This is a genomic window from Microbacterium sp. JZ70 (assembly GCF_053903225.1).
This window is the reverse complement of the sequence record NZ_CP096405.1, coordinates 2,214,661-2,271,175: the sequence shown is the minus strand read 5'-3', so window position 1 is coordinate 2,271,175 and position 56,515 is coordinate 2,214,661. Positions and strand designations below refer to the sequence as shown.

Here is a 56,515-nt window from a genome sequence, read left to right as displayed (position 1 = left end):
CGCGCGCTCGGCGCTGCGGGCGACGACGTCGACGCGACGCGCGCCCATCTCCCCCACCGCGACGAGCGCGGAGGACGCGGTCGCTCCCGCCCCCGCGATGCGCGCGGTCTCGAGCCGCCTGATGCCGAGCTCGTCGAGCGCGCGGACGATCCCGCCGACGTCGGTGTTGAACCCGACCGGGCCCTCGCCGTCCCACTGCGCGATGCCCGGCAGGTCGGGTGACGGCGTGCCGAAGAACAGCGTGTTGACCGCGCCCGTGAGCTCGGCGCGTCGCCCGCGCCACGCCGCCGCGCGGTGCGCCTGCTCCTTGAGCGGCATCGTCACGGCGAGACCGCGCCATGCGCGCTCCGCGAGAGCGGCGTCGAACGCGTCGCGGGAGACCCGCCGCCGCTCGAAGACCCAGTCGAGCCCGAGCACGCGGTACGCGGCCCCGTGGAGCTGCGGCGAGCGGCTGTGCGCGATCGGGTCGCCCCAGACCTCGAGACGGATCTCACTCACAGTAGGTCGAGTTCTCCTCGCTCGCCCTGCACCACTCCTGGAGGCGTGCCACGGCGGCCTCGTGCTCGGCGAGGGTGCTCGAGAACACGGTCTCGCCGGTGGCGAGGTCGACCGGCACGAAGTACAGCCAGTCCCCGTCGGCGGGCGAGATGGCCGCGGCGATCGCGGCCTCGCCGGGGAGGCCGATGGGTCCTGCGGGCAGCCCCTCGTGCACGTACGTGTTGTACGGGTTCGACGCGTCGGCGCGCTGCTCGTCGGTCGTCCACACGGTGTGGGTGCTGTCGGCGCCGTAGGCGACCGTCGCGTCGGACTGCAGGAGCATGCCCTGCTCGACGCGGTTGTAGAACACGCGCGCGATCTTGGGCATGTCGTCCTCGCCGCCGGCCTCGCGCTGCACGAGCGCGGCCATCGTGAGGATCTCGAAGCGGTTCTCGGGCGCGACGCCCTGTGCGTCGAGGCGCTCGAACATCTCGTCCACGAGCACGCGGATGACGTCGTCCGCGGTCGCGTCGGGATCGAACGTGTACGTCGCGGGGAACAGGTATCCCTCGATGCTCGGCGCCTCGTCGGGGATGCCGAACCGCGTGTAGTCCTCCGCCGCGGCCTGGAGCTCCTCGAGCGGGATGTCGGTGACCTCTGCGATGTTCTCGAGCGCGTCGGCGGCGAAGCTGCCCTCCGTGATGAGCACCGTGTTCTCGAGGCGCGTCGCGGGGTCGTTCAGAGCCTCGAGCGCGGCAGCCGAGGTCATCTTCCTCTGCAGCTGGTACACGCCGGGCTGGAAGGTCGTCTCGTCGCCGGTCTCGATGAGGTGGCGGTAGAAGGAGTCGCTCTCGAGCGTGACGCCGGCCTCGTGCAGCGTCTCCGAGATGGCCTCTCCGGTGTCGCCCTCGGAGATCGTGACGAGCGCCTCGCCGGTCGCCTGCCCCTCCTCGTAGTCGTGCGGGCCGTCCCATCCCATCACCGACGCGATGCGCTCGCCGTATGCGCTCCAGACCCACAGACCGCCCGCGACGACGCCGCCGAGCAGGAGGAGGACGATGAGCGCGGAGATGAGGCAGCCGAGCCGGCTTCCCCTGCGCTTCGCCGGGCGCTCCGCGTGCTCGGGGGCGAACAGGTCCTCGAGGCCGGCCGGACGCCGGTCCTCGGGTGCGGGCTCCGCCGCCTGCCGTTCGGGGGCCGGACCGGCGAGGGGCGCGGCAGCGCCCGCGACGTCGTGCGCCGCGGCGCTGGGCAGCTTGCGCCGCGCCTCCGCCGCGAGCTCGCGCTCACGGCGCTCGCGCCGGGTGAGGGCGCGCTCGGCGCGGGGATCGGGGGAATCGGGCATGCGGATGTCTACTCCAAACCGGTGCGGACGGCGATCCCGGGGGCGACCCCCGTCTGCTTCTCCGTGTCGACCGCGTGCTGCAGCAGCACGACCGCGGCGACCTGGTCGACAATGCTACGCGACCCCTTCTGGGATCGGCCGGACTGCCGCAGCGCCGTGTGAGCGCTCACGGTGCTGAGCCGCTCGTCGACCATGCGCACGGGCGCCGCCTGCGCGGTCGCGAGCTCGGCGGCGAAGTCCCGTGCATCCTGCGTCGAGGGCGTGTCGTCGCCGCGCATGTTGAGCGGGAGCCCGACGACGATCTCGACCGGCTCGTGCTCGGCCGCGAGCTCGACGAGCCGCGCGATCGAGCGGTCGTCGCGCGGCACGGTCTCGACCGGCACGGCGAGCATCCCGTCGGGGTCGCACCGCGCGACGCCGACGCGCGCCTTCCCCACGTCGACGCCGAGGCGGACGCCCCGGCGGAACCCGGTCATGCAGCGAGACCCGCGCGCACCGCGTCGAGCGCGGCCGGCAGGGCGGTCGCGTCGGCGCCGCCGCCCTGCGCCATGTCGTCGCGCCCGCCTCCGCCGCCGCCGAGAGCGGCGGCTGCGGCCTTCGCGAGCGCGCCGGCCTTCGCGCCGGCGCTCCGGGCAGCCTCGTTGGTCGCGACGATGACCACGGGCCGTCCCGACACCTCGGCGCCGAGGGCCACCACGGCCGCATCCGCCCCGAGCCGGTCGCGCACCTGCGTCACGAGGCCGCGCACGTCGTCGGGCGAGCCGACCGATCCGAGGGACTCCGCGACGACCCGGTAGGCGCCCGTGCGCACCGCGGCGTCCGCGAGGGCCGGCACGCGCTCGGCGAGGGCCTTCGCCTCGAACTGGGCGATCCGCTTCTCAGCCGCCTTGAGGGCGGCGGCGAGCTCGGAGACCCGCGCCGGCAGCTGCTCCTTCGGCGTCTTGAGGGCGGCCGTGAGCTCGTTCACGAGAGCGCGCTCGGCGGTCAGCTCGCGGAACGCGTCGAGCCCGACCAGAGCCTCGACCCGGCGGTTGGACGCGCCGACCGAGGACTCGCCCGTGATGCTGATGAGCCCCACCTCCGCCGACGTCGACACGTGCGTGCCGCCGCAGAGCTCGCGCGACCACGGTCCGCCGATGTCGACCATCCGGACCTTCTCGCCGTACTTCTCGCCGAACAGCGCCATCGCGCCCGCGGCCTTCGCCTCGTCCAGCGACAGCACGCGCGTGGTCACCTCGAGGTTGTCCCGCACGGCGTTGTTGGCGATCTCCTCGATCTCGCTCCGCGTGGCGGGGCTCAGCGCCTGCCCCCACGTGAAGTCGAAGCGGAGGTATCCCGCGCGATTGAGCGAGCCGGCCTGCGTCGCGCCCTTGCCGAGCGTGTCGCGCAGCGCGGCGTGCACGAGGTGCGTCGCGGAGTGCGCCTGCGTCGCGGCGCGGCGGTTCGCCGCGTCGACGACCGTCGTCGCGGGCTGGCCGACGCCGACCTCGCCGCGCGTGACCTCGACCGTGTGGCTCACGAGGCCCGCGACCGGGCGCTGGACGTCGAGCACCTCGAGCTCGAAGCCCGGGCCCACGATCGTGCCCTTGTCGGCGACCTGTCCGCCCGACTCGGCGTACAGCGAGGTCTCCGCGAGGATGACCTCGGCGATCTGCCCCTGGAGCGCCTGCGGCACGCTGAGGCCGTCGACGAGCACGCCGAGCACGGTCGACTCGGTCTCGAGATCGGTGTACCCCGTGAACTGGGTCTCACCGAGCGCGCGGAACTCGCGGTACACGCCGACGTCGGCGATCGCGCGCTTGCGGGAGCGGGCGTCGGCCTTCGCGCGCTGCTTCTGCTCCTGCATGAGCGCGTCGAAGGCGTCGCGGTCGACGCCGAGTCCGGCCTCCTCGGCGATCTCGAGGGTGAGGTCGATCGGGAAGCCGTAGGTGTCGTGCAGGAGGAACGCCTCGGGGCCCGCGAGCGTCGTGCCGCCAGCCGCCTTCGTCTTCGACACGGCCGTGTCGAGGATGGTCGAGCCCGCCGTGAGCGTGCGCAGGAAGGTCTCCTCCTCGGCGAAGGCGTACGACGAGATCCGCTGCCAGTCGGACTCGACCTCGGGGTAGCCGGCCTTCATGGCGTCGCGCGACGCCTCGAAGAGCGCGGGGAAGGTGGCCTCCTCGACGCCGAGCAGGCGCATCGAGCGGACCGTGCGCCGCATGAGCCGGCGCAGGATGTAGCCCCGGCCCTCGTTCGACGGCGTGACACCGTCGCTGAGGAGCATGAGCGACGAGCGGACGTGGTCGGCGATCACGCGGAAGCGCACGTCGTCGCCGTGGTCGACCCCGTAGCGGCGGCCGGAGAGCTCGACCGCGCGGTCGAGCACGGGACGCACCTGGTCGGTCTCGTACATGTTCTCGACGCCCTGCTTGAGGAACGCGACGCGCTCGAGACCCATGCCCGTGTCGATGTTCTTCTTCGGCAGCTCGCCGACGATGTCGAACTCGGTCTTGGACCGCACGTTCTCGATCGCGTTCTGCATGAACACGAGGTTCCAGATCTCGAGGAAGCGGCTGTCGTCGACCGCGGGCCCGCCGTCGCGGCCGTAGGCGGGGCCCCGGTCGACGTAGATCTCCGAGCACGGTCCGGCCGGTCCCGGCTGGCCGGTCGTCCAGAAGTTGTCCGCGCGCCCGAGTCGCTGGATGCGCTCCGCGGGGATGCCGGCGACCTTCCGCCACAGCGCGGCGGCCTCGTCGTCGTCCTCGTACACCGTGACCCACAGGTCGCGCTCGGCGAACCCGAGCCCGCCATCCGCCTCGCTCGTCGTGAGGAGCTCCCACGCGTACGCGATCGCGCCCTCCTTGAAGTAGTCGCCGAACGACCAGTTGCCGAGCATCTGGAAGAACGTGCCGTGGCGGGCGGTCTTGCCGACCTCCTCGATGTCGTTCGTCCGGATGCACTTCTGCACATCGGCCGCGCGCGGGTACGGTGCCGGCACCACTCCCGTCAGGTACGGGATGAACGGCACCATGCCCGCGATCGTGAACATGATCGACGGGTCGTCGCTCACGAGCGACGCCGAGGGCACGATGGTGTGGTCGTTCTTCTCGAAGTAGTCGAGGTAGCGCTGCGCGATCTCCGCGGTCTTCATGAGGTGGGGATTCGTCCTTGCTGTACGTGCGAAAGCGGCCGCCGATCGGGCGGCCGCGGGAACGTCGAGGGTCAGGCGTCGACGGCGGCGCCGCGGCGGGCTGCCTCCGCGTTGTAGGCATCCGACATGCGCTCGGTGAACTCGTCGATGCGCGCGTCGATCGCCGCGAGGAGCTCGTGGCCGCGGGGGTCCTTGTTCATGAGGTGCGCGACGACGAGGCCGCCCCCGATGCCGAGCAGGAACCACAGCAGCTTCTTCATGTCATCCGTCCTCGCGCCCGTCGCGTCCGTCGGCGCCGCGCGTGCGGCGCGGCGTCCTCCCATCCTAGTTCCGAAAGGGAGCGCGAAAGCGAGAGGGCGCCGGGGCCGAAGCCCCGACGCCCTCCCGACGCGTGTCGCGATGCGCGATCAGCGCGCCGCGTAGTACTCGACGACGAGCTGCACGTCGCAGGTGACGGGCACCTCGACGCGCTTCGGACGACGCACGAGCTTCGCCTGGAGCTTGTCGAGCTCGACCTCGATGTAGCCCGGGACCGGGGGCAGGACCTCGGCGTGACCGCCGGCCGCTGCGACCTGGAAGGGCTCCAGCGCCTCGCTCTTGGCCTTGACCTCGATGGTCTGGCCCGGCTTCACGCGGAACGAGGGACGGTCGACGATCTTGCCGTCGACGAGGATGTGGCGGTGCACCACGAACTGGCGAGCCTGCGCCGTCGTGCGGGCGAAGCCCGAACGCAGCACGAGGGCGTCGAGGCGCATCTCGAGGAGCTCGACGAGGTTCTCACCGGTCAGGCCGTCCTGGCGACGGGCCTCGTTGAACGCGATGCGCAGCTGCTTCTCGCGGATGCCGTACTGCTCGCGCAGACGCTGCTTCTCACGCAGGCGGACGGCGTAGTCGCTGTCGGCCTTGCGCTTGGTGCGGCCGTGCTGGCCGGGGCCGTAGGGGCGCTTCTCGAGGTAGCGCGCGGCCTTCGGGGTGAGCGCGACGCCGAGCGCGCGCGAGAGGCGGACCTTGCGGCGGTCCTGGGACTTGGTGACCATGGTTTCCTTTCACGTGGCCGCGACTGTCGCGGACACACGGACGTACATCGCTCTTCTCCCGTTGTGGGCGTACGCCGGACTGCCCGGAGGAATGCGAAGAGGGATGTGCCCGGATTTCGAGCCGACTCAGCTTATCAGACCGCGCCGGCGACGCCGCTCGGCGATCAGCCCTCGAGGATGCGGCGGATGCGCTCGAGCCGCGCCGACACCTCGCGCTCGCCGCCGTGGTTCGTCGGCTCGTAGTAGCGCGTGCCGACGAGCTCATCCGGCAGGTACTGCTGCGGCACGACGCCGACGTCGCTGTCGTGCGGATAGAGGTAGCCCTTGCCGTGCCCCAGGCGCTTCGCCCCCGCGTAGTGCGCGTCACGGAGGTGCTTCGGCACGGGCCCCATCCGCCCGGCCTTCACATCCGCGATCGCCGAGCTGATCGCACGGTACGCGGCGTTCGACTTCGCCGCGGTCGCGAGGTAGATCGTCGCCTCGGCGAGCGGGATGCGCCCCTCCGGCATGCCGATGAAGGCGACCGCGTCGGCCGCGGCGACCGCGATCTGGAGCGCCTGCGGGTCGGCGAGACCGATGTCCTCCGCGGCGTGGACGACGAGGCGGCGCGCGATGAAGCGCGGATCCTCCCCCGCCTCGATCATCCGCGCGAGGTAGTGCACGGCGGCGTCGGGGTCGGAGCCCCTGATCGACTTGATGAACGCGCTGATGACGTCGTAGTGCTCGTCGCCCTGGCGGTCGTACCGCAGGAGCGCGCGGTCGACGGCCTGGGACACGTGGTCGGCGGTGATCAGGGGCCGGACGTCGGCGTCTCGCTCCTCTGCCGTCGCGCGGTCGTCCGCCGCCTCCGACGCGGCGACCCCCGCGCTCGCCTCGAGCGCCGTGAGCGCCCGTCGCGCGTCGCCCGACGCGAGCTGGATGAGCGCGGCGCGCGCCTCGGGCGCCAGCACGACCGCGTCGGCGAGTCCGCGCGCATCGGACACGGCGCGGTCGATGAGCGAGCCGAGGTCGTCGTCGGTGAGCGGCTGGAGCGTGAGGAGGAGCGAGCGCGACAGCAGCGGCGAGATCACCGAGAACGACGGGTTCTCGGTGGTCGCCGCGATGAGGATGACCCAGCCGTTCTCGACGCCAGGGAGGAGCGCGTCCTGCTGCGCCTTCGTGAACCGGTGGATCTCGTCGAGGAAGAGGATGGTCGACTGCCCGTACAGGTCGCGCTGATTGAGCGCCTCCTGCATGACCTCGCGCACATCCTTCACGCCCGCGGTGATCGCCGACAGCTCGACGAAGCGGCGGCCCGACGAGCGCGCGATGGCCTGCGCGAGCGTCGTCTTCCCCGTGCCGGGAGGCCCCCAGAGGATGACCGAGACGGTGCCGGGCTTGGTCGCGTTCGGATCGGCGAGGGCGACGATCGGCGAGCCCGGCCGCAGCAGGTGCGCCTGGCCGGCGACCTCGCTCAGCGACGTCGGGCGCATGCGCACGGCGAGCGGCGTCTGCCCCTGGAAGAGCGCGGAGGCGGAGGTCATCGTTCCAGGCTAGTCCGGACCGCCGACACCGGCCTGGGCCAGGGCGACACGGCACGGGTTTGGGAGCCCGCGGGGCGGCGGCGTAGTCTCTTGCCCGGCTCAGACCGTGAACGAAGGAGAATCCGTTGGTCAACGGGAAGAACCGTGCCGAGCGCGAGGCGCGTGAGCGCGCGCGTCTGTACGAGGCCCGCAGGCGTCTCCACGAGACGCAGGTCGCCCGACGTCGACGCGACAACGTCATCGCCCTGAGCGCCGCCGCCGTCGTCATCGCGGGCGCCATCGCGGCGCAGGCGCTGTTCTACTCCGTCGGCCCCGGCGCACCGGAGCCGACCCCGACGCCGTCGCCGACCGGAACCACCGTCCCGGCGCCGCTCGAGACGCCCGCGGCCACGACGCCCGCACCCTCGGAGACGCCCGCAGCGGAATGACGTCCGCCGCAGACCGCGGCCACGGCCCGTACTAGGCTGGGGCGCGTCCTGTTCCCCTCCCGCGGATGCCCGCGCAAGGAGATTCCTGTGTCGATTCCCGAGCACACCCCCCAGACCGACTCCACGCCCGAGGAGGCGGCCGTCGCGGCCGACGTCGAAGCGACGACCGCCGACGCGGACGCGCTCACGGAGAAGGCCATCGCCGACAGCGCCGTCGTCGAGGCCGGCGAGGTCCCCGCCCCCGACGGCGATGACGCCGCGAGCCCGGCGGCTCCCGCCGACGAGACGCCCGCCGAGGACGCACCCGTTCCCGCGGACGAGACCCCGGCCGAGCCCGAGCCCGCGCCCGCCGCCGAGGCGCCCGCCCCCGTTCCGTCGCCGCGTCCGGGTCCTCCGGTTCCCGCCGCGCCCGCCGAGCCGACCGAGCCCGGCGCCGTCGTCGTCGAGGAGACCTGGGGCCGCGTGACCGAGAACGGCGTCGTGTCCGTCCGCGAGGGCGACCAGTGGCGCGTCGTCGGCGAGTTCCCCGACGGCACGCCGCAGGAGGCGCTCGACTACTTCGTGCGCAAGTTCGCCGACCTCGAGTTCAAGGTCGCGACCCTCGAGCAGCGCCACACGCGCGGCGGCGCCTCCGCGAGCGACCTGCGCGGTCAGGCCACCCGCCTTCAGAAGGACGTCGTCGGCGCGACGGCCGTGGGCGACCTCGCCGGCCTCGAGAAGCGGCTGACGACGCTCATCGAGGCGCTCGCCGAGGCGACGGCCGAGGAGGCCGCGGCCGCCCGCGCCGCCGTCGAGGCCGCGATCGTCGAGCGCACCGCGATCGTCGAGAAGGCCGAGGCCCTCGCGGCGCGCGATCCCAAGACGGTCCAGTGGAAGCAGGCGACGGCTGAGCTGTCCGACCTCTTCGCGGCCTGGCAGAACCACCAGCAGAACGGGCCGCGCCTGCCCAAGGCGCAGGCGCAGGCGCTGTGGAAGCGATTCCGCGATGCCCGCTCGACGGTCGAGCGTCAGCGTCGCGCGTTCTTCGCCGAGCTCGACGAGGTGCACAAGGCCGCGCGGGACGCGAAGAACCGCCTCATCGAGCGGGCCGAGGCGCTCGCGCCGCGCGGCGAGGAGGGCATCCCCGCCTACCGCACGCTCCTCGACGAGTGGAAGCGCTCGGGCCGCGCAGGCCGCAAGGCCGACGACGCGCTGTGGGCGCGCTTCAAGGCGGCCGGCGACGCCCTGTACCAGGCGCGCGCCGAGCGCGACGCCGCCGAGCAGGCCGAGTCGGCTCCCCGCATCGAGGCGCGCAAGGCCCTGCTCGAGGAGGCGAAGGTCGTCCCGGACACGAAGGACCTGACCGAGGCGCGCCGCATCCTGACGGGCATCCAGCGCCGCTGGGACGAGGTGGGCCGCATCTTCCCGCGCGACGTCGAGCGCGGGCTCGACGACCAGCTCCGCAAGATCGAGCAGGAGCTCAAGCAGCGCGAGGACCTCGACTGGAAGCGCAACAACCCCGAGACGAAGGCCCGCGCCAACGACCTCGGCAGCCAGCTCCGCGAGGCGATCGAGAAGCTCCAGGAGGAGCTCGCCGCCGCCGAGGCGAAGGGCGACCGCAAGGCGATCGCCGACGCCAAGGAGGCGCTCGAGGCCCGACAGGCCTGGCTGCGCGCGATCGGCGGCTGACCGCGCTCCGCAAGCGGCCCTCGTCCACCGGACGGGGGCCGCTTCGTCGTCCACAGGCATCCACGCGACCCCCGACGCGCGCGGGACACTGGCCCGCATGAGCACCGCCGTCCTCTTCCCCGGGCGGCGCTTCAGCGTCGCGGAGCTGCGCGCGGCGTGCCTCGACGGCGAGCTCGTCCCGTTCGGGGAGGGCTTCCTGCCCGCGGACGCGCCCACCCCGCCGCTCGTCCGGGCCGCGGCGCTCGCGCCGCTTCTGTCGCCGAGCTGCGCGTTCGTCGGGATGGCGGCGGCCTGGATCCACGGGGCGACCGGCGAGCCGCCGGATCCGCTCGACGTGCAGCGCGCGGTCCCCTGGCGCATCACCCGCGTCGTCGATCGGCGTCTCCGCTTCCACGACCAGGAGCTCTCCCCCGCCGACGTCGCGCTCCTCGGCGACACCGCGGTCGCCACGCCGGCGCGCACCCTCGCCGACCTGGCACGGGACGCCGCGCGTCCCGATCCGCGAGACCGCGGATCAGCCGATGCCGTGGCGCGCCTCGCCGCCGACGAGTCCACGCGGCGCGCGGCGCTCGCGTGGTTCCGCGCGCATCCTCGGCGCACCCACGCGGTCGCGGCCGTCGCCCTCCTCCACGAGCTCGGACCGGACGGCCGGGGCGCGGCCGATCAGGAGGACGTCACGCGGTAGACGTCGTAGACGCCGTCGATGCGGCGCACGGCGTTCAGCACGCGATCGAGATGCACCGTGTCGCCCATCTCGAACACATACCGCGAGATCGCGAGGCGCTCGCGCGTCGTGGACACGTTCGCCGACAGGATGTTGACGTGATGCTCGCTGAGCACGCGCGTGATGTCGGACAGGAGGCCTGCGCGGTCGAGGGCCTCGACCTGGATCTGCACGAGGAAGACGCTCTTGGTCGTCGGCGCCCACTCGACGTCGATCATCCGCTCGGGGTTGTCCTTGAGCGCACGGACGTTCGTGCAGTCCGCGCGGTGCACCGAGACGCCCTGCCCGCGCGTGATGAAGCCGACGATCTCGTCCCCGGGCACGGGCGTGCAGCACTTCGCGAGCTTCACGAGGATGTCATCGGCTCCGCGCACGAGGACCCCGGAGTCCCCGCCGTGCACCTTCCGCTGCGACGCGGTCGCCGGCAGGTCGAGCGGACCCGTGGCGGGCTCGACCGTCTGGTGCAGCGCGGTGACCTTCTCGAGCACCGACTGCGTCGAGGTGTGTCCCTCGCCGACCGCGGCATAGAGCGCGGAGACGTCCTCGAGGCGCAGCTGGTGCGCGACCTCCGCGAGCGAGTCCTTGAGGTTCTGCAGCGGCATGTTGTGGCGGCGCATCGCGCGCGCGATGGCCTCCTTGCCCTGCTCGATGGCCTCGTCGCGGCGCTCCTTCGTGAACCAGCCGCGGATCTTGTTGCGCGCGCGCGAGCTCTTGACGAACGCGAGCCAGTCCTGGCTCGGGCCCGCGTCGGGGTTCTTCGAGGTGAAGACCTCGACGATGTCGCCCGAGTTCAGCTGGGAGTCCAGCGGCACGAGACGTCCGTTGACCTTGGCGCCCATCGTGCGATGGCCGATCTCGGTGTGCACGGCGTAGGCGAAGTCGACGGGGGTCGCGCCCGCGGGCAGTCCGATCACGCGTCCCTTCGGCGTGAAGACGTAGACCTCCTTCGCGCCGATCTCGAAGCGCAGCGAGTCGAGGAACTCGCCCGGATCCTTCGTCTCCGCCTGCCAGTCGCTCAGGCGCGCGACCCAGGCCATGTCGGTGTCGGACAGCCGCTCGTCGACCTGGCCCGAGGCCATCCGCTCCTTGTACTTCCAGTGCGCGGCGACGCCGTACTCCGCCTGCTGGTGCATCTCCTGCGTGCGGATCTGGATCTCGACCGTGCGCCCGCCCGGGCCGATCACGGTCGTGTGCAGGGATCGGTAGAGATTGAACTTGGGGGTCGCGATGTAGTCCTTGAAGCGCCCGGGAAGCGGCGTCCAGCGCGCGTGGATCGCGCCGAGCACCGCATAGCAGTCGCGCACGCTGCTCACGATCACCCGGATGCCGATGAGGTCGTAGATGTCGTCGAACTCGCGTCCGCGCACGACCATCTTCTGGTACACCGAGTAGAGCTGCTTCGGACGGCCGACGACGGTTCCGCGGATCCGGAGCTCGTGCAGGTCGATGCTCACGTCGTCGATGACGCGCTGCACGTACTGCTCGCGCTGCGGCGTGCGCTGCTTCACGAGGCTGTCGATCTCGTTGTAGATCTTGGGGTACAGCACGGCGAAGGAGAGGTCCTCGAGCTCGGACTTGATCGCCTGGATGCCCAGTCGGTGCGCGAGCGGCGCGTAGATCTCGAGGGTCTCCGTCGCCTTCTTCTTCGCCTTCTCGGGGGGCACGAAGCCCCACGTGCGCGCGTTGTGCAGGCGGTCGGCGAGCTTGATGACGAGCACCCGGATGTCCTTGGACATCGCGACGATCATCTTGCGGACGGTCTCGGCCTGGGCGCTCTCGCCGTACTTGACCTTGTCGAGCTTCGTGACGCCGTCGACGAGGAGCGCCACCTCGTCGCCGAACTCGGCGCGGAGATCCTCGAGCGGGTACCCCGTGTCCTCGACGGTGTCGTGCAGCAGGGCCGCGGCGATCGCCTTCGGGCCGAGCCCGAGATCCGCGAGGATCTCGGCGACCGCGAGCGGGTGCGTGATGTACGGCTCGCCGCTCTGGCGCTTCTGGCCCCGGTGCTTCTCCGCCGCGACCTGGTACGCGCGCTCGATGATCGCGATGTCGCCGCGCGGGTGGTTCGCGCGCACCGAGGTGAGGAGCTTGGAGAGGTCGGCGTAGCGGGGTGCCCTCGAGAAGATCCGCGGCACGAGCCGGCGCAGGCTCGTCGGGCTCGAGATGCTGTCCGCCATCGCTCTCCTCCCGCGCCCGCCGGGCGTGGACATCATCCTACGCCCGGCCGGACGCGCGCCGGTGCGGGGGTCGCGGTCAAGCCCGGGCCTCGAGCACGCGCGCGTCGCGCTGCGCGATGGCGGGCTCCTTCTCGCGCATGAGCGAGTACAGCGGGGCCGACACGAACAGCGTCGAGTACGTGGCCACGATGATGCCCACGAAGATCGACAGCGAGATGTCGGAGAGGGTCTCCGCGCCCAGCCAGAACACGCCGATGAAGAGGATCGCGGCCACCGGCAGGGCGGCGACGATCGACGTGTTGATCGAGCGGATGAGGGTCTGGTTGACGCCGAGGTTCACCGACTCGCCGAACGTGCGGCCGGAGATCTCGCCGTCCTCCGCGGTGTTCTCGCGGATCTTGTCGAACACGACGGTCGTGTCGTACAGCGAGTAGCCGAGGATCGTCAGGAAGCCGATCACGGCGGCGGGCGAGATCGCGAAGCCCGCAAGCGAGTAGATCCCGATCGTGATGACGAGCACGTCGACGAGGCCGATGATCGCCGCGACGGACATCTTCCACGTGCGGAAGTAGATCGCCAGGATGACGAACGTCAGCAGGAGGAAGACGCCGAGACCCCACAGCGACTGGCGGGTCACGTCGGCGCCCCAGGTCGGGCCGATGAACGAGTCGGTCACCTCGGCCTGATCGACGCCATACCCCTCGGCGAGGGCGGCGGAGACCTCGCGCGTCTCGTCCTGCGACATCTGCGAGGTCTGCACGCGGATGTCGGCGCCGCCGACGACCGTCACCTTCGCCTCGGCGTCCGGGACGACCGAGTGGACCGCCTCGGTCGCGATCGACTGGTCGGTGCTCGACGGCGCCGACACGGTGTACTGCGACCCGCCGGTGAACTCGATCGACAGCTCGACGCCGCGCACGAACGGCGCGAGCACCGAGAGCGCGATGAGCGCGATCGCGAGGATGAACCAGGTCCTGCGGCGGCCGACGAATGGAACCGACGCCTTGCCCGTGTAGAGGTCGTTGCCCCACTGTGCCATCGAGCGCATCAGACGTTCTCCTCCTTGCCGACGCGCTCGGCTGCGAGGCGCTCGGCTTCCTTCCGTTCCGCGATGGTCTGGCGTCGCTCCGCTTCCCCTCGCGCGCGCTGCGCGCGCGGCGCGACGGCGACGGGCTCGCGGAACTGGGCGCGCCCGCGGTACACGGCGCCGAGCGCCTCGGGGTCGAGGCCGGACAGCGGATGGCCGCCGCCGAAGAAGCGCGTGCGAGCGAGCAGCTGCATGACCGGGTGCGTGAAGATCACGAAGATCAGCACGTCGAGGACGGTCGTGAGCCCCAGGGTGAACGCGAAGCCCTTCACGGTCGCGTCGGCGAGGATGTACAGCACCACGGCGGCGAGGATGTTGATCGACTTCGAGATGTAGATCGTGCGCTTCGCGCGCGCCCAGCCGTCCTCGACCGCCCCGGTGATCGTCTTCCCGTCGCGCAGCTCGTCTCGGATGCGCTCGAAGTAGACGATGAACGAGTCGGCGGTGAAGCCGATCGTCACGATGAGGCCCGCGACGCCCGCGAGCGAGAGGCGGTAGCCGAGGCGCCACGAGAGGATGCAGAGGAGGATGTAGGTGAGCACCGCCATCACGGCGAGCGACGCGATGATCACGAAGCCGAGCGCCCGGTAGCTGATGGCGACGACGTACAGCGCGACGAGCCCGAGTCCGATGAGGCCGGCGATGAGGCCGATCTGCAGCTGCTGCGAGCCGAGCGTCGCGGAGATCGTGTCGGACGAGACGACCTCGAAGCTGATCGGCAGGGCGCCGAACTTCAGCTGGTCGGCGAGGGTCTGCGCCGTCTCCTGCGTGATGCCCTGGCCCGAGATGCTCGGGCGCCCGTCGGTGATCACGGCGTCCATGGTCGGCGCCGAGATGACCTTCCCGTCCAGCACGAACGCGAACATGTTGTACGGCTGGGTCTGGCCGTAGAGCGCCTGGCTGACCTCGCCGAAGGTCTCGGTGCCCTCCGCGTCGAAGCGCAGCTGCACGGCCCACTGGCCGTTCTGCTGCTGCACGACCGCCTGCGCGTCGGTGATCGACGAGCCGTCCATCTCGAGCGGCCCGAGGAGGTACTTGGCCGTGCCCGACTCGTCGCACGCGATGAGCGGCTGATCGGGCGACGCCGCGGCCGGGTCGCTCGGCTGGGCGCAGTCGTACGCGAGGTACTCCGCCTGGAGCCGCGGCGTGATCCACGCGGGGTCGTTGCCCGCGGTCGGCTCGGCCGTGGGCGTGGCGGGAAGCGACGGGTCGGGCGTCGGGTAGGGCGTCGTCTCGCCGTCCTCGCCCACGAACGTGTTGGACGCCTGGTTGGCATACAGCACCTTGCGCAGCTGCATCTGCGCGCTCGCCTGGACGCGCTCGCGCGTCGCGTCGTCGGCGACGCCGGGGATCTGCACGACGATGTTGCTCGCGCCCTGCGTCGTCACCTCGGCCTCGGAGACGCCGGATGCGTCCACGCGCTGGCGGATGATCGTCACCGCCTGGCGCATCTGCTCGTCGGTCGGAGTGGCGCCGTCGGTCTGCGCCTCCAGGATGATCTGCGTGCCACCCTGGAGGTCGAGCGCGAGCTCGGGGACCCACGAGCTCTTCTGGAACACGTGCACGCCGAGCGCGTTGATGCCGAAGAGCACCGCGGTCAGGGCGAGGAGGCCGGTGAGAGTGCGCAGCGCTCTGCGCGTCGGTGAGGATGTCGCCACGGGACGTCAGCTTTCCGGTCGGCCGACCGCCCCGCTCTCCGCGGGCCGGCCGGTCAGGGAGATGTCAGTTCTTGGGCTTGTCGTCGCCCGGGAGCTCGGTCGAGCCCGTGCCGTCGGCGTCCGGCGTGCGGTCGTCGGTCGTGGGCTTCTCGACGTCGGCGCCGCTGAGGTTGAGCAGCTCCTGCTCGGCGTCGGCCGGCTCCTCGTCCGCCGGAGCGTCCTCGTCGGCCGTCTCCGCGGCAGCCGTCTCGGGAGCGAGGTCGATCGCCTGGGCGTGCACCTCGATCACGACGCCGGGCGCGATCTCGACCTCGGCGGGCTTCGTGAGGTCCTCGGGGTCGAAGGCGACGATCGTGCCGAACAGGCCGCTGCGCGTCATGATGCGCGCGCCGGGCACCATCTGCAGCTGGCGGCGCTCCTGCTCCTCCTTCATCTTCTTGGTGCGGCGGCGCGAGCTGATGAACATGAACACCAGCAGCGCGGCCAGGACGACGAGGAGGAGGATATCCATGGAGGAAGCGCCTTTCAGACGTGCGTGAGCCGTCATCGGCTCGGGAGGGTGACGACGCCGGAGAGCCCGACGCGAAGTCTTCAGCGATTATAGGTCATCGAGTTTCAGCGGCGTCTGCCCGTGCGCGGCGTGGGCGACGCCGAGGTGCGCATAGGCCTCGGGGGTCGCGATCCGGCCCCGGGGCGTGCGCCCCATGAAGCCGATGCGGACGAGGTACGGCTCGACCACGCTCTCGACCGTGTCGGCCTCCTCCCCGACCGACACCGCGAGCGTGCCGAGCCCGACGGGGCCGCCGCGGAACCGCCGCACGAGCGCGTCGAGCACCGCCCGGTCGAGGCGATCGAGCCCGATGCGGTCGACGTCGTACAGCTCGAGCGCCGCGCGGACGTCCTCGAGGGAGGCCGCCCTGCCCCCTGCGCGCACGAGCGCGAAGTCTCGCACGCGCCGCAGCAGCCGGTTGGCGATGCGGGGCGTCCCGCGCGATCGGCGGGCGATCTCCTCGCGCTGCGGGCCGGCGAGGTCCATCCCGATCACCCGCGCCGAGCGCGCGATGACCTGCTCGAGCTCCTCGGGCTCGTAGTACTCGAGGTGCGCCGTGAAGCCGAACCGGTCGCGCAGCGGGTTCGGCAGCATTCCCGACCGCGTCGTCGCGCCCACGAGGGTGAACGGCGCCAGGTCGAGCGGGATGCTCGTCGCGCCCGCGCCCTTGCCGACCATGATGTCGATCCGGAAGTCCTCCATCGCGAGGTAGAGCATCTCCTCGGCCGTGCGGGCCATCCGGTGGATCTCGTCGATGAAGAGCACCTCCCCCGGCACGAGGCTCGACAGGAGCGCCGCGAGGTCGCCCGCGTGCTGGATGGCTGGGCCGCTCGACATCCGCAGCGGGCGGCCGCTCTCGTGCGCGACGATCATGGCGAGCGTCGTCTTGCCGAGGCCGGGCGGTCCGGCCAGGAGGATGTGGTCGGCGGGGCGGTCCTGGATGCGCGCGGCGTCGAGGAGGAGCTGGAGCTGGCCGCGCACCTTGTGCTGGCCGACGAACTCCTCGAGGCTCGCGGGACGCAGCGCCCCCTCGATCGCGAGCTCGGTGTCGTCTGCGGGCTCGGGCGATGCGATGTCGCGCTCAGCCACGTGCGCCTCCCGGCTGCGCGGGGCCCAGCGCCGCGAGCGTGAGGCGCAGCAGCGCCTGGACCGAGGCGCGATCCGCGTCGGACGCGGTCTCCGCGGCCGCGGCCACCGCATCGGCGGCGACGCGCTCGGGCCATCCGAGCCCCGTCACCGCCTGCGTGACCTGCGAGACGACGTCGTGCGGGGCGCCGCCGACGCGTGCCGCCGACGGCGCGGGGGCGGCGAGCTTGCCCTGGAGCTGCAGGGCGATGAGCTTGGCGGTCTTCGGCCCGATGCCGGACACCTTCCGGAACGGCTTGTCGTCCTCGTTCGCGACGGCTTCCGCGATCTGGTCGATCGTGAGGCCCGACAGCACGCCGAGCGCCGACTTCGGGCCCACGCCCGTCACGCCGAGGAGGATCGCGAACACCTCGAGCTCGTCGCGCTCGGCGAACCCGAACAGCGCGAGCTGATCCTCGCGGACGATGAGGTGCGTGTGCAGGAGGATCTGCTCCCCCGTCCGCGCGGTGCGGGCGACGTCGACGGGGACCGCCACGGACAGGCCGACGCCCCCGACCTCGACGACGACGCTGTCGGCGCCGGTGTGCAGCACGGTTCCGCGCAGAGACGAGATCATCCCTCCACCCTACGGTGCGTCGTACCTATGTTCGAGACGACACGCTCACCGCGCGACCGCGCCGCGCGTGCGCCGCTCCGCGGCCGCCCAGGCCCGCTGGGCGGGGGTGAGCGCGTCCGCCGTCGCCGCGGTCGGAGCGGGGCCGCCCCGCCATGCGTGGCAGAGCGCGAGCGCGAGCGCGTCGGCGGCGTCGGCAGGGCGCGGCAGCTCGTCGAGCCGCAGGACCCGCGCGACCATCGTCTGCACCTGGAGCTTGTCGGCCGAGCCGTAGCCCGTGATCGCCGCCTTGACCTCGCTGGGCGTGTGGGTCGCTGTCGGCAGCCCCGCCTCCGCGGCGAGGAGCAGCGCGACGCCGGCCGCCTGGGCCGTTCCCATCACGGTCGAGCGGTTCTGCTGCGCGAACACGCGCTCCACGGCCACGACGTCGGGCGCGTGCGCGGCCAGCACCTCGCGGATGCCGCGCGCGATGATCGCGAGCCGCTCGGCCACGGTCGCGTCGACGGGCGACCGGACGACGCCCACGTGCACGAGCGCGGCAGTGCGATCGCGCTGCACGTCGACGACGCCCACTCCGCAGCGGGTGAGTCCGGGGTCGATGCCGAGCACGCGCATGGCTCCACGCTACGCGCCCGTGGCATCCGCCCCGGGACCCCGCGCCGAACCCGGCGCCGACACGCCCGCCCGGCGCCGAGAGTGCGGCCCGGCGCCGAGAGTGCGGCCCGGCGCCGAGGGTGCGCGCCCGCGCCCGGAGGCGCGCCGCCGCCGCGCCCCTGGGCGCCCGGGCGCAGTCTCGGCGCTGGTTCGCGGTCTCACGGGCGCGCGCCGAGCGCAGCGGGAAGCGTCATGAGCAGAGCGTCGCGGGGTGCGCGACGCTGCGGCAGCCCCACGGTGCGGAGCGCGGCGATCAGCTCCGCGGGCGCCCGCACCTCCGACCATCCCCACCGCACGACCTCGCCGCACTCGCGAAGGAAGCGCTCTCGCCGCTTCTCGGCGAGGATGGCCTCCGCGGGAGCACCCCGCGAGCCGTCGTACTTGAGAGCGCCGTCCGCCTCCCCGGTGATGCGCTCCGCGCGCCACCGCATGTCGACGCGGAAGTCCCCGCCGCGCGTCGGCACGACGACCTGGAGCTCGGGGACGTCGAAACCGGACCACGACACGACGCACCGGCTCACGCTCTCCAGCGGGGTCTCGGCGAGTCCGTCTGCGAATCGGATGGCCTCCTCCGCCTTCGCGCGGCCGCGGGCACCCCTCCACCGCGCGTTCCGTCGGAGCAGCTCGGCGCCATCCGGTGCGTCCGCGCGTCGCAGGAGCGCGTCGAGCATCGCCGTTCCGATGACAGGGTGCCGGAGGCGAGCGACATCGAGCGCGGTGTCGGCCGGGCCGACCGCCGTGACGCCCGCGACGCTGGCGAGCTCTCGCCGCCGGGTGCTCCGGTGCGCTCGGACTCCCGCGGTCGCGCGGGAGGTCCCGTTCGCCGTCAGCACGTGCACCTCATCGGGGTGGCCGAAGACGGGTGCGCCCTGCAGGGCCGCCGCGGATTCGAGACAGAGGACGGCCTCGGGATGGAGGAGGGCGAAGGCGTGCACGCGCGCGAGGTAGCGCTCCCACGGTCTCAGTCCGCGATACGCCGCGGCCTCCGCGTACACCCCGCGGAAGAGGCGCACGAGCCTGCCCCGCTGCTGCGCGCGGTCGAGACGGACATCCGAGTCGCGCGGCAGGAGCAGCGGGGTCGGCGAGGGCAGGATCGGCGAGGGCAGGATCTGCGGAGAGACGAGCTCGGACATGACATCAGGCTCTGGTCTCGTCGACGCCGCATCCGCGCCGAGGCTCCGCTGTGGACGCGACGCGCCGGACGGCGCACGACGTGCACACGGCGACGCCCCGGGGCACAGGCCCCGTCGCACGCGCTCGCGCCGTCGAGACAGCACGCCGGCGCCCGGCGACGGTGCGCGCGCCGAGAGCCGCGGCAGGGCCTCCCCGCTCGGCGGGAAGCCCGGATGAGCCGGGGTCGGCATGCGCGTCGACGCACGGACGGGAGCCCGCGCCGAGGCGCGGACTCCCGTGTGGCGCTACTGCTGCGCGCGCTCGAGGACGAGCTCGCGCACGCGCGCGGCGTCGGCCTGGCCCTTCATGGCCTTCATGACGGCGCCGATGATGGCGCCCGCTGCCTGGACCTTGCCGTCCTTGATCTTCGCGAGCACATCCGGCTGCGCGGCGAGGGCGTCGTCGATCGCGGCCACGAGGGCGCCGTCGTCCGACACGACCGCGAGTCCGCGGGCGTCGACGATCTCCTGCGGGGTCCCCTCGCCCGCGATGACACCCTCGAGCACCTGGCGCGCGAGCTTGTCGGTGAGCGTGCCCGCCTCGACGAGCCCCTGGAGGGCGGCGACGTCGGCCGGGGCCACGAGCTCGGCCGGCTCGCGGCCCTCCGCGTTCGCGATGCGGGTGATCTCGCCCGTCCACCACTTGCGAGCGGCCGCGGGCGACGCGCCGGCGGCGACCGTGGCCTCGACCTCCGCGAGCAGCCCGCCGTTCGCGACGTCCTGGAACTCGAGGTCGGTGAAGCCCCACTCCGTCTTGAGACGACGACGGCGTGCCGCGGGCGGCTCCGGCAGCGCAGCGCGCAGCTCCTCGATGAGGGCCTCGGTCGGCTCGACCGGCAGGAGGTCGGGCTCCGGGAAGTACCGGTAGTCGTCGGCGTCCGACTTCGGACGGCCCGGCGAGGTCGTGCCGGTGTCCTCGTGCCAGTGCCGGGTCTCCTGGATGATCGTGCCGCCCTCGGCGAGGATCGCGGCCTGACGCCGGATCTCGTAGCGCACGGCGCGCTCGACCGAGCGCATCGAGTTCACGTTCTTCGTCTCGGTTCGGGTGCCGAGCCGCTCGGCGCCGCGCGGGCGGAGCGAGACGTTCGCGTCGCACCGGATGTTCCCGCGCTCCATGCGCGCCTCGGAGATCCCCAGGCCGCGCGCGATCTCGCGGATCGTCGCGAGGTACGCCTTCGCGAGCTCGGGTGCGCGATGCTCCGCTCCGAAGATCGGCTTCGTGACGATCTCGACGAGCGGCACGCCGGCCCGGTTGTAGTCGACGAGCGAGTACTCCGCTCCCTGGATGCGGCCGGTCGAGCCGCCCACGTGCGTGAGCTTGCCCGCATCCTCTTCCATGTGCGCGCGCTCGATCGGGATGCGGAAGACGTCGCCGCCCTCGAGCTCCACCTCGATCTCGCCCTCGTAGGCGATCGGCTCGTCGTACTGGCTGATCTGGTAGTTCTTCCCGAGATCGGGATAGAAGTAGTTCTTGCGCGCGAACCGGCTCGACGGCGCGATCGAGCAGCCCAGCGCGAGCCCGAGGCTGATCGACGAGCGGATGGCCTCCGCGTTCACCGTCGGCATGGAGCCGGGAAGACCCAGGTCGACGGGCGCCACGAGCGTGTTCGGCTCGGCGTCGTGGAACGCCGAGTGGGCGGGGTTGCCCGCCTCGGAGAACATCTTCGTCTTCGTGTTGAGCTCGACGTGGACCTCGAGGCCGATCACGGGCTCGAAGAGCTCGAGGGCCTTGTCGAAGTCCATCAGCTTGTCCTTGGCCATCAGCGGGCCCCTCCTTCGAGCAGCGATCCGCCCAGTCGCGGCGCGCGGTCCAGCAGCGGGCCGCCCCACGCGTCGACGAGCAGCGCCTCGAGGGCGGCGCCGACGCGGTAGAGGCGGGCGTCCTCGCGCGCCGGCGCGAGGAACTGGATGCCGGTGGGCAGCCCGTCGTCCGACGCGAGACCGGACGGGATCGAGATGCCGGGCACGCCCGCGAGGTTGGCGGGGATCGTCGTGAGGTCGTTGAGGTACATCGAGAGCGGGTCGTCGATCTTCTCGCCGATGCGGAACGCGGTCGTCGGCGCGGTCGGCGTCGCGATGACGTCGACGTCCGCGAACGCGCGCGCGAAGTCCTGCTGGATGAGCGTGCGGACCTTCTGCGCGCTGCCGTAGTAGGCGTCGTAGTACCCGGCGGACAGCGCGTAGGTGCCGAGGATGATGCGGCGCTTGACCTCGGGGCCGAAGCCCGCGTCGCGCGTGGCCGACATGACGTCCTCGACCGTCCCTCCGGGGACGTCGACGCGCATGCCGAAGCGCACGGAGTCGAACTTCGCGAGGTTGCTCGAGGCCTCGGCGGGGAGGATGAGGTAGTACGCGGCGACCGCGTACTCGAAGTGCGGGGCGCTGACCTCGACGATCTCCGCGCCCTGCGCCTCGAGCGTCTCGAGCGCCGCCCGGAACGACTCCGCGACGCCCGACTGGAAGCCGCTGTCGGGAAGCTCCTTCACGACGCCGACACGCAGGCCCTTCAGCACGTCGCCGCGCGCGCCCTCGCGGGCCGCGTCGGCGAACGAGGGCCACGCGTCCGCGAGCGACGTCGCGTCGTGCGGGTCGTGCCCGCCCACGACGTCGTGCAGGAGCGCGGAGTCGAGCACCGTCCGGGTGACCGGGCCGATCTGGTCGAGCGACGATGCGAGGGCGATCGCGCCATAGCGGCTCACCCCGCCGTAGGTCGGCTTCACGCCGACCGTGCCGGTGACGTGCGCGGGCTGACGGATCGATCCGCCCGTGTCGGAGCCGAGCGCGAGCGGCGCCTCGAAGGCCGCGACGGCGGCGGCGGACCCGCCGCCCGATCCGCCGGGGATGCGGTCGAGGTCCCACGGGTTGCGCGTGGGCCCGTAGGCCGAGTGCTCGGTCGACGAGCCCATCGCGAACTCGTCCATGTTCGTCTTGCCGAGCGGCACGAGGCCCGCCGCGCGCGCCCGGGCGACGACCGTCGCGTCGAACGGCGACATGTACCCCTCGAGGATGCGCGAGCCGGACGTCGACGGCATGTCGGTCGTCACGAGCACGTCCTTGATCGCGAGCGGGACGCCCGCGACGGCTCCGAGCTCCTCGCCCGCCGCGCGACGGCGGTCGACGGCCTCGGCGGCCTCGAGCGCGTGATCGCTCACGTGGAGGAAGGCGTGCACGTCGCCGTCCACCTCGGCGATGCGGTCGAGGTGCGCCTGCGTGGCCTCGACGCTCGAGATCTCGCCCGCGGCGAGCTTCTCGGCGAGGTCGGCGGCGGTCAGTCGGATGATGTCGCTCACTGCTGCTCCTCGCCCAGGATGGCCGTCACGCGGAACCGGGCGCCGTCGGCGTCCGGCGCGTTCTGCAGCGCCTGCTCGGTCGTGAGCATGCGGCCGACCTCGTCGGCGCGGAAGACGTTCTGCATCGGGATGGGATGGCTCGTCGCCGGGACGTCGGAGGTCGCGACCTCGCCGACCTTCGCGATGTTGTCGACGATCGCGTCGAGCTCTCCGGTGAGGCGGGTCACCTCCTCGTCGTCGAGCTGGATCCGGGCGAGCACACCGAGATGGCGCACGAGATCAGGGGTGATTTCAGACACCCGACAAGTCTAGGCGGTAGCGGTCTGCGCTCCGGCTGCGCGCCCCTAGGCTGGAGGCGTGACGCAGCCGTTCGACCCGCCCCGTCCCTGGGTTTCCTCCTACGCGGAGGGCGTGCCCCACGATCTGCCTCCGATCAGCGGATCGCTCCTCGACCTCGTCGACGCCTCGGCACGGGACTTCCCCGGCGCCCCCGCGCTGCAGTTCTTCGGGCGGGTCGTGGACTACGCCGACCTCCGTGCCCAGATCGACCGGGCCGCCGCCGGCCTCCTCGCCCGAGGCGTCCGCAAGGGCGACCCCGTCGCGATCATCCTGCCGAACTGCCCGCAGCACATCGTCGCCTTCTACGCCGTGCTCCGGATCGGGGCCGTGGTCGTCGAGCACAACCCGCTCTACACGCCGCGCGAGCTGCGCAAGCAGTTCGAGGATCACGGCGCGAAGCACGCCATCGTGTGGAGCACCCTCGTCGACACCGTGCGCGGGTTCCCCGCCGACCTCGCCGTGAAGACGCTGATCTCGGTCGACATCACGCGCGGCATGCCGCGTCTCATGCAGCTGGCGCTGCGGCTGCCCGTGCCGAAGCTGCGCGAGACGCGTGCCCAGCTCACGACGTCCGTGCGGGGCGCCGACGCGTGGGAGGACGTCGTCCGGCACGACCCGCTGCCGGCGTCTCACCCCCGGCCCGCGACCGACGACCTCGCGATCATCCAGTACACGAGCGGCACGACCGGCGATCCCAAGGGCGCGGCGCTCACGCACCGCAATCTGCTCGCCAACGCCGCGCAGGCGCGCGCGTGGACGCCGGGCGTCGCGCGCGGCGAGGGGACGGTCGTGTACGCCGTGCTCCCGATGTTCCACGCCTACGGCCTGACCCTGTGTCTCACCTTCGCCATGTCGCAGGCCGCGCGCCTCGTGCTCTTCCCGAAGTTCGATCCCGACATGGTGCTCACCGTGACGCGACGTCACCCCGCGACCGTGCTGCCCCTCGTCCCGCCGATCGCGGAGCGCCTGCTCAAGCGCGCGCGAGAGAAGGGCGTGTCGCTCGCCGGGACGCGCATCGGCGTCTCGGGCGCGATGGCGCTCGACGAGCAGCTCGTCGTGCCGTGGGAGGAGGAGACGGGCGGCTACCTCGTCGAGGGCTACGGCCTCTCCGAGTGCTCGCCCGTGCTCATCGTCAATCCCGTCTCGGAGAACCGGAAGGCCGGCGCGATCGGCCTGCCGCTCCCGGGCACCGAGGTGCGGGTCGCCGACCCGGACGACCCGTCGCGCGATGCAGCGCCGGGCGCCCCCGGCGAGCTGCTCGTACGGGGTCCGCAGGTCTTCGGCGGGTACTACGGCCGGCCGGAGGCCACCGCCGCGGTCTTCCACGAGGACTGGTTCCGCACGGGCGACGTCGTCACGATGGACGAGGACGGCTTCATCTCGATCGTCGACCGCATCAAGGAGCTCATCATCACGGGCGGCTTCAACGTGTCGCCGACCGAGGTCGAGATCGCGCTCCGCCAGCATCCGTCCGTTGCCGACGCTGCCGTGGTGGGGCTGCCGAGCGCGCACAGCGGGGAGGAGGTCGTCGCCGCGATCGTCCTCGACGAGGGAGCCGAGGTCGACGAAGAGGATGTCCGGGCGTTCGCGCGCGGGATCCTCACGCCGTACAAGGTCCCCCGTCGGGTCTTCGTCGTCGACGAGCTGCCGACCTCGATGATCGGCAAGGTGCTGCGCCGCGAGGTGCGGGAGCGGCTCCTCGCGCTCACGTCGGGCGGCTGACCGGCCTCACTCCCCCAGCGCGGCGGGCCCCTCCGTCACGAGGAGGTGGAACTGCGCGGCGTCGATGATGCGCACGCCGAGCGCCTCCGCCTTCGCGAGCTTCGACCCCGCCCCCGGCCCGGCCGCGACGAAGTCGGTCTTCTTGCTCACGCTCGACGCGGCCTTCCCCCCGGCTCGCATGATCGCCTCCTGGGCGCCCTCGCGCGTGTACCCCTCGAGGCTGCCGGTCGCGACGACCGTGAGACCCGAGAGCACACCGCCCTCCGCCTCGGCCGCCCCGGGCCCCGGATGGCCGGGCGTGTGGAAGCGCACGCCCGCCGCCGTCCACCGGTCGACGATCTCGCGATGCCAGTCCACATCGAACCAGTCCAGGAGCGAGTCGGCGATGATCCCGCCGACGCCGTCGACGGCGGCGAGCTCGTCGCGCGATGCCGCGCGGATCGCATCGAGCGAGCCGAACCAGCCGGCGAGGGCGCGCGCGGCGACGGGGCCCACGTGACGGATGTTGAGCGCGACGAGCAGGCGCCACAGCTCCTTCGTCTTGGCCTTCTCGAGCTCCTCGAGGAGCTTCTCGGCCTGAGCGGACGGGTGGAGCACGACGTGGTCCTTGCGGACGCCCGCCGCTCGCCGCTCGGACGGCGTCGCATCCTCCCAGCCCGGCGGGTAGGTCAGCTCCCGCCGCTGGAACGGGGCGCGGCGCACGAACTCGCCGGTCGCCTCATCGACGCGCTTCTCGCCGGTCTCGGCGTCGCGCACGATCACCTCGATCGGCACGAGCTGCTCCATGGTGAGCTCGAACAGACCGGCCTCGGTGCGCAGCGGCGGCTCCGCGGGAACGGACGGCTGGGTGAGCGCCGCCGCCGTGACCTCGCCGAGCGCCTCGATGTCGAGCGCGCCCCGCGAGCCGATGTGCTCGACGCGACCGCGCACCTGGGCGGGGCAGTCCTTCGCGTTGGGGCACCGGAGGTCGATGTCGCCCTCCTTCATGGGGCGCAGCGGCGTGCCGCACTCGGGGCACGTCTCGGGCATGACGAACGCCCGCTCCGAGCCGTCGCGCAGCTCGGCCACCGGGCCGAGCACCTCGGGGATGACATCTCCCGCCTTGCGCAGCACGACGGTGTCGCCGATCAGCACGCCCTTGGCCTTCACGACGTCCTGGTTGTGCAGCGTCGCCTGGCGGACGACGCTGCCCGCCACGAGGACGGGCTTCATGACGGCGTACGGCGTCGCGCGCCCTGTGCGCCCCACCGAGACCACGATGTCGAGGAGCTCGGTGTTCACCTGCTCGGGCGGGTACTTGTAGGCGATCGCCCACCGCGGTGCGCGGCTCGTCGCTCCGAGCTCGTCGTGCAGGGCGAGCTCGTCGACCTTGATGACGATGCCGTCGAGCTCGTGCTCGACCGAGTGCCGGTGCTCGCCGTAGTGCGCGACGAAATCCAGGACGCCGTCCACGTCGTCGGACGTGCGCAGATACGGGCTCGTCGGCAGACCCCACTCGGCGAGCAGGCCGTAGACCTCGCTCTGCGACGCGACCGGCGGATCGGGCCACGCGCCGATCCCGTGCACATACAGCCGCAGCGACTCGATCCGCGCGATGCCCGCTTCGAGCTCGAGACCATCCTTCTTGTCGAGCTGCTGCCGGAGGCCGCCGCTGGCGGCGTTGCGCGGGTTGGCGAACGCCGGGAAGCGCCGGTCGGCGCTGCGGCGAGCCTTCTCCTCGTCGAATCCGGGGCGCGCCGCCGCCTCGGAGACGACGCGCTCGCGCAGGCGGGCCTGCAGCGCGTTCAGCTCCTCGAACGCCGCGACCGGGATGAACACCTCGCCGCGCACCTCCACGAGCGGCGGATGGCCCGTCCCCGAGAGCCGCTCGGGGATCCCGGCGACCCGCAGCGCGTTGACGCGGACATCCTCGCCGACGCGTCCGTCGCCGCGCGTGGCCGCCGAGGTGAGGACGCCGTGCTCATAGCGCAGCGCGATCGCCAGCCCGTCGATCTTGAGCTCGGTCAGCCAGCGCACGGCGCGCCCCGCCGACGCCTGGGTCTTCGCGCACCACTCCGCGAGCTCCTCGAGGGAGAAGACGTTGTCGAGGCTCAGCATGCGCTCGGCGTGCTGGACGGGCGCGAGCATCGTGGCGTCGGCCGCGCCGACGGTCTGGGTGGGCGAGTCCTGTCCCTGCAGCTCCGGATGGCGCCGCTCGATCGCCTCGAGCCGCTGCAGCCATCCGTCGTAGGTCGCGTCGTCGACGAGGGCCGCGTCCTCGCCGTAGTACGCGTCGCGTGCGCGGAGGATCTGCTCGGTGAGGGTCGCCGCCTCGGCGCGCGCCTCGTCGAGGGTCAGGTCGGGGAGCTCGAAGTCGCCGTCGGTCACGCTCTCAGTCTAGGAACCGGGTCGGACATCCGCGGCGTGTCACGCCTCGACGGGCACGGCGCTCACGGTCCGGTCGATGGTGCACTGGCCGACGACGCGCGTGCCGTCGTAGATGACGGCGGTCTGACCGGGCGCGACGCCGTCGAGGGGCGCTTCCGGCGTGACGACGAGCTCTCCCCCGCGCACGACGGCGATGGCGGGGACCGGGTCGGCGTGCGCGCGGATCTGCACGTCGCACGCGAACGGCTCGTCGGGCGTCTCGGGCGCCGCACCGGCCCACGTGTAGCGCGCGCCCGCGATCTCGGCGGTCGCGAGCGCCTCCTTCGGGCCGACGACGACCTCGTTGGACACCGGGCGGACCTCGAGGACGAAGCGCGGCTTCCCGTCGGGTGCCGGCACGCCGAGCCGCAGCCCCCTGCGCTGCCCCACGGTGAACGCGTGCGCCCCCTCATGGCTGCCGACGACCGAGCCCGTGCGGTCGACGATGTCGCCGGGAGCCGCCCCCATGCGCTCGGCCAGGTAGCCGCGGGTGTCCCCGTCGGGGATGAAGCAGATGTCGTAGCTGTCGGGCTTGGACGCGACGGAGAAGCCGCGAGCCTCGGCCTCGGCGCGCACGAGCGCCTTCGATGGCGTGTCGCCGAGCGGGAAGTACGTGTGCGCGAGCTGCTCGGCCGTGAGCACCCCGAGGACGTAGGACTGGTCCTTCGCCTCCTCGCTCGATCGGTGCAGCTCGAGGCCGCGCGGCCCATCGCGCAGGATCGCGTAGTGGCCCGTGCAGACCGCGTCGAAGCCCAGCTCGAGCGCGCGATCGAGGAGAGCGGCGAACTTGATGCGCTCGTTGCAGCGCATGCACGGGTTCGGGGTGCGCCCCGCGCGGTACTCGCTCAGGAAGTCGTCGATGACGTCGTCGCGGAACCGCTCGGAGAAGTCCCACACGTAGAACGGGATGCCGAGGCGGTCGGCGACGCGCCGCGCGTCCATCGCGTCCTCGATGGTGCAGCAGCCCCGGCTGCCGGTGCGCAGGGTGCCCCCGGCACGCGAGAGCGCGAGGTGCACGCCGACGACGTCGTGGCCGGCCTCGACGGCGCGCGCAGCGGCGACCGCGGAGTCGACTCCGCCGCTCATGGCCGCCAGGACGCGCATGCCCTCCAGTCTACGAGCGCCCGCCTGAGGAGGGGCCAGAGCGTGCGACGAGGCGGCGGTACGCCGCGGGCAGCGCCGTCGCGATCGCCTCCGCGTCGGCCTCGACGGAGGTGCGCCCGAACGAGATGCGCAGGACCTGCCGCGCCTCCTGCTCGGTGCGGCCCGTCGCGAGCACCACGTGCGAGGGCTCGCTGACGCCCGCCTGGCACGCCGACCCCGTCGAGACGGCGATCCCCACCTGGTCGAGCAGGAAGAGCATCGACTCCCCGGCCGCGCCGGGGAGCAGGAGATGGAGGGTGGAGGGAAGTTGGTGCTCCTCATCTCCCAGCACCACCGCCTCCGGGAGCTCGGTCCGCAGGCGGCCGACGACGCGGGCGCGCAGCCTCTCCATCCGGATGGTCTCGGTCTCGCGCTCGCGCTCCGCGAGCTCCACGGCGACCGCGAGGGCCGCGGCGCCCGCGACGTCCTGGGTCCCCGAGCGCAGCGCGCGCTGCTGCCCGCCGCCGTGGAGCAGAGCGTGCGGCGCAGCCGCGCGCGAGACGACGAGCGCGCCTGTGCCGACCGGCGCTCCCACCTTGTGGCCGGAGACGCTCAGCGCGACCAGTCCGCGCGCGCCGTCGACGGAACCGCGCCACGCGCGGAAGTCGACCGGGAGGTGCCCGAGCGCGGCGACCGCGTCGAGGTGAAGGGGCACGCCCGCCTCCGCCGCGCCCGCGCTCAGGGCGGGCGCATCCTGCACGGTTCCCGTCTCGTTGTTCGCGACGAGCGCGGTCGCGAGCGCGACGCGCGGATCGGCGGCGACGCGCGCGAAGGCCGCGGGATCGATGCGCGCACGGTCGTCGATCGGGACCGGCGCGACCTCGGCGCCCTCGACGCGTCGAAGCCAGTCCACCGTGTCGAGCACGGCGTGGTGCTCTCCGTCTGGCAGCACGATCACGTCGCGCCCCTCCGCGCGCGCCCACCAGAGGCCCTTGAGGGCGAGGTTGACGGACTCGGTCCCGCCCGAGGTCAGGACGACCTCGATCGGCTCGCATCCGAGTGCGCGCGCGATGCGCTCGCGAGCGTCCTCGAGCGCGCGTCGCGCGCGCTGCCCCGCGCCGTGCACGGATGACGCGTTGCCCACGAGCGCACTCGCCTCGATCCACGCCTCGCGCGCCTCGGGACGCAGCGGCGTGGTCGCGGCGTGGTCGAGGTACGCGCTCACGGCGACCGCGCGGTCAGAACAGCAGCGAGCTCAGGCGCCCGCGCGCGCGGACGACCCGCGCGTCGGTGGCTCCGATGACGCCGAAGAGCTCCACGAGGCGCTCCTGCACGGGGGCGCGCCGATCGGACGGGAGCGCTGCGAAGAGGTCCAGCAGCCGGTCGAAGGCGTCGTCGACGTGCCCGCCCGCGACGTCGAGGTCCGCCACGAGGAGCTGGGCATCGACGTCCTCCGGCGCCGCGGCGGCGGCTGCGCGCGCCGCGTGGAGGTCGACGCCCTGGATCCGGTGCAGCAGCCGCACCTGCGCGAGGCCGGCCGAGGCCTCCGCGTCGCGCGGGTTCTCCTTGAGCGCGCGCTCGTAGGCGTCGGCGGCGCGGGTGTAGTCGCCCGCCTCGATCGCGTCGAACGCCTCCTGGTGGAGCGGCGGCAGGGCGGGCGCGGCCGCCTCGTCCGCCGGCGCATCGCCGTCGGACGGCACGGGGACCGTCCCGGTGACCCCGTTCTGCGCCGCGAGCTGCAGCAGCTGCGCGAACACCTGGCGCACCTGCTCCTCCGGGACGGCGCCGGTGAACAGCGGGACGGGCTGTCCGGCGACCAGGGCGACGACCATCGGGATCGACTGCGCGCGGAACGCCTGCGAGAGCTGCGGGTTCGCGTCGACGTCGACCTTCGCGAGGACGAGCCGGCCGCCGTGCTCGACGACGACCTTCTCGAGAACGGGGCTCAGCTGCTTGCAGGGGCCGCACCACTCGGCCCACAGGTCGACGACGACCGGCACGCGCTGGGAGAGCTCGAGGACCTCGCCGAAGGTCGCGTCGGTGACATCGAAGACGAGCGCCGGCGCCGGCGCGCCGGGCGCTCCGCCCGCCGGGGGCGACGCGGGCGCGGCCGGGCGGTTCTTCAGCGTCGACAGGTCGACAGCGCCGCGCAGCACGGCGCCGGGGGCGACGTCACTCATGGATCACCTTCCGAGACGGGGATGGGGAGACTTCGAGCCTATTCGCCTTCCGGGGCGTCGGCGTCGCCCTCCGAGGCCTCGGCGTCCTCGGGCTCGGGCAGGAGCTCGGCCGACTGGATGGCGGACGTGTAGCCGAGCAGGCGGATCCGCTCGTCCGACCCCTGCGCGGGCACGAAGAAGAAGAGCTGATCGGTGTAGCGCGTCTCGACGCCCGTGGGCGACTCGGTCTCCCCCGTGAGGAGGGAGAGGGCCGCGTCATCCTCGAAGCGGATGACGGCGTCCTCGTTCGTCGGGCGGACGGTCTCGGTCTCGTCGACGCCGACCGCGACGATCGCGCCGCTGTCGAGCGTGGCCAGCGCGATCGGAGGCGTCGGGTTCGCTCCCTGCGCGTACTCGATCGTGCCCGTCTCGGCGCCGGTCTCGTTGAAGCTGTCGATCGTCGCCTGGCGCTTCTCGGCCACGGCGGTCAGGAAGCCGTCGTTCGAGATGTCGAAGAGATCGGCGTACTCGCTCTCCTCGCCGCGGCCGATGATGTCGGCGTAGGCCGCCGCCACCTGATCGGGCGCCAGCGCGAGGAACGGCGAGTCGGGGGCGACGAGCGCGGCACCCAGCCACGCGGGCGCGAGCTGCGGCGTCTCGGCCGCCGCCTCGAGGTTGGCGAGGTAGGTGACCCGGTAGCGCGACCACGGGTCGTCCTGCGTCATCGAGAGGATCGTGGGGGCGACCGTCGTGTCGTCCTCGTCGGCGACGATGAGCAGCGCCGTCCGCGGCCATCCCTCGACGGCCTGCGGCAGGACGATGCTCGCGGGGCCGGTCGGGATCGAGACCGCCTGCGGGTAGTCCTCGATCTCGGCGCGGAGCCGGTAGTTGACCTCGCGCGTCTCGAGCGCGAGGCCCGAGAGGCGGTGCGAGGCGAGGTCGATGTCGAGGCTCTCGTCGGCCGCGGCGACGGTCTCCGAGATCTCGCCGACGATGCGGTCGGCCTGGGCCTCGGTGAGGGAGGACGGCTGCTGATCGGGCGCGAGCGTGGCGGTCGCCGTCGGGGTCGGGGTCGGCGTCGGGGCGCCGCCGAGCTCGGGCCACGAGTCTGCCGTGCACCCTGCGAGCAGGCCGACGGAGAGGCCGAGTGCGGGCACGGCGACGAGCGCCCGCCGACCGCGGCGCGACGTCGAGATGACGCCCTTCGATGCGCCGTCGTCGTCTCCCTCGGCAGGAGGAAGGGCCGGGCCCTTGCGGATGGGGCCGCGCCGGCGTCGGGTGTGGCGCAGCGCCAGGATGTACAGCACGAGGCCCGTCACCAGGAAGATGCCGCCGAGGACCATGAGCGGCCCGAACCAGGGGGTCTTCTGGTCGAGCGGCCACACGATCGACACGTCCGACGGCGCCGGCTGGCTGCCGTCGACCGCGACGAGCATGCTCATCCCCTCGGGGAGCTGATCCGTCCGGACGATCTCGTCCTCGGCGGTCTGCTCCTCGATCCAGAGGTCGGATCCCTGCGGGTTCCGCCCCTCGGTGCCGTCGGTGGGCTCGACCTCCGGCTCGACGACGCTCGTCACGAGCTCGTCGCCGTCGCCGGCGCTCACGCGGTTGTAGCGCTGGTCCGAGAGCCACGCCTCGAGATCGGCGGTGCGGCCGTAGGCCGTGTAGAGGGGGCCCTCTCCCCGGACCGTGAGGGTCTGCGCGCCGGGGCGCAGCGCGAACGCGTCGCCGTCGATCACGAGGTACGGCAGCTCCTCGTCGACCGAGACGGTCTGCTCGGCGGACTCGGGGCCCAGGAACACGGTGCGCTGCGCCAGTCCGGCGCCGAACGACGCCGCCGCGAGCACGAAGGCCAGAACCGCCCACACGAAACGCACGAAATGACTCCTCGCCGACCCGCGCGAGGGCGGCGGGTCTCGACATCCGACTGCTCAGGTTAGCGAATCGAACTGAAAGGCGCCCACGAGCAGGTCGCTCTCGGGCGCGGCGCCGACGCACCCCTATCCTGGCGAGAGGCCCGCGGCGCGCAGCCGTCGGCCGGGAGAAGGGCGCGTATGAAGATCCACAACCCGTTCCGGCTCGCGCTCGTCGCGACGCTCGGCGTCGGCCTGGGGCTGCTGCTCATCGAGGGCCTGCAGTCGCTCTCGACGATCATCCTCTACGTGGGGACGGCGCTGTTCATCTCGCTCGGCCTCGACCCCGTGGTCTCGTGGCTCGAGCGCCGCCGCCTCCCGCGCTGGCTGGCCGTCACGATCGCGATCCTCGCCGTCCTCGGGCTCTTCACCGGGATCGTCCTGATCATCCTGCCGGTGCTCGTCGATCAGATCGGGCAGCTGGTGGGCCAGATCACGCTCATCGTCAACCGCGGGACCTTCCTCGACGATCTGCGCGAGTGGTCGCTCGTGACCTTCCCGACGCTCGAGATCGACACCGTCCTCGACTTCGTGAACGACTGGCTCACGAGCAACATCGACACGATCAGCGAAGGCGTCGTGGGCGTCACGCTCAATGTCGTCCAGGGTCTCTTCGGCGCGTTCATCGTGCTCATCCTGACGATCTACCTCACGGCGTCGACCCCGTCGCTCAAGTCGGCCCTCTACCGCATGGTGCCCGCGTCGAAGCGCGAGGGCTTCACGAACATCGCCGAGCAGATCACCGACTCGGTCGGCTACTACGTCATGGGCCAGATCACGCTCGCCGCGATCAACGGCGTGCTCAGCGCGATCTTCCTCACGATCATCGACGCCCCCTACCCGACCGTCCTCGCGGTCGTCGCTTTCCTGGGCTCGATGATCCCGCTCGTCGGCACGATCTCGGGCTCGACGATCATCGCTCTCACCTGTCTGATCCCCGGACTCGGCTCCCCCACGACGGCGATCATCGCCGCCGTCTACTACCTCGTGTACATGCAGATCGAGGCGTACGTCCTGTCTCCCCGCATCATGAGCCGGGCGGTCTCCGTCCCCGGCGGCGTCGTCGTGATCGCGGCGCTCGCGGGCGGCGCGCTGCTGGGCCTCCTCGGCGCGCTCATCGCGATCCCGGTGGCCGCGAGCGTGCTGATCATCTACCGGCAGGTGCTCATCCCGCGCATGAACGCGCGCTGATCAGGCGTCGGGCCACTCCGTCGGCAGGGGGGCCGCGGCGGGATTCACGACCTCGACGATCTCGTTCAGCACGCGCGCGGTCTGCTTCTCGCCCACCCACAGGTGCTTGCCGCCCTCGACGGGCACGAGCCGGAGGTGCGGGATGAGCGCGAAGCGCTCGGCGGCCTCCGCGGGGCGGAGGTAGTCGTCGAACTCGGGGATGAGCGCGACGAGCGGCCGGGGGTCGCCCTGCCAGGCGCGCAGGTCGTCGTCCCCGGCCCGGTGCAGCGGCGGGGAGAGCAGGATGGCGCCCTCGATCGGATGCGGACGGCCGTGCTTGAGCGCGACTTCGGTCCCGAAGGACCATCCGAGAAGCCAGGGGCGGGGAAGACCGCGCTCTGCGACGAGGTCCATGGCGGCCGCGAGGTCGGCCGCCTCCGCGACGCCGTCTCCGAAGGCCCCCTCGCTCGTACCGCGCGGGGACGTCGTCCCTCGTGTGTTGAAGCGCAGGACAGCGAGGTCCGCGAGCGCGGGGAGGCGCGCTGCGGCCTTCCGGATGATGTGCGAGTCCATGAACCCGCCCGCCGTGGGCAGCGGGTGGAGCGTGACGAGGGTCGCGACCGGCTCTCGCTCGAGCGGCGTCGCGAGCTCCCCGACGAGCGTCAGCCCGTCGGACGTGCGCAGCTCGATGTCCTCGCGGCGCGCGGGCAGCAGGGCGGCTCCGCGGATCTCCATCCGGTCCTCCTCAGAACAGCTTCCAGCAGTGGGTGTGCCAGTGACGGCGCGCGGCGAGATCCGCCTGGGGGCCGAGGACGCCGTCCTCGCGCCACACCACGACGTGCGCGGCGCCGATCTCGATGAGGTTCGCGCAGCCGGGGCAGGCGTACGTCTTCTCCGAGCGGCCGGGACCGACCGGCTGCACCGACCACTCGTGTCCGCGCCGGAACTCCGTGCGACGCCAGCCGGCGATGAGGCGGTCGAGCGAGGCGTCGCCGCCGCTGTCGCGCCGGCGGCGGTTCGACCGCGGCACGGCTCAGTACCAGCCGACCGACTCGGAGTGCCCCCACGCGCCGCAGGGCGTGCCGTAGCGCCCGCCGATGTAGTCCAGCCCCCACGCGATCTGCGTCGCGGGATTCGTCTGCCAGTCGGCGCCGTGGCTCGCCATCTTGCTGCCCGGGAGCGACTGCGGGATGCCGTAGGCGCCGCTGGACGGGTTGTACGCGCTCACGTTCCACCCCGACTCGCGGTTCCAGAGCGCGACGAGGCAGGCGAACTCGCTGTCGTTCCAGCCGCGGCCGGTCACCATCTCGTAGGCGATCGCCTGCGCGGTGCCGGGGTCGGGTGCGACGAACGGCGCGGCCCAGCTCTCCTGCTGAGGGGCCTGCTGGCCGCCCTCGGGGACCTCCGCGACCTCGGGGGTGGGCGTCGGCGTGGGGGTCGGCTTGACGTACACCTCGTAGGCGCCGAAGTCGAGGCTGCCCGCGTGCGCGAGGTCCGCCGCGGCGATGTAGACCTGCGCCTCGTCGGCTGCCGTGGCGAACGACGACGTCCCCTCGGTCGCCTGCTCGGCCTGCGCCATCGAGGCGCCGGTCGTGACGATCGTGCCGCCCAGGAGGCCGAAGGCCGCGAGCCCCGCGAGCACCGACATCACGCGACGCCGGGGCGTGCGCTCGTGCGTCGACGTCTGCAGGAGCGCCGCGTGCTGGGTCGCGATGGCGCGCGCCTCGCGGCGCGTGAGGGCTCGGGTCTGCTCGGGTCCGGAAGTCACAGTTCCTCGAGTCTAGCGTGTGTTATGCGACTGTGACATACCCGGCCCCCGGGTGGTCAGCGCACGGCGAGCATGATCTCGATGACCGCGTCCAGGACCGCGTCGACCTGCTCCTCGCGGTAGCCGTCGCGCGTCATCCGGAACGCCGTCTGGCGGATCTGCTCGACCGTGAGCGGGGCGCCCTGCGCGAGGTAGGCGACGATGCGATCGGCCACGAGGTCGACCTCGGAGCGGGCGTATCCGTACCGCAGGAGGCCGACGCGCGCGAAGCGCTCCCCCTCGGGCCGCTGGAGTCGGTCCAGCACCACCTGCGCCTCGCGGCGGGTGCGCTCGACCCAGGCGTCGGCGCCCTCCGTCCTGACGGCGCGCTCGCGCTCCCGAGCGGCGAACGCGTCCTCGACTCGGGCGAGGGCCGCATCGACCGCGGAGATCCGGTATCCGCCGCGCACGAGCGGGAAGGCCGCCGAGCGCACCTGCTCGGCATCGAGTTCGTCGTCCCCCTGCTGCTCGAAGGCGGCACGGGCGCGAGCGAGGAAGGCATCCACCGCGTCGCGCTGGTACCCCTTCTCGCGGCCCGTCGCGAGGGGGAACGGCAGGGTGGTCGAGGAGTCCGTCACGATACCGCCAGAGGTGAGAGGAGGAAGTGCAGGGCGAGCGTCGCCACCGCCGACGGCAGGATGCTGTCGAGCCGGTCGAGCACTCCGCCGTGGCCGGGGAGCGCGGACGACATGTCCTTGATGCCCAGATCGCGCTTGATCATCGACTCGCCGAGATCACCCGCGGTCGCCGTGCAGAGGATGACCGCGCCGAAGACGAGACCGGCCCACCACGGGATCCCCAGCATGAACTGCGCGAGGAGCGCGCCCGCCACGAGCGCACCCAGGGCAGCGCCCGCGAATCCCTCCCAGGTCTTCTTCGGGCTGATGCGCGGGGCCATCGGATGGCGGCCGAACGCGAGTCCGGATGCGTACGCCGCGGTGTCGGCGACCACCGCGACGATGAGGAACGCGAGGATCCACCACTCGCCGCGGTCCTCGCGGAGGAGCACGAGCGCGAGGCTCGCGAGGAACGGGACGTACAGCGGCACGAATGCCCCGACGAGCACGTCGGCCAGCACGTCCTGCGGCGTGCGGCCGTCCTGCGCCGTCATCTGCGCGAGGAGGCGCCACACGACGATGAGCGCCATGGCGGCGAAGAGGGCGACCCAGTGCAGCCAGAGGTCGGCGAAGTAGCCGGCGGCGAGGATGAGAACGACCGCCGCGAGCTGCGGAGCGAGGTCGATGCGCCGGCCGCCGTCGCGCAGCGCGCGCCACAGCTCGTGCACGCCGAGCACCGACACGAGCAGCGCGACGACGGCGAAGAGCCACTTCACGACGAGCAGCGAGACGACGACCGCCGCGCCCGCTGCGACGCCGACGAGGATCGCCGCGATGAGGTCGCGCCCCGTGCGCTGCTTGATGCGCTCGTTCTTCTCCTCGAACTGCTCGCGCGCATGCGCGACCTGATGCTCGAACTCGCCGCGCGCCGCGTGCACGCGCTCGTGGAACGTGCCCTGCTCGCCGCGCGGCTCGCTCGGGGGCTCCGATCCGGGGACGTCCGTCATCGCCAGGTCAGACCTCGAGGAGCTCTGCCTCTTTGTGCTTCAGCGCCTCGTCGATCTTGTCCACGTGCGCCTTGGTGATGGCGTCGAGCTCCTTCTCGCCGCGCACGATGTCGTCCTCGCCGATCTCGTCGCGGAGCGCGTCGAGGTCGTCCTTCACCTGACGGCGGATGCCGCGCAGGCGGACCTTGGCGTCCTCGCCCTTCGTGCGCACGATCTTGACGAACTCCTTGCGGCGCTCCTGCGTGAGCTCCGGCATCGTGATGCGCACGATGTTGCCGTCGTTCGTCGGGTTGGCGCCGAGGTTCGGCATCTCGCGGATCGCGTCCTCGATCGCCTTGAGGGCCGACTTGTCGTAGGGCGTGACGATGAGCGTGCGCGCCTCGGGGTTCGCGAGCGACGCGAGCTGCTGGAGCGGCGTGGGCGTGCCGTAGTAGTCGACGAGGATGCGCTGGAAGAGCTGCGGGTTCGCGCGGCCGGTCCGCACGGTCGCGAAGTCCTCCTTCGCCGCCTCGACGGCCCGATCCATCCGGGCAGTGGCATCGGCAAGAACGTCCGCGATCACGGTGACTCCATTCGTCGGTGGTGCTGGGAAAAGTCTAGTGGGCGCCGTGCCGGCGCCCGGCGAGGTCACGCCGTGACGAGCGTGCCGATGGGCTCGCCGCGCAGGGCGGCCGTGACGTTGCCGGCGGGCTCCATGCCGAACACGCGCATGTTCATCCCGTTGTCCATGCAGAGGCTGAAGGCCGTCGCGTCGACGACCTTGAGGCCGCGCATGAGGGCGTCCGAGTAGGTGACGTGGTCGAGTCGCGTCGCCGTCGCGTCCGTGCGCGGATCGGCCGTGTAGACGCCGTCGACGCCGTTCTTCGCGACGAGCACCTCGGTCGCGCGGATCTCGAGGGCCCGCTGCGCGGCGACCGTGTCGGTCGAGAAGTAGGGCAGGCCGGCGCCCGCGCCGAAGATGACGACGCGGCCCTTCTCGAGGTGGCGCTCCGCGCGCAGCGGGATGTACGGCTCGGCGACCTGGCGCATCTCGATCGCGGACTGCACGCGCGTGGCGGCGCCCGCCTGCTCGAGGAAGTCCTGCAGGGCGAGGGCGTTCATGACCGTCCCGAGCATGCCCATGTAGTCGGCGCGCGCCCGGTCCATGCCGCTCTTGGAGAGCTCAGCGCCGCGGAAGAAGTTGCCTCCGCCGACGACGACCGCGACCTCGACGTCCTGTGACGCCTCCGCGATCTCGCGCGCGATCTGGCTGACGACATCCGGGTTGACCCCGAGCTGCCCTCCCCCGAACGCCTCGCCGGACAGCTTCAGCAGCACCCGCCGCTTGGTCACTTCGCTCACTGTGGATCCTCTCGTCGCCGATACACGCTACCGGTCGCAGGCGGCAGCTCCCTGTGGAGGCACGCGGATGTCGCGTGTCGACCTCCGCGCGCAGAGAAAGGGGGCTCGGATCCGCGGATCCGAGCCCCCTTCCGTCACGTCGTTACGCGCCCACCTTGAAACGCGCGAAGCCCGTGATCGTGATGCCGGCGTCCTGCGCGACCTTCGCGACGGACAGCTTGTTGTCCTTCGCGTAGTCCTGGTCGAGCAGCGCGACCTGCTTGAAGAACGCGTTCACGCGTCCCTCGACGATCTTCGGGAGGGCGGCCTCGGGCTTGCCCTCGTTGCGGGAGATCTCGGTGACGATCTCGCGCTCCTTCTCGACGTCGGCCGCGGGGACCTCGTCGCGCGAGAGGTAGGACGGGTTCGCGAAGGAGATGTGCTGCGCGATGCTGCGCGCCGTCTCCGCGTCGTCGCCCGTGTACGCGACGATGACGCCGACCTGCGGGGGCAGGTCCTTGCTCGTGCGGTGCAGGTAGACCTGGAACGCGTCGCCCTCGAGGGTGCGGACGCGGCGGAGCTCGACCTTCTCGCCGATGATCGCGGCCTCATCGGAGATGAGCTGCTCGACCGTCTGGTCGCCCGCGGTGGCCGCGAGGGCCTCCTCGACCGAGTCGGCGGCGGCCGCGGCGGCGGCGTCGGCGACCTTGTCGGCGAGCGCGATGAAGCGGTCGTTCTTCGCGACGAAGTCGGTCTCGCACGCGAGCTCGACGAGCGTCGCCTTGCCGCCCTGCTCGCGGGCGACCACGAGGCCCTCGCTCGTCGCGCGGTCGGCGCGCTTCGCGTTGCCCTTGGCGCCCTTGAGGCGGAGGATCTCGACGGCCTTCTCGACGTCGCCGTCAGCCTCCTCGAGCGCCTTCTTGGTGTCGACCATGCCGGTGCCGAGCTGCTCGCGCAGAGCCTTGATGTCGGCGATGCTGAAGTTGGCCATGGGTGCTGGCTCTCCTTGTTCGTGGTGGAACGGTGACCTGAGCGAGGCGGGCCCGGTGGGGCCCGCCTCGTCGAGCATTACTCCGCTGCGGGAGCCTCGGCCGGCGCGGCCTCGGCGGCGGGAGCCTCCGCGACCTCGGCGGGCGCCTCGGTCGAGCCCTGCTCGAGGAGCTCGCGCTCCCACTCGGCGAGAGGCTCGGCCTCGCCCTCGGGGTTGTGCTTCTGCTGGAGGCCCTCGGCGGCGGCGTCGGCGATGATGCGCGTCAGCAGCGAGACCGAGCGGATGGCGTCGTCGTTGCCCGGGATCGGGTACTGCAGGTCGTCGGGGTCGACGTTCGTGTCGAGGATGCCGATGACGGGGATCCCGAGCTTCTTCGCCTCGTCGATCGCGAGGTGCTCGCGCTTGGCGTCGACGACCCACAGGGCCGACGGCGTCTTGCTGAGGTTGCGGATGCCGCCGAGCGACTTGTGGAGCTTGTCGAGCTCGCGGCGCTTGAGGAGGAGCTCCTTCTTGGTGAAGCCCGTGCCGGCCGGGTCGTCGAAGTCGAGCTCCTCGAGCTCCTTCATGCGCGCGAGGCGCTTCGACACGGTCGAGAAGTTGGTGAGCAGACCGCCGAGCCAGCGCTCGTTGACGTAGGGCTGGCCCACGCGGGTCGCCTGCTCGGCGAGCACCTCCTGCGCCTGCTTCTTCGTACCGACGAAGAGGATGGTGCCGCCGCGCGCGACGGTCTCCTTGACGAAGTCGTAGGCCTTGTCGATGTAGCCGAGCGACTGCTGGAGGTCGATGATGTGGATGCCGCTGCGCTCCGTGAGGATGAAGCGCTTGACCTTCGGGTTCCAGCGACGGGTCTGGTGTCCGAAGTGGACGCCGCTGTCGAGCAGCTGGCGGATGGTGACGACGGCCATGGTCGTGCTCCTTGATCTGGGCGCTCGCGCGCCATGCGGTTGATTCCGCCGATCGGACGATCGGCGAGCCTGGTGCCCGACGCACTCCCGCCCTTCGAGAAGGGACCGAGGGGAGTCGCGCCACGACGATCGTCCGGAGACGAGGTCGCTGAGGGCACGCGTAGTCATCCCGAGACGGGATGCATCCCCCAGCATACCAGGCGCTCGTCTCCCCCACGGCGCGTGCACAGGCGCGCGACACGCGGCTCCCTCGTCCCCCGCCGCGCATTCGAGCGAAGCGGGCCGCCGCGCGCGCCGAGGCTGAGGACATGCAGCGCACAGCCCGCTCCGTCCTCGTCCTCCTGGTCGCACTCGTGTGCGCCGGCGCGGCTCCCGCGGCGGCGCATGCGCCGTCCGCGGCACCGGCCGACACCGAGGTCCGCATCGAGACCGCCGAGCAGTGGGTGTGGCCCGTGAGCCAGGACGTCCGGATCGTCCGCCCCTTCGAGGCGCCGCCGCACCGCTACGGTCCGGGGCACCGCGGCATCGACCTCGCGGCCGATGCCGCTCCCCTGCGCGCCCCGGCGTCGGGAGTGATCGCATTCGCGGGGGTCGTGGTCGACCGGCCGCTCCTGACGATCGACCACGGCGACGGGCTCGTCACGACGCTCGAGCCCGCGACGACGGAGCTCGCCGTGGGCGACGCGGTCTCCCGCGGGCAGGAGATCGGCGCGCTCGCGTCGGGCGGCCACGCCGCGCCCGGCGCGGTGCACTTCGGGGTGCGCCTCCACGGCGAGTACATCAACCCGCTCCTCCTGCTCGGCGGGGTTCCCCGGGCGGTGCTCCTCCCCTGCTGCTGAGCGCGGCTCGCCTCCGGGCGATCGCGCGTCAGGCGCGCGGATGCGCGAGGCGGTAGGCCGCCGCGAGGCGCTCGGAGGAGACGTGCGTGTAGATCTGGGTCGTGCCGAGACTCGCGTGACCGAGGATCTCCTGCACCGCGCGGAGGTCGGCGCCGCCATTCAGGAGGTGCGTCGCGGCGGAATGCCGCAGGGCGTGCGGCCCCACCGTCTCGACGCCCATCGCGGGCGCGACGGTGCGGGCGACGAGCTCGTAGACCGTGCGCGGCCCCACGCGCCGACCGCGGGCGCCGAGGAAGAGCGCGGCGCCTGCTCCATCTCCGCGCGCGGCCAGGGCCGGGCGCCCGCGCGTGAGGTACGCGGCGATCGCGCGCGCGGCCGGCGCTCCGAACGGCACGACACGCTCCTTAGCGCCCTTGCCGACGACGCGCGCCGTGGCGCGATCGAGATCGACGTCGTCGACGTCGAGGCCGCACAGCTCCGAGACCCGCACGCCCGCGCCGTAGAGGAGCTCGATGAGCGCGTGGTCGCGCAGCGCGAGCGGGTCGCCGTCGGCCGCAGCCGCGGCCATCCGGCGCAGGAGGTCGTCGAGGGCGGGTGCCGCGGCGACGTGCGGCAGGGTCCGGCCGCGCTTCGGCGTGACCAGGCGCAGGCTCGGGTCCACCTCGATGAGGCCCTCCTCGCGAGCCCAGCGGAAGAGCGCGCGCGCCGACGACGTGCGCCGGGCGACGGTCGAGCGCGCGTCGCCGCGCTGCGTCGCGCGCCACAGCCAGTCGCGCAGCGCGTCGAGGTCGACGTCGGCGAGCTCGCGATCGCCGACCGCATCGGCGAGATCGGCGAGGTCGGCTCGGTAGGCGCGGACGGTTGCGGGCGAGAGGCGCCGCACCGTCTCGAGATGCGCGCCGAACGCGTCGATCGCGCGGAGCAGCTGCATCCTCCGATGGTGCCCCGGCCCGCGCGGGGACCGGGCGCGCCGCGCCGGTTCGCACGCCGCCCATCCGGATCGGCGGCGGCTCCGAAGAGAGATCGACACGGATGGACCGTGCCAGAACGGAGCAAGCTCATGCGCACCTCAGTCAATCGGATCGTCGCCACCGTCTTCGGAGCCGTGTACGTCCTCGTCGGGCTGCTCGGCTTCGCCGTGACGGGCGGCGTCGGATTCCTCGCCACGGAGGGCGGGCTGCTGCTCGGGATCTTCCAGGTGAATCCGCTCCACAACATCGCGCACCTCGCGATCGGCGCCGCGCTCGTCGCGGCCGGGATGGCAGGGGTCCGTGCGGCGAGGGCCGTGAACGCGACCGTCGGCGCCGCGTACCTCCTCCTCGGGATCGCGGGCTTCTTCCTCGCCGGCACGGCGCTGAACATCCTCGCGCTCAACACCGCAGACCACGTCCTGCACCTCGCGAGCGCTCTCGTGCTCCTCGCGGTGGGGCTCGGCGCCGAGCGGTCCGTGGGGCGGGAGTCGATCGCGTGACGTTCACCGGCACCTGGCCCGCCCTCGCCGCGTGCGGGGCGGGCCTGGCCCATCTCGCCGTCGCCGCGGGGTCCCCCTGGTGGCTGCTGGCTCTCCTGTGCGCCGCCGGAGTCGCCGAGCTGGGCTGGGGCGCGGCCGCCATGCGTGCCGGGCGCATCGTCGCGTCGCGCGCGGCGCTCGGCGGCTCGCTCGCCCTCGCCCTCCTGACGACGGTGATCGGCGTCGCGGGCGGGATGGGTCCCGCTCCGATGGCCGTCGCGATCGCGCTCCTGCTCGTCGTGGCGGCGGCCGCCGCGCGCGCCGTGCGCCGCCGGGCCCGCCCCGCGCGCGGCGGCACCGCGCGCGCCGTCCTCGGCATGCTCCTGGGCGCGACGCTCGTGGCGGCCGTCACGACGCCTGCCCTGTCGCTCACCGAGCCCGGGACGCAGGCGGTGCCGCACGGCGAGATGCACGGCGGGCACGCGCACTGAGAGCGAGGAGCCGCTGTCGGGAGATCGGGGTTGCATCTCAAGCCGCTTGAGGCCTCAGGGTGAGGACATGAACACTTCCGAGAACGCTCTCTCCTCCATCGGCGAGGTGGCGCATCGCACCGGACTCAGCGTCAGCGCCATCCGCTACTACGACGACGAGGGACTCGTCGACGCGACCGACGCCACCGACGGAGGCCATCGCCTCTACGACGTGGACGCGATCGCCCGGCTCGAGCTCGTCCGCACGCTGCGCGACCTCGAGACCGGTCTGCCGCAGGTGCGCCGCGTGCTCGCCGGGACGAGCTCGCTGCGGGATGTGCTCGCCGAGCATCTCCACGTGATCGAGACGCGGGCCGCGGATCTGGACGCGAAGCGCGCCGTCCTCCGCGCGCTCGTGCGACAGGAGGGCACGGCGGAGCGCGCGAACCTCCTGCGCAGGCTCGTGACGATGCCCGATGCCGAGCGTCAGCGGCTCATCGACGACTTCCTCGACGAGGTCACCGCCGGCCTTCCGCAGGAGGCGTCCGAGCGCATCCGCGACGTGCGGCCGGTGCTGCCGCCCGACCCGGCCCCCGAGCATCTCGAAGCCTGGCTGAGCCTCGCGGAGCTCCTGCAGGATGATCGGTTCCGCGCGGCGATCCGCTCCTACCTGCACGCGACGTACGCGCAGTTCCCCGGTCCGGAGATGTCCTCGCCTCCCGTGCAGGACTTCATCCACTCGGCAGGCGCCGACCTGATGCGCCGGCTCACGGCCGCTCACCAGGCGGGTCTCGCGGCGGACGATCCCCACGTGGCCTCCCTCGCCGCACAGCTGGTCGACGAGCTCGCCGGGACGTTCGGCGTCGCGGCCGACGACGACCTCCGCGCACGGCTCGCCGAGCGCTATCGCACGGTCGACAGCCTCACCCTCGAGGCCCTTGAGGACGAGGAGTACCGCACGACCGAGGGCCGCTATCTCGAGCTGGTCGCGATCGTCAACGGCGGCCCGCACCCGGATGCCGCCCTTCTCGACGGCGCCCACCGCACGCGGGGTGACGGAGACGGCCCGAGTCTCGGAGACCTCGGCCGCTGGCTGGCTGCGGCGATCGCCGGAGGGTCGTGAGCGCAGGAACCCTCGGATCTCAGGCGAGCACCCAGCCGCCGTCCGTCCGTCGCACCGCGCCGGCCAGCTCGAGCAGGCCGAGCGCGGCCTGCACGGCCTCCACGGCCATCCCGCTGCGCCGTGCGATCTCATCGACATCGCGTGGGGAGCGGGAGGCGAGCGCATCGCGGACGCGGACCTCCTCCGCGGATGGACCGCCCAGAGCGGTCGCTTCGTCGGCTCCCTCGCCGATCAGCTCGAGGACGTCGGCGGCCGATGTGATGCAGTGCGCGTCGAACTCGCGCAGCAGGCGATGACAGCCGGCCGAGGTCGCACTCGTCACGGGTCCGGGCACGGCTCCGAGCGGTCGCCCGAGCGCCGCGGCGTGCCCTGCCGTGTTCAGCGTGCCGCTGCGCGCGCCGGCCTCGACGACGACCGTCGCGGCGCTCAGCGCGGCGATGCACCGATTCCGCTGGAGGAACCGCCACTTGGTCGGCGTCGCGCCCGGCGCCGTCTCGCTCACGATCGCGCCGACGCGCGCGATGTCGGCGAACAGGCGAGCGTGCCCGGCGGGATACACGCGGTCGGCGCCGCCGGCGACGACCGCGACCGTCAGCCCGCCGACGCCGAGCGTCGCGCGATGAGCAGCGCCGTCGATGCCGTACGCGGCGCCCGAGATCACGCCGATGCCGCGGGACGCGAGCTCGCCCGCGAGCTCGGCCGCGACGTGCTCCCCGTATGGCGTCGCCGCGCGTGCGCCCACGATCGCGACCGAGCGTGCGATGCGCGAGAGGCCCGTCACGTCGCCTCTCGTCCACAGGGCGAGCGGCGCGTGCGTGCCGAGGTCGGTCAGCTGCTCGGGCCACCCCGCGTCCTCCGGGGTCACGAGCACCAGCCCCGCGCGAGCGCCCTGCGCGAGGGCCTGCGCGACGTGCGCGGGGTCGAGCCGCGGCTGCCACCGCGACCGAGCGGCCGCGAGCGCCTGCGCGCCCAGCCCGAGCTCCGCGAGCGATCCGTCGTGCAGCCCCGCCTCGACCATCCGCAGAGCCTCATCCGGACCGTGCGCCGCGACGAGCGCGCCCGCGGTCCCATCGCCCGGCTCGACGATGGCGGTCCACACCGCGCGCGCCAGACGGGCCGGCTCCTCCCTGCTGTGCGGCGCGCCCGCTCGGCGCACGCGATCGTCGTCGAGCAGCGTCATGCCACGACTCCCTTCTTCAGGAACAGCGCCCTGCCCACATCCGCCGCGTCCGGCCGGTCCCTGCCGGCCAGATCGGCGACCGTCCAGGCGACCCGCAGCACGCGGTCGTAGCCCCTCAGGGTGATGAGCCCGCGCTGGAGCGCGGCGTCGAGCCCCCGCAGCGCCGCGGCGTCGGGCGCTCGCGGACCGCGCCGCAGCCACGTCCCGGGGACCTCGGCGTTGATGCGCCAGGGCGTTCCCGACAGCCGCTCCCGCGCCCGATCCCGCGCCGCGAGCACGCGCTGCCGCCCCTCCTCCGATGACATGGCGTCTCCCGCGCGCGTCTGCGCGATGCTCGCGATCCGCTCGACGCGCAGATCGATGTCGATGCGGTCGAGCAGCGGACCCGAGAGGCGCTGCGCGTACCGGCGGATGATGTGCGGAGAGCACGTGCACGACCCGCCGCGCACGCCGTACTCCCCGCACGGACAGGGATTCATCGCGAGGACGAGCTGGAAGCGCGCCGGGAACCGCGCGGAGAACCCCGCGCGGTGGATGTCGATCCGCCCCTGCTCGAGCGGCTGGCGCAGCGCGTCGAGCGTCGACGACGACGCCTCGGTCGCCTCGTCGATGAACAGCACCCCGCGGCTCGCGCGCGCGATCGCACCCGGCCGCACGGTGCGCGACCCGCCGCCGACGAGCGCGGCGGTCGACGCCGAGTGGTGGGGCGCCTCGAACGGCGGCCGCCGGTCGAGGCGCACGACCCGCTCCCCCGCGAGCGACCGCAGCGATGCGGCCTCGAGGGCTGCCTCGTCGTCGAGCGGCGGGAGGATGCCGGGCAGACGGCGGGCGAGCATGGTCTTGCCCGCTCCCGGCGGGCCCGACATGAGCACGTGGTGACCGCCCGCCGCGGCCACGACGAGCGCCTCGACGGCGTCGCGCTGCCCCACGACGTCAGCGAGGTCGACGTCGTCCTCGTCGGCCTCGGGCGCCGGCGGGCCGGGGATCGGCGGGAGGTCCGGCACCTCCACCTCGGAGCCGTGCCACGCCGCTACCTGAGCGAGCGAGATCGCCCCGCGCACCTCGGCGCCCGCGACGAGCTCGGCCTCCTCCCGGTTCGCCCAGGGGACCACGACCCGGGTGCGGCCAGCGGCGACCGCGGCGCGCACGGCCGGCAGGATGCCCGGCACGGGCCGCAGGCGCCCGTCCAGCCCCAGCTCGCCGAGATGCACGACCTCGGCCGCCGATGACCGGCGCAGGCGGTCGTCGGTCGCCAGCGCGGTCACCGCGATCGCGAGATCGAACGCGGTCCCGTGCTTCGGGAGCCCCGCCGGCGACAGGTTCACGGTGAGGCGCCGGTACGGGAGCATGAGCCCGCTGTTCTCGCACGCGCTCGTGACCCGGCGCGCGGCCTCGCCGAGCGCGCGGTCGGCGAGGCCGATGATCCGGATCTCCGGCTGATGCGACGTGACGTCGGCCTCCACCTCGACGAGCTCGCCCGTGAGCCCGGTGAGCGCGACCGCCCACGTCCGCGCGACCGTCATCGGAGGTCCTCGAGATGCTCGAGGGCGCCCGTCCCGGGATCGGCGCCCACGATCGCGACCGCGTCGATCCGGAGGGATCGGCCGAGCAGCGCTCCGGGGTGCGCGCGTGTCCACGCCGCCGCGAGCCGCCACAGCCGACGCAGCTTGCGCCGGTCGACGGCCTCGAGCGGATGGCCGAAGGCCGTGCCCGTGCGCGTCTTGACCTCGACGACCGCGAGCCGTGTGCCGCGGCACGCGACGATGTCGATCTCCCCGTCAGCGCACCGCCAGTTGCGGTCGAGGATCTCGTACCCGATCGATGAGAGGTACTGCGCCGCGCGCTCCTCGCCCGCTCGACCGAGGTCGTCCTTCCGTGCCATGACGGCAGACTGCCTGGACGGACGACCGGATGCGGCGGCGGACGGCCGGGTGGGGAGACGGCGCGCCGCGGGGCGCGCCTGTGCAGACGGCGTCGCCGCGCGGGGATGCTACTTGCCGTCGAGCGAGAGCTCGTCGGGCAGCTCGAAGTCGCGGCGCGACAGCTCCTCGATGTTCACGTCCTTGAACGTGAGCACGCGCACCGACTTCACGAAGCGATCCGAGCGGTAGATGTCCCAGACCCAGACGTCCTTCATCGTGATCTCGAAGTAGAAGTCGGTCTCGGTGTCGTGACGGACGACGTCGACCTCGTTCGCGAGGTAGAAGCGGCGCTCGGTCTCGATCACGAACTGGAACTGCGAGACCACGTCGCGGTACTCGCGGAACAGAGCCAGCTCGAGCTCGCGGTCGTAATCCTCGAAGACATCGTCATCCATGGTCCTCCCATCCTAGGCGTCCGGGATGCCGCGTCGCGCCGCTCGAGGACGGCTCAGAACAGGGCGGGCGCGTCGGCGATCGCCCACGACCGGCGGTGGTGCGCGCTCAGACCGTGCTCGCGGATCGCGGCACGGTGCGTCGCGCTCGCGTAGCCCTTGTTGCTGGCCCATTCGTAGACCGGGAGCTCGTCGTGGAGTCCGGTCATGAGGCCGTCGCGCGCGACCTTCGCGATGACCGATGCCGCAGCGAGCGACGCGCAGTCGCGGTCGCCCTTGACCACCGTGCGGATGTCGAGCCCCGCGCCGCGCACGGGCGAGATGTAGTCGTGGTTGCCGTCGAGGAGCACGACCCCGGCCGCGGGCGCGTAGCCCTGCTCCTCGAGCGACGCGAGCGCGCGGACGGCCGCGAGGCCCAGGGCGCGGATGATCCCGATCTCGTCGACCTCCGCGGCCGTCGCCCAGCCGAGCGCGCTGGCCCTGACCCACGCGGCCGCGCGGTCGGCGACGTCCGCGCGGCGTCCGGCGGGGACGAGCTTCGAGTCGCGCAGCCCCTCGGGAACCGTGCAGGCGACGGCCTCCGCGTCCACGACGGATGCCCCGATGGTCACGGGCCCGGCGAGGGCGCCGCGCCCGACCTCGTCGAGCGCGAAGACGAGCGGCGCCTCCGCGAGGAGCGCCCGCTCGTGCGCGATGGTCGGCGCGACGACGGTCATCCCGCGGCGCTCGCCTTCTCCTCCTCGGCCTCGTCCTCGCGGTCGGGGATGCCCCGGAACACCTCGTGGTGCCCGTCGACCGTCCCGAAGCGGTCGAGCGGCCAGGTGAGGAGGAACACCCGGCCCACGACGTTGTCGATCGGCACGAATCCGCCGCCGGGCTGGTCCGTGTGGAAGCGCGCATCGCGCGAGTTGTCGCGGTTGTCGCCGAGCACCCACAGGGCACCCTCCGGCACGACGACGTCGAACGGGTCGTTCGAGGCCTGGGTGTCGCCCTCGGGCAGCTTGAGGTATCCGAGCTCGTCGACCGGCACCCCGTTGACGGTGATCTGCCCCAGAGCGTTGCAGCACTCGACGTGATCGCCCGGCAGCCCGATGATGCGCTTCACGAGGTGGTCGTCCGAATCGCCGGCCGACAGCCCCACGAGGGTCAGGAGCCCGTCGACGGCCTCCATGAACGGCGACTGCTCGGGCGCCTTCGGCTGCGGATCGAGCCAGCCGCCCGGATCCTCGAACACGACGATGTCCCCGCGCTCGTAGCCCGTCCACAGCGGCGTGAGCTCGTCCACGAGGATGCGGTCGTCGATCTGGAGGGTGTCCTCCATCGACGCCGACGGGATGAAGAACGACCGGACGATGAACGTCTTGATGAGGAACGACACCACCAGCGCGACCACCACGATGACGGCGATGTCGCGCAGGAACATCAGGATGCCCCGTCCGCGCTGCTCCGGCTGCTCGGCGGTCGTGGTGTCGCTCGTCATGGGGTCCTTCGCGTCCGCGCCGCCGAGGTGACGGGGGCGTTCATCCAGAATCTCACATGAACGCAGACACCCCGTGCCGCGGGGCACGGGGTGTCTGCTCGGATCGCGTGAGATCAGGCGTTCTCGCGCTTCTCCTTGATCTTCGCCTTCTTGCCGCGCAGCTCGCGCAGGTAGTACAGCTTCGCGCGACGCACGTCACCGCGCGTGACGACCTCGATGTGGTCGATGACCGGCGAGTGCACGGGGAACGTGCGCTCCACGCCGACCTGGAAGCTGATCTTGCGGACCGTGAAGGTCTCGCGCACGCCCGAGCCCTGACGGCGGATGACGACGCCCTGGAACACCTGGATGCGCGAGCGGCTGCCCTCGACGATGTTCACGTGCACCTTGACGGTGTCACCGGGGCCGAACGCGGGGACGTCGGAGCGGAGCGAAGCCGCATCGACGGCGTCGAGAATGTGCATGACGGTTCTCTTCCTGCGGCCGCCTCAGGTCGACCGCCTTCGAAAATGGGGTATCGCACGTGCATGTGGGATCCCGTGGACCCTCGGCTCCCCTGCGGCAGAGCGCGAAACGGCCCGCGCCGACGGGCGCGGTCGTCACAGCACGACATCCCATTGTCTCACACCAGGACCCGCGCCACGATCCGCGGGTGCCGCCCCTCGCCGCGCATCGGGGAGAATGGAGGTTCGAGCGAGAGGACACACCCATGATCGAACTGCGCACCCCGGCCGAGATCGAGCAGATGCGGCCGGCTGGCCGGTTCGTCGCGGAGACCCTCGCGACCCTCCGCGAGGAGACGAAGGTCGGCACGAACCTCCTCGCGATCGACCGTCGCGCGCACGAGCTCATCCGCCGGGCAGGGGCCGAGTCGTGCTACATCGACTACCACCCGTCGTTCGGCGCGAGCCCGTTCGGCAAGGTCATCTGCACGTCGATCAACGACGCGGTCCTCCACGGGCTCCCGCACGACTACGCGCTGCGCGACGGCGACCTCGTCACGCTCGACTTCGCGGTCTCGATCGACGGCTGGGTCGCCGACTCCGCTGTCTCGTTCGTCGTCGGCACCCCGCGCGACGAGGACCTCGCCCTCATCGACACGACCGAGCGCGCGCTCGACGCGGCGATCGCCGCCGCGACGGTGGGCAATCGCGTGGGCGACATCTCCGCGGCCATCTCGCAGATCGCGCGTGCCGACGGCCTCTCGATCAACACCGACTTCGGCGGCCACGGCGTGGGCCGCATCATGCACGGCGACCCGCACATCCCGAACGACGGCCGCCCCGGGCGCGGCTTCCCGCTCAAGCCGGGTCTCGTCATCGCGATCGAGCCGTGGTTCCTGCAGAGCACCGACGAGCTCGTCACCGACCCGGATGGCTGGACGCTGCGCAGCGCGGACGGCTCGCGCGGCGCGCACAGCGAGCACACCATCGCGATCACGGAGGACGGCCCGATCGTCCTGACGGACCGCTCGCACCTCTGACGCCGTCCTCACATCCGCCGCTCAGGCGGTTGTGAGCGAAACGTTCGCTCGGGGAAACCCCGGGCCGCGCAGACGGGAAACACCGCGCTCCTACGTTCGTGTCACGACCTCGAAGTGACCCTCGAACGCAGGAGCCGCCATGACCGCCGTGGACCCCCTCCCCTCTCGCATCGTCGTCGTCGGCGCCGGGATGGTGGCGCATCGCTTCGTCGAGAGCCTCCTCAGCCGCACGACGGACCCCTGGCACGTGACCGTGCTCGGCGAGGAGCGCCGGCTGCCCTACGACCGGGTCGGCCTCACATCGTTCTTCTCGGGAGCCACCCCCGACGACCTGACCCTCGACCCCGGCGTCTTCGATGACGATCGGGTCGAGCTCCTCCCCGGAGAGCCGGTCATCCGCATCAACCGCGCTGAGCGCACCGTCACGACCGCCGCGCGCCGCGACATCCCCTATGACACGCTCGTCCTCGCGACGGGCTCCTACGCCGCGAAGGTCGCCGTCGACGGCTCCGACCTCCCCGGCTGCTTCGTCTACCGGACGATCGACGACGTGCAGCGCATGCGCGACTTCGTCGCCGCGCGGTCGGCGCAGCTGGGCAGGCCGCTCGTCGGCAAGGTGATCGGCGGCGGGCTCCTCGGGCTCGAGGCGGCAGGAGCGCTCCAGGGTCTCGACGTCGCGTGCACGGTCGTTCAGTCGTCCGACCGCCTCATGTCGGCCCAGCTCGATCTCGCCGGCGGCAACGCGCTGCGGCGCCTCATCGAGGCGCGCGGGATCGAGGTGCTGACCCAGGCCCGCACGACCCGCCTGGACCCCGACCGCTCGGGCAACGTCGCGGGGCTCGAGTTCCAGGACGGCTCCTACGTCGGCGCCGACATCGTCGTGTTCACGGTGGGCGTCCGCCCGCGCGACGAGCTCGCCCGTGCCGCCGGGCTCCCCGCGGACCCACGCGGCGGGGTCGTCATCGACGACCGCTGCCGCACGGCCGACCCGTCGATCCTCGCGATCGGCGAGGTCGCGAGCTTCGACGGCCAGTGCATCGGCCTCGTCGCACCCGGGTACGCCATGGCCGAGGTCGCGGCGACGCGGCTGCTGGGCGGCGACGCGACCTTCCCCGGCTTCGACGACTCCACCAAGCTCAAGCTCTCGGGCGTCGACGTCGCGAGCTTCGGCGACGCGTTCGCGCGCACGCCGGGCGCTCTCGACGTCAGCTACGCCGACCCGGTGGCCGGCGTGTACAAGAAACTCGTGCTGTCGGACGACGCCAAGACCCTGCTCGGCGGCATCCTCGTCGGCGACGCGTCGGCATACGGCTCGCTGCGCCCGCTTCTGGGCAGCGCGCTGGGCGCCGACCCCGTCGCCTACCTCATGCCCGAGGGCGGAGTCGAGGCTCCCGGCGGCGACCTCCCGGACGAGGCGATCATCTGCTCGTGCTCGAGCGTCACGGCGGGGCGCATCCGCTCGGCCGTGCACGACGACGGCTGCACCGACGCTGGCGAGGTGAAGGCGTGCACGAAGGCGGGGGCCACGTGCGGCTCGTGTCTCACCACGGTGAAGAAGATCGTCGGCCAGGAGCTCGCGAAGATGGGGCAGACCGTCTCGAACGCGCTCTGTGAGCACTTCGACATGTCCCGGCGGCAGCTCTTCGACGCCGTCCGCGTCTCGGGTCTCGACACGTTCTCCGCCGTCATCGAGCGCTTCGGGCGGGGGCGCGGCTGCGACATCTGCAAGCCCGCTCTCGCGAGCATCCTGTCCGTCCTCGTCGGCCGCCACGTGCTCGACGGCGAGAACGCGACGCTGCAGGACACGAACGACCACGTCATGGCCAATATGCAGAAGGACGGCACCTACTCGGTCGTCCCGCGGATGCCCGGCGGCGAGGTCACGCCGGAGGGCCTCATCGCGGTCGGAGAGATCGCGCGCGACTTCGGCCTGTACACGAAGATCACGGGCGGGCAGCGCGTGGACATGTTCGGCGCGCGGCTCGAGCAGCTGCCCGCCATCTGGGCACGGCTGATCGACGCCGGGTTCGAGTCGGGCCACGCCTACGGCAAGTCGCTGCGCACGGTGAAGTCGTGCGTCGGATCGACCTGGTGCCGGTACGGCGTCCTCGACTCGGTCGGCATGGCGGTGCAGCTCGAGCTGCGCTACCGCGGCCTGCGCGCCCCGCACAAGCTCAAGCTCGGCGTCTCGGGATGCGCGCGCGAGTGCGCAGAGGCCCGCGGCAAGGACGTCGGCGTGATCGCGACCGAGACGGGATGGAACATGTACGTGGGCGGCAACGGCGGCTTCACCCCGCGCCACGCGCAGCTCCTCGCCGAGGGCCTCAGCGACGCCGAGCTGCTCACGGCCATCGACCGCTTCTTCATGTACTACATCCGCACGGCCGACCGGCTGCAGCGCACGGCGCCGTGGTTCGAGGAGCTCGAGGGCGGCATCGAGGGCCTCCGGGAGGTCATCTTCGAGGACAGCCTCGGCATCTGCGCCGACCTCGACGCGGCGATGGCGGCGCACATCGACAACTACGAGGACGAGTGGGCGGCCACGCTCCGCGACCCCGAGAAGCTCAAGCGCTTCCAGTCCTTCGTGAACGCCCCCGACACCCCCGATCCCTCGATCGCGTTCGTGCCGGAACGCGGTCAGATCCGCCCCGCCAGCCCCGAGGAGCGCGCCGCCGGCGGCGTCCTCATCGCCGGCACGACCCTGGAGGTGCGTCGATGACGCTCACGCAGACCGATCCCGCGACGGCCCCCGTCGCCCGCTCCTGGGTGCGCGTGTGCGCCGTCTCCGACCTCGAGGTCGAGCGCGGCCGCGCCGCGCTCATCGGCGACACGCAGATCGCCCTGTTCCTCCTGCCCGGCGGCGCCATCCACGCCGTGTCGAACCTGGACCCGTACAGCGACGCGCACGTCATGTCTCGCGGTATCGTCGGCACAAGGCGTTTCGTCGAGACCGGACAGGACGTCGAGTCGGGGCAGGACACCCCCACCGTCGCGTCCCCGATGTACAAGCAGGTGTTCGACCTCCGGACGGGGGCGTGCCTCGACACGCAGGGCAAGGATCCCCGCTCGCTGCGGGTCTGGCCCGTGTCGCAGCAGGGCGACGACGTCTACATCCGATGGGAGTGAGCCGATGACCACGATGCTCGGCGTCTCGCTGTCCGGTCGCGACGTGCTCCTCGTCGGCGGCGGCGCGGTCACGGCGCGGCGGCTCCAGCGCTTCCTCGACGACGGCGCCCTGCCGCGTGTCGTCGCCCCCGACCTCTCGCCCGCGGTCCGCGACCTCGTGGAGGCTCACGGCGTGCCCTGGGCGCCGCGGCGGTTCCGCCGCGAGGACCTCGACGGAGCGTGGCTCGTGCACACGGCGACGGGCGACCTGCAGGTCGACCTGCGCGTGGCCGCGCTCTGCGAGGCGCAGCGCGTCCTGTGCGTCAACGCATCGGATGGCGCGCACGGCACCGCGCGGATCGCCGCCGACACGCGCTCGGGCGACGTGGTCGTCGGCGTGATGTCCGACGCCGGGGTCGACCCGGGTCGCGCGGCGCGCCTCCGCGACGCGATCGAGCGGCTCCTCGTCTCGGGACGCCTCCCGCTGCGCCGACGCCGCGGCGGCGCGGCCGGCCGCGTCGACCTCGTCGGAGGGGGCCCGGGCCCCGTCGACCTCATGACCGTGCGGGCGCGGCGGCTCCTCGCCGAGGCCGACGTCGTCGTCGCCGACCGGCTCGGCCCGGCGGATGCGCTGCTGCCCGAGCTCGACCCCGACGTGCTCGTCATCGATGTGGGGAAGCGCCCCGGCCACCATCCCGTGCCGCAGGACGAGATCAACCGGCTCCTCGTGGCGCATGCGCAGGCAGGGCGCCGCGTGGTCCGGCTGAAGGGCGGCGACCCGTTCGTCTTCGGCCGCGGCGGCGAGGAGCTCGCCGCCTGCCTCGCGGCCGGCGTGCCGGTCGAGGTGGTCCCCGGGCCGACGAGCGCCGTCTCCGTGCCGCAGGCGGCCGGCATCCCGGTCACGCACCGCGGAACCGCCGCGTCCGTGCACATCGTGAACGGCCAGGGCGAGATCGCCGACACGACGCTCGCCGCGCTCTCCGATGCCGCTGTCACGACGGTCTTCCTCATGGGCGTCGCGGCGCTCCCGCGCATCGTCGCGGCGGCGCTCGCGCACGGCGTGCCGGAGGACCGCCCGGTGGCGATCGTCGAGAGCGGGCACACCCCGCAGCAGCGCACGACACGCACGACCCTTGCCGCCGCGGTCGCCGATGCACGCGCCGCGGGGGTCCGCAACCCGGCCGTGATCGTCATCGGAGACGTCGCGCGCGCATCCCTCCTCCTCCCCGAACCCGAGCTGGCAGGTGACACCACCACGTGACCGCACGTCCTCCCCTCTCCGCAGCCCTCGACGGCTGCACCGTCGTCATCGCCGTCGACCGTCGCGCGGGCGAGCTCGCCGCCGCGCTCGAGCGCCACGGAGCGCAGGTGCGCCAGGCGCCCGCGGTGACGATCGTCTCCCACATCGACGACGAGGCGCTCGTCGACGCGACGCGCGCGCTCATCGCCAACCCGCCCGACATCGTCGTCGCCACGACCGGAGTCGGCTTCCGCGGCTGGATGGAGGCCGCCTTCGAGGCGGATCTCGCCGACGAGCTCGCGGCCGCCCTCTCACGCGCGCAGATCGTCGCGCGCGGCCCGAAGGCGCGCGGCGCGATCCAGCAGGCGGGCTTCACCGCGGACTGGGTCGCGGAGTCCGAGACGTCCGCGGAGCTCGGCGAGTACCTCGTGACGCAGGGCGTCGAGGGGCGCAGGATCGCCGTGCAGCACCATGGATCGGGCGCCGACGGCCTCGACGAGCTGTTCGAGAGCCACGGCGCCGACGTCGTCAGCCTCACCGTGTACCGATGGGGCCCGCCACCCGACCCCCAGGTCGTGCTGCGGTCGGTCATCCAGGCCGGCGACGGCGAGGTCGACGCCGTGCTCTTCACGTCCGCGCCGGGCGCGGCCGAGTGGGTGGCCGCGGCCTCCGCGGCGCACGCGCTCGAGGACATCCGCGACCGCGCAGCCCAGGGTCGGCTCCTCCTCGCCGCCGTGGGACCGATCACGGCCGGCCCCCTGCAGGACGCGCGGCTCCACCCCGTCGTCGCCGAGCGGGGTCGGCTCGGCTCCCTCGTGCGCACGGTCGTCGCCTACTTCGGCGCGGGCGGTGCCCCGCACGCGCAGACGAGCGCCGGCCGCTTCGAGCTGCGCAGCGGCGGCGCCGTGATCGAGGGGCGCTTCGTGCCGCTCTCGCGCACGGGCATCGACGTGCTCGACATGCTGTTCCGCGCGCGCGGCGCGGTCGTCACGCGCGCCGAGCTGCAGCACGCCCTCCCGCGCTCGAGCCAGAACTCGCATGCGGTCGAGATGGCCGTGGCGCGCCTGCGCGAGGCGCTCGGGGTGCCGGATGTCATCAAGACGGTGGTCAAGCGCGGCTATCGTCTCAACGTGGAGGACCAGGAATGACGACGCTCATCGCGTGCTCGCACGGCACCCGCTTCGAGGAGGGCCGCGAGGCCGTGCGGGCGCTCGTCGACGAGGTGCGCACGCTCCTGCCGGATGTGCGCGTCGAGCAGGCGTTCGTCGACGTCGAGGAGCCCGAGGTCGGCGACGTCGTCGCCCGGGTGGCAGCCGACGGGCCCGCCGTCGTCGTCCCGCTCCTCCTCTCGACCGGGTTCCACACCGAGGTCGACATCGCGCGCGCCGTGGCGCCGTTCCCGCACGTGGTCAAGGCCCCGGCGCTCGGGCCCCACGACCTGCTCGCGCTCGTCCTCGAGGCCCGACTCGACGAGGCCGACGCGCCAGAGGCCGGCCGACGCGAGGGCGATCACGTCGTGCTCGCGGCGGCGGGATCGACCAACCCGGCGTCCGTCGCCGATGTCGAGGGGGTCGCCGCGCGCCTGCGTCGCGTGCTGCCCGTCCCCGTGACGATCGGGTACGCGGCGGGGGCCGATCCGCGCATCCCCGACGCCGTCGAGGCCGCCCGCGCGGCCGGCGCCGCGCGCGTCATCGCGGCGAGCTACGTCCTCGCGCCCGGCTTCTTCGCGAACCTCGTGCGCCAGGCCGGCGCCGACGTCGTGACCGCGCCGCTCGGCGCGGACCGCCGCGTCGCGGCCATCGTGGCGGAGCGGTACCGCGACGCGCTCGCGCT

General features: G+C 72.7%; 55 protein-coding genes (2 of these 55 running past the window's edge). 15 read left to right on the top strand and 40 right to left on the bottom strand.

Annotated elements, in window-relative coordinates:
* From M1D46_RS10385 to M1D46_RS10355, 7 genes are all read right to left on the bottom strand, one after another.
* Positions 1 to 498: the 5' portion of a shikimate dehydrogenase family protein gene (locus M1D46_RS10385; protein WP_456285487.1), read on the bottom strand. It extends 360 nt beyond the left edge of the window; only the first 498 of its 858 coding nucleotides appear in the window; it begins with the start codon at positions 496 to 498; its stop codon lies off the left edge, out of view.
* Positions 491 to 1,822 carry an endolytic transglycosylase MltG gene (mltG, locus tag M1D46_RS10380; protein ID WP_456285486.1) on the bottom strand — a complete coding sequence of 444 codons (1,332 nt, stop codon included), beginning with the start codon at positions 1,820 to 1,822 and terminating at the stop codon, positions 491 to 493. The genes M1D46_RS10385 and mltG overlap by 8 nt, the downstream gene beginning before the upstream one ends.
* 8 nt (positions 1,823 to 1,830) lie before the next feature.
* Complete coding sequence (gene ruvX, locus M1D46_RS10375; protein ID WP_324011362.1) at positions 1,831 to 2,298, bottom strand: Holliday junction resolvase RuvX; 468 nt, start codon at positions 2,296 to 2,298, stop codon at positions 1,831 to 1,833.
* Positions 2,295 to 4,952: an alanine--tRNA ligase gene (alaS, locus tag M1D46_RS10370; protein WP_456285485.1), complete on the bottom strand. Its 2,658-nt coding sequence runs from the start codon at positions 4,950 to 4,952 to the stop codon at positions 2,295 to 2,297. The genes ruvX and alaS overlap by 4 nt, the downstream gene beginning before the upstream one ends.
* Positions 4,953 to 5,023: 71 nt before the next feature.
* The gene (locus M1D46_RS10365) at positions 5,024 to 5,212 is read right to left on the bottom strand and encodes a hypothetical protein (protein ID WP_271171776.1); all 189 of its coding nucleotides are present in this window, start codon (positions 5,210 to 5,212) and stop codon (positions 5,024 to 5,026) included.
* 147 nt (positions 5,213 to 5,359) lie between these two features.
* The gene (gene rpsD, locus M1D46_RS10360) at positions 5,360 to 5,989 is read right to left on the bottom strand and encodes a 30S ribosomal protein S4 (RefSeq protein WP_271171775.1); all 630 of its coding nucleotides are present in this window, start codon (positions 5,987 to 5,989) and stop codon (positions 5,360 to 5,362) included.
* A gap of 164 nt (positions 5,990 to 6,153) precedes the next feature.
* Positions 6,154 to 7,512, bottom strand: a complete 1,359-nt coding sequence (locus tag M1D46_RS10355) for a replication-associated recombination protein A (RefSeq protein ID WP_324011364.1) — start codon at positions 7,510 to 7,512, stop codon at positions 6,154 to 6,156.
* Between the two features lie 125 nt (positions 7,513 to 7,637).
* Here M1D46_RS10355 and M1D46_RS10350 point away from each other — a divergent pair, with 125 nt between their 5' ends.
* From M1D46_RS10350 to M1D46_RS10340, 3 genes are all read left to right on the top strand, one after another.
* Complete coding sequence (locus M1D46_RS10350; protein WP_456285484.1) at positions 7,638 to 7,940, top strand: dioxygenase; 303 nt, start codon at positions 7,638 to 7,640, stop codon at positions 7,938 to 7,940.
* Positions 7,941 to 8,027: 87 nt separating this feature from the next.
* Positions 8,028 to 9,608, top strand: a complete 1,581-nt coding sequence (locus M1D46_RS10345) for a DUF349 domain-containing protein (protein ID WP_456285483.1) — start codon at positions 8,028 to 8,030, stop codon at positions 9,606 to 9,608.
* 97 nt (positions 9,609 to 9,705) lie between these two features.
* Positions 9,706 to 10,293 (top strand): SAM-dependent methyltransferase, encoded by a 588-nt coding sequence (locus M1D46_RS10340; protein ID WP_324011367.1) that lies wholly within the window; start codon positions 9,706 to 9,708, stop codon positions 10,291 to 10,293.
* On the opposite strand, the gene M1D46_RS10335 is transcribed toward M1D46_RS10340, so the two are convergent.
* The 11 genes from M1D46_RS10335 to gatC form a co-directional block, all read right to left on the bottom strand.
* Positions 10,272 to 12,542, bottom strand: coding sequence for a RelA/SpoT family protein (locus tag M1D46_RS10335; RefSeq protein WP_374727728.1), 2,271 nt, complete (start codon positions 12,540 to 12,542; stop codon positions 10,272 to 10,274). The genes M1D46_RS10340 and M1D46_RS10335 overlap by 22 nt on opposite strands.
* A 43-nt stretch (positions 12,543 to 12,585) precedes the next feature.
* A complete protein-coding gene (gene secF, locus M1D46_RS10330; protein WP_271171769.1) occupies positions 12,586 to 13,557 on the bottom strand; it encodes a protein translocase subunit SecF in 972 nt (323 codons plus the stop codon).
* Entirely contained in the window at positions 13,557 to 15,254 is a 1,698-nt protein-coding gene (secD, locus tag M1D46_RS10325) for a protein translocase subunit SecD (protein ID WP_324011368.1), read from the bottom strand. The genes secF and secD overlap by 1 nt, the downstream gene beginning before the upstream one ends.
* A gap of 64 nt (positions 15,255 to 15,318) precedes the next feature.
* Entirely contained in the window at positions 15,319 to 15,765 is a 447-nt protein-coding gene (locus M1D46_RS10320) for a preprotein translocase subunit YajC (protein ID WP_456285482.1), read from the bottom strand.
* Positions 15,766 to 15,852: 87 nt separating this feature from the next.
* Complete coding sequence (gene ruvB / locus M1D46_RS10315) at positions 15,853 to 16,893, bottom strand: Holliday junction branch migration DNA helicase RuvB (RefSeq protein ID WP_282977660.1); 1,041 nt, start codon at positions 16,891 to 16,893, stop codon at positions 15,853 to 15,855.
* Positions 16,886 to 17,506, bottom strand: coding sequence for a Holliday junction branch migration protein RuvA (ruvA, locus tag M1D46_RS10310; protein ID WP_282977659.1), 621 nt, complete (start codon positions 17,504 to 17,506; stop codon positions 16,886 to 16,888). The genes ruvB and ruvA overlap by 8 nt, the downstream gene beginning before the upstream one ends.
* Positions 17,507 to 17,551: 45 nt before the next feature.
* Entirely contained in the window at positions 17,552 to 18,118 is a 567-nt protein-coding gene (ruvC, locus tag M1D46_RS10305) for a crossover junction endodeoxyribonuclease RuvC (protein WP_282977658.1), read from the bottom strand.
* Between the two features lie 197 nt (positions 18,119 to 18,315).
* A complete protein-coding gene (locus tag M1D46_RS10300; RefSeq protein WP_456285481.1) occupies positions 18,316 to 19,290 on the bottom strand; it encodes a hypothetical protein in 975 nt (324 codons plus the stop codon).
* Between the two features lie 285 nt (positions 19,291 to 19,575).
* On the bottom strand, positions 19,576 to 21,090 hold the full coding sequence (gatB, locus tag M1D46_RS10295) for an Asp-tRNA(Asn)/Glu-tRNA(Gln) amidotransferase subunit GatB (protein WP_456285480.1): 1,515 nt from the start codon (positions 21,088 to 21,090) through the stop codon (positions 19,576 to 19,578).
* Positions 21,090 to 22,619 (bottom strand): Asp-tRNA(Asn)/Glu-tRNA(Gln) amidotransferase subunit GatA, encoded by a 1,530-nt coding sequence (gene gatA / locus M1D46_RS10290; protein WP_456285479.1) that lies wholly within the window; start codon positions 22,617 to 22,619, stop codon positions 21,090 to 21,092. Before gatA ends, gatB begins: the two co-directional genes overlap by 1 nt.
* The gene (gatC, locus tag M1D46_RS10285) at positions 22,616 to 22,918 is read right to left on the bottom strand and encodes an Asp-tRNA(Asn)/Glu-tRNA(Gln) amidotransferase subunit GatC (RefSeq protein ID WP_271171760.1); all 303 of its coding nucleotides are present in this window, start codon (positions 22,916 to 22,918) and stop codon (positions 22,616 to 22,618) included. The genes gatA and gatC overlap by 4 nt, the downstream gene beginning before the upstream one ends.
* Positions 22,919 to 22,976: 58 nt before the next feature.
* Here gatC and M1D46_RS10280 point away from each other — a divergent pair, with 58 nt between their 5' ends.
* Positions 22,977 to 24,680: a long-chain-fatty-acid--CoA ligase gene (locus M1D46_RS10280; RefSeq protein WP_456285478.1), complete on the top strand. Its 1,704-nt coding sequence runs from the start codon at positions 22,977 to 22,979 to the stop codon at positions 24,678 to 24,680.
* Positions 24,681 to 24,686: 6 nt separating this feature from the next.
* Here the strand turns inward: M1D46_RS10280 and ligA are convergent, their stop codons facing one another.
* From ligA to M1D46_RS10255, 5 genes are read right to left on the bottom strand one after another with little or no spacing between them, the layout of a single operon-like run.
* A complete protein-coding gene (gene ligA / locus M1D46_RS10275) occupies positions 24,687 to 27,047 on the bottom strand; it encodes an NAD-dependent DNA ligase LigA (RefSeq protein ID WP_324011375.1) in 2,361 nt (786 codons plus the stop codon).
* 39 nt (positions 27,048 to 27,086) lie between these two features.
* Positions 27,087 to 28,190: a tRNA 2-thiouridine(34) synthase MnmA gene (mnmA, locus tag M1D46_RS10270; protein WP_421075471.1), complete on the bottom strand. Its 1,104-nt coding sequence runs from the start codon at positions 28,188 to 28,190 to the stop codon at positions 27,087 to 27,089.
* Positions 28,191 to 28,200: 10 nt separating this feature from the next.
* Positions 28,201 to 29,394 carry a cysteine desulfurase family protein gene (locus tag M1D46_RS10265; RefSeq protein ID WP_282977651.1) on the bottom strand — a complete coding sequence of 398 codons (1,194 nt, stop codon included), beginning with the start codon at positions 29,392 to 29,394 and terminating at the stop codon, positions 28,201 to 28,203.
* Between the two features lie 13 nt (positions 29,395 to 29,407).
* Entirely contained in the window at positions 29,408 to 30,349 is a 942-nt protein-coding gene (locus M1D46_RS10260) for a tetratricopeptide repeat protein (RefSeq protein WP_271171755.1), read from the bottom strand.
* A 38-nt stretch (positions 30,350 to 30,387) separates the two neighbouring features.
* Positions 30,388 to 32,205 carry a glycosyl transferase gene (locus M1D46_RS10255; protein ID WP_282977650.1) on the bottom strand — a complete coding sequence of 606 codons (1,818 nt, stop codon included), beginning with the start codon at positions 32,203 to 32,205 and terminating at the stop codon, positions 30,388 to 30,390.
* A gap of 177 nt (positions 32,206 to 32,382) precedes the next feature.
* On the opposite strand from M1D46_RS10255, the gene M1D46_RS10250 reads away from it, so the two are divergent.
* A complete protein-coding gene (locus tag M1D46_RS10250) occupies positions 32,383 to 33,432 on the top strand; it encodes an AI-2E family transporter (protein WP_421075468.1) in 1,050 nt (349 codons plus the stop codon).
* Here the strand turns inward: M1D46_RS10250 and M1D46_RS10245 are convergent, their stop codons facing one another.
* The 9 genes from M1D46_RS10245 to rpsB form a co-directional block, all read right to left on the bottom strand.
* Positions 33,433 to 34,146, bottom strand: coding sequence for an alpha/beta hydrolase (locus M1D46_RS10245; protein ID WP_271171752.1), 714 nt, complete (start codon positions 34,144 to 34,146; stop codon positions 33,433 to 33,435).
* Between the two features lie 10 nt (positions 34,147 to 34,156).
* Entirely contained in the window at positions 34,157 to 34,441 is a 285-nt protein-coding gene (locus tag M1D46_RS10240) for a hypothetical protein (RefSeq protein ID WP_271171751.1), read from the bottom strand.
* A 3-nt stretch (positions 34,442 to 34,444) separates the two neighbouring features.
* Positions 34,445 to 35,179 (bottom strand): aggregation-promoting factor C-terminal-like domain-containing protein, encoded by a 735-nt coding sequence (locus tag M1D46_RS10235; protein WP_271171750.1) that lies wholly within the window; start codon positions 35,177 to 35,179, stop codon positions 34,445 to 34,447.
* Between the two features lie 56 nt (positions 35,180 to 35,235).
* Positions 35,236 to 35,796 (bottom strand): DivIVA domain-containing protein, encoded by a 561-nt coding sequence (locus M1D46_RS10230; protein WP_282977647.1) that lies wholly within the window; start codon positions 35,794 to 35,796, stop codon positions 35,236 to 35,238.
* On the bottom strand, positions 35,793 to 36,782 hold the full coding sequence (locus M1D46_RS10225; protein WP_271171748.1) for a phosphatidate cytidylyltransferase: 990 nt from the start codon (positions 36,780 to 36,782) through the stop codon (positions 35,793 to 35,795). Before M1D46_RS10225 ends, M1D46_RS10230 begins: the two co-directional genes overlap by 4 nt.
* Before the next feature lie 7 nt (positions 36,783 to 36,789).
* Complete coding sequence (gene frr, locus M1D46_RS10220) at positions 36,790 to 37,344, bottom strand: ribosome recycling factor (RefSeq protein ID WP_271171747.1); 555 nt, start codon at positions 37,342 to 37,344, stop codon at positions 36,790 to 36,792.
* 65 nt (positions 37,345 to 37,409) lie between these two features.
* Complete coding sequence (pyrH, locus tag M1D46_RS10215; protein WP_271171746.1) at positions 37,410 to 38,123, bottom strand: UMP kinase; 714 nt, start codon at positions 38,121 to 38,123, stop codon at positions 37,410 to 37,412.
* Between the two features lie 142 nt (positions 38,124 to 38,265).
* Positions 38,266 to 39,093: a translation elongation factor Ts gene (gene tsf, locus M1D46_RS10210; RefSeq protein WP_282977645.1), complete on the bottom strand. Its 828-nt coding sequence runs from the start codon at positions 39,091 to 39,093 to the stop codon at positions 38,266 to 38,268.
* 77 nt (positions 39,094 to 39,170) lie between these two features.
* The gene (gene rpsB, locus M1D46_RS10205; RefSeq protein ID WP_282977643.1) at positions 39,171 to 39,998 is read right to left on the bottom strand and encodes a 30S ribosomal protein S2; all 828 of its coding nucleotides are present in this window, start codon (positions 39,996 to 39,998) and stop codon (positions 39,171 to 39,173) included.
* 308 nt (positions 39,999 to 40,306) lie between these two features.
* On the opposite strand from rpsB, the gene M1D46_RS10200 reads away from it, so the two are divergent.
* Positions 40,307 to 40,837, top strand: a complete 531-nt coding sequence (locus M1D46_RS10200) for a murein hydrolase activator EnvC family protein (RefSeq protein WP_282977642.1) — start codon at positions 40,307 to 40,309, stop codon at positions 40,835 to 40,837.
* A 28-nt stretch (positions 40,838 to 40,865) separates the two neighbouring features.
* Here M1D46_RS10200 and M1D46_RS10195 read toward each other — a convergent pair whose 3' ends face one another.
* Positions 40,866 to 41,768, bottom strand: coding sequence for a tyrosine recombinase (locus M1D46_RS10195; protein WP_456285477.1), 903 nt, complete (start codon positions 41,766 to 41,768; stop codon positions 40,866 to 40,868).
* A 129-nt stretch (positions 41,769 to 41,897) separates the two neighbouring features.
* On the opposite strand from M1D46_RS10195, the gene M1D46_RS10190 reads away from it, so the two are divergent.
* The 3 genes from M1D46_RS10190 (at position 41,898) to M1D46_RS10180 (ending at position 43,880) form a co-directional block, all read left to right on the top strand.
* A complete protein-coding gene (locus tag M1D46_RS10190) occupies positions 41,898 to 42,308 on the top strand; it encodes a DUF4383 domain-containing protein (RefSeq protein ID WP_271171741.1) in 411 nt (136 codons plus the stop codon).
* Positions 42,305 to 42,778 (top strand): hypothetical protein, encoded by a 474-nt coding sequence (locus tag M1D46_RS10185; protein ID WP_456285476.1) that lies wholly within the window; start codon positions 42,305 to 42,307, stop codon positions 42,776 to 42,778. Before M1D46_RS10190 ends, M1D46_RS10185 begins: the two co-directional genes overlap by 4 nt.
* A gap of 67 nt (positions 42,779 to 42,845) precedes the next feature.
* Positions 42,846 to 43,880 carry a helix-turn-helix domain-containing protein gene (locus M1D46_RS10180; RefSeq protein ID WP_456285475.1) on the top strand — a complete coding sequence of 345 codons (1,035 nt, stop codon included), beginning with the start codon at positions 42,846 to 42,848 and terminating at the stop codon, positions 43,878 to 43,880.
* A gap of 19 nt (positions 43,881 to 43,899) precedes the next feature.
* Here the strand turns inward: M1D46_RS10180 and dprA are convergent, their stop codons facing one another.
* From dprA to rplS, 7 genes are all read right to left on the bottom strand, one after another.
* Positions 43,900 to 45,060 (bottom strand): DNA-processing protein DprA, encoded by a 1,161-nt coding sequence (gene dprA, locus M1D46_RS10175; protein ID WP_456285474.1) that lies wholly within the window; start codon positions 45,058 to 45,060, stop codon positions 43,900 to 43,902.
* On the bottom strand, positions 45,057 to 46,583 hold the full coding sequence (locus M1D46_RS10170) for a YifB family Mg chelatase-like AAA ATPase (protein ID WP_456285473.1): 1,527 nt from the start codon (positions 46,581 to 46,583) through the stop codon (positions 45,057 to 45,059). Before M1D46_RS10170 ends, dprA begins: the two co-directional genes overlap by 4 nt.
* Positions 46,580 to 46,942, bottom strand: coding sequence for a YraN family protein (locus M1D46_RS10165; protein ID WP_271171736.1), 363 nt, complete (start codon positions 46,940 to 46,942; stop codon positions 46,580 to 46,582). Before M1D46_RS10165 ends, M1D46_RS10170 begins: the two co-directional genes overlap by 4 nt.
* A 108-nt stretch (positions 46,943 to 47,050) precedes the next feature.
* Positions 47,051 to 47,377: a DUF2469 family protein gene (locus M1D46_RS10160; RefSeq protein WP_271171735.1), complete on the bottom strand. Its 327-nt coding sequence runs from the start codon at positions 47,375 to 47,377 to the stop codon at positions 47,051 to 47,053.
* A 53-nt stretch (positions 47,378 to 47,430) separates the two neighbouring features.
* Positions 47,431 to 48,090, bottom strand: a complete 660-nt coding sequence (locus tag M1D46_RS10155) for a ribonuclease HII (protein ID WP_455969606.1) — start codon at positions 48,088 to 48,090, stop codon at positions 47,431 to 47,433.
* Positions 48,087 to 48,854, bottom strand: coding sequence for a signal peptidase I (gene lepB, locus M1D46_RS10150; RefSeq protein WP_271171733.1), 768 nt, complete (start codon positions 48,852 to 48,854; stop codon positions 48,087 to 48,089). The genes M1D46_RS10155 and lepB overlap by 4 nt, the downstream gene beginning before the upstream one ends.
* Positions 48,855 to 48,967: 113 nt before the next feature.
* On the bottom strand, positions 48,968 to 49,318 hold the full coding sequence (rplS, locus tag M1D46_RS10145) for a 50S ribosomal protein L19 (protein ID WP_271171732.1): 351 nt from the start codon (positions 49,316 to 49,318) through the stop codon (positions 48,968 to 48,970).
* Between the two features lie 245 nt (positions 49,319 to 49,563).
* Here rplS and map point away from each other — a divergent pair, with 245 nt between their 5' ends.
* From map to M1D46_RS10115, 6 genes are all read left to right on the top strand, one after another.
* Entirely contained in the window at positions 49,564 to 50,337 is a 774-nt protein-coding gene (gene map, locus M1D46_RS10140) for a type I methionyl aminopeptidase (RefSeq protein ID WP_271171731.1), read from the top strand.
* Between the two features lie 139 nt (positions 50,338 to 50,476).
* A complete protein-coding gene (gene nirB, locus M1D46_RS10135) occupies positions 50,477 to 53,056 on the top strand; it encodes a nitrite reductase large subunit NirB (RefSeq protein WP_324011410.1) in 2,580 nt (859 codons plus the stop codon).
* Positions 53,053 to 53,463: a nitrite reductase small subunit NirD gene (nirD, locus tag M1D46_RS10130; RefSeq protein ID WP_271171729.1), complete on the top strand. Its 411-nt coding sequence runs from the start codon at positions 53,053 to 53,055 to the stop codon at positions 53,461 to 53,463. The genes nirB and nirD overlap by 4 nt, the downstream gene beginning before the upstream one ends.
* Before the next feature lie 4 nt (positions 53,464 to 53,467).
* Positions 53,468 to 54,703, top strand: coding sequence for a uroporphyrinogen-III C-methyltransferase (gene cobA, locus M1D46_RS10125; RefSeq protein WP_271171728.1), 1,236 nt, complete (start codon positions 53,468 to 53,470; stop codon positions 54,701 to 54,703).
* Complete coding sequence (locus M1D46_RS10120) at positions 54,700 to 55,830, top strand: uroporphyrinogen-III synthase (RefSeq protein WP_456285472.1); 1,131 nt, start codon at positions 54,700 to 54,702, stop codon at positions 55,828 to 55,830. The genes cobA and M1D46_RS10120 overlap by 4 nt, the downstream gene beginning before the upstream one ends.
* Positions 55,827 to 56,515, top strand: partial view of a sirohydrochlorin chelatase gene (locus M1D46_RS10115; protein WP_282977632.1) — the 5' portion only. It continues 16 nt past the right edge of the window; 689 of the gene's 705 nt are visible here — the first part of the coding sequence; its start codon is at positions 55,827 to 55,829; its stop codon lies beyond the right edge, outside the window. The genes M1D46_RS10120 and M1D46_RS10115 overlap by 4 nt, the downstream gene beginning before the upstream one ends.

Coding starts and splice junctions, on each gene's coding strand:
- cobA (WP_271171728.1), top strand. CDS start 53,468: ATGACCACGATGCTCGGCGTCTCGCTGTCCGGTCGCGACGTGCTCCTC.
- M1D46_RS10340 (WP_324011367.1), top strand. CDS start 9,706: ATGAGCACCGCCGTCCTCTTCCCCGGGCGGCGCTTCAGCGTCGCGGAG.
- ruvA (WP_282977659.1), bottom strand. CDS start 17,506: ATGATCTCGTCTCTGCGCGGAACCGTGCTGCACACCGGCGCCGACAGC.
- ruvC (WP_282977658.1), bottom strand. CDS start 18,118: ATGCGCGTGCTCGGCATCGACCCCGGACTCACCCGCTGCGGAGTGGGC.
- rpsB (WP_282977643.1), bottom strand. CDS start 39,998: ATGGCCGTCGTCACCATCCGCCAGCTGCTCGACAGCGGCGTCCACTTC.
- M1D46_RS10155 (WP_455969606.1), bottom strand. CDS start 48,090: ATGACCGTCGTCGCGCCGACCATCGCGCACGAGCGGGCGCTCCTCGCG.
- M1D46_RS10165 (WP_271171736.1), bottom strand. CDS start 46,942: ATGGCACGGAAGGACGACCTCGGTCGAGCGGGCGAGGAGCGCGCGGCG.
- map (WP_271171731.1), top strand. CDS start 49,564: ATGATCGAACTGCGCACCCCGGCCGAGATCGAGCAGATGCGGCCGGCT.
- mltG (WP_456285486.1), bottom strand. CDS start 1,822: ATGCCCGATTCCCCCGATCCCCGCGCCGAGCGCGCCCTCACCCGGCGC.
- M1D46_RS10200 (WP_282977642.1), top strand. CDS start 40,307: ATGCAGCGCACAGCCCGCTCCGTCCTCGTCCTCCTGGTCGCACTCGTG.
- M1D46_RS10160 (WP_271171735.1), bottom strand. CDS start 47,377: ATGGATGACGATGTCTTCGAGGATTACGACCGCGAGCTCGAGCTGGCT.
- mnmA (WP_421075471.1), bottom strand. CDS start 28,190: ATGCGCGTCCTGGCGGCCATGAGCGGCGGAGTCGACTCCGCGGTCGCC.
- M1D46_RS10355 (WP_324011364.1), bottom strand. CDS start 7,512: ATGACCTCCGCCTCCGCGCTCTTCCAGGGGCAGACGCCGCTCGCCGTG.
- M1D46_RS10365 (WP_271171776.1), bottom strand. CDS start 5,212: ATGAAGAAGCTGCTGTGGTTCCTGCTCGGCATCGGGGGCGGCCTCGTC.
- M1D46_RS10225 (WP_271171748.1), bottom strand. CDS start 36,782: ATGACGGACGTCCCCGGATCGGAGCCCCCGAGCGAGCCGCGCGGCGAG.
- rpsD (WP_271171775.1), bottom strand. CDS start 5,989: ATGGTCACCAAGTCCCAGGACCGCCGCAAGGTCCGCCTCTCGCGCGCG.
- gatB (WP_456285480.1), bottom strand. CDS start 21,090: ATGGCCAAGGACAAGCTGATGGACTTCGACAAGGCCCTCGAGCTCTTC.
- tsf (WP_282977645.1), bottom strand. CDS start 39,093: ATGGCCAACTTCAGCATCGCCGACATCAAGGCTCTGCGCGAGCAGCTC.
- secF (WP_271171769.1), bottom strand. CDS start 13,557: ATGCGCTCGATGGCACAGTGGGGCAACGACCTCTACACGGGCAAGGCG.
- M1D46_RS10320 (WP_456285482.1), bottom strand. CDS start 15,765: ATGGATATCCTCCTCCTCGTCGTCCTGGCCGCGCTGCTGGTGTTCATG.
- rplS (WP_271171732.1), bottom strand. CDS start 49,318: ATGCACATTCTCGACGCCGTCGATGCGGCTTCGCTCCGCTCCGACGTC.
- nirB (WP_324011410.1), top strand. CDS start 50,477: ATGACCGCCGTGGACCCCCTCCCCTCTCGCATCGTCGTCGTCGGCGCC.
- M1D46_RS10195 (WP_456285477.1), bottom strand. CDS start 41,768: ATGCAGCTGCTCCGCGCGATCGACGCGTTCGGCGCGCATCTCGAGACG.
- M1D46_RS10250 (WP_421075468.1), top strand. CDS start 32,383: ATGAAGATCCACAACCCGTTCCGGCTCGCGCTCGTCGCGACGCTCGGC.
- dprA (WP_456285474.1), bottom strand. CDS start 45,060: ATGACGCTGCTCGACGACGATCGCGTGCGCCGAGCGGGCGCGCCGCAC.
- M1D46_RS10260 (WP_271171755.1), bottom strand. CDS start 30,349: ATGAGTGACGTCGCCCCCGGCGCCGTGCTGCGCGGCGCTGTCGACCTG.
- M1D46_RS10170 (WP_456285473.1), bottom strand. CDS start 46,583: ATGACGGTCGCGCGGACGTGGGCGGTCGCGCTCACCGGGCTCACGGGC.
- M1D46_RS10335 (WP_374727728.1), bottom strand. CDS start 12,542: ATGTCCACGCCCGGCGGGCGCGGGAGGAGAGCGATGGCGGACAGCATC.
- ruvX (WP_324011362.1), bottom strand. CDS start 2,298: ATGACCGGGTTCCGCCGGGGCGTCCGCCTCGGCGTCGACGTGGGGAAG.
- M1D46_RS10190 (WP_271171741.1), top strand. CDS start 41,898: ATGCGCACCTCAGTCAATCGGATCGTCGCCACCGTCTTCGGAGCCGTG.
- alaS (WP_456285485.1), bottom strand. CDS start 4,952: ATGAAGACCGCGGAGATCGCGCAGCGCTACCTCGACTACTTCGAGAAG.
- lepB (WP_271171733.1), bottom strand. CDS start 48,854: ATGACGAGCGACACCACGACCGCCGAGCAGCCGGAGCAGCGCGGACGG.
- M1D46_RS10300 (WP_456285481.1), bottom strand. CDS start 19,290: ATGTCCGAGCTCGTCTCTCCGCAGATCCTGCCCTCGCCGATCCTGCCC.
- M1D46_RS10180 (WP_456285475.1), top strand. CDS start 42,846: ATGAACACTTCCGAGAACGCTCTCTCCTCCATCGGCGAGGTGGCGCAT.
- M1D46_RS10245 (WP_271171752.1), bottom strand. CDS start 34,146: ATGGAGATCCGCGGAGCCGCCCTGCTGCCCGCGCGCCGCGAGGACATC.
- nirD (WP_271171729.1), top strand. CDS start 53,053: ATGACGCTCACGCAGACCGATCCCGCGACGGCCCCCGTCGCCCGCTCC.